Genomic DNA, 55,375 nt, shown 5'->3' with positions numbered 1-55,375 from the left:
GTTGCCGATCCATCACAACCTGCTCACGCGAAGCGGCACGCTCGACGGCATCATGCGCGTGTGCGGGCATGCGCAGGCGCTCGCGCAGTGCCAGCGCTGGCTCGGCGCGAACGCGCCGCAGCTCGAGCGGCAGGCGGTGTCGAGCAACGCGGAGGCCGCGCGGCTCGCGGCGGCCGATCCGACCATCGCCGCGATCGCCGGCGATCGCGCGGCCACGCAGTACGGGCTGCAGATCGCGTTCGCGCTGATCCAGGACGATCCGCACAACCGCACGCGCTTCGTGATCATCGGCAAGGAGCCGGTCGGGCCGAGCGGCTACGACCAGACGTCGCTGATCGTGTCGGTGAAGAACGAGCCGGGCGCGGTTTTCAAGCTGCTCGAGCCGCTCGCGCGGCACGGCGTGTCGATGACGCGCTTCGAGTCGCGGCCGGCGCGGATCGGCACGTGGGAGTATTACTTCTATATCGACATCGAAGGGCATCGCGATGACGCGCCGGTCGCGGCCGCGCTCGCGGAGCTCGGCCAGAAGGCCGCGTTCCTGAAGGTGCTCGGCTCGTATCCGCGCGCGCGCTGAATGTGTTGAACGTGCTGCATGCGCTGCATGTGCTTCTGATTCCCCGCGGCGCACGGCTTCCCGCCGTGCGCCGCGCAACCTGGTGCTCGTCGTGGCAGGCTTTGCATTCAAAAAACTGGTGATCTTCGGCGTCGGCCTGATCGGCGGATCGCTCGCGCGCGCGCTGCGCGAGCGTGCGCCGGGCGAAGTGAGCGAAGCGGGCGAAATCGTCGGCGTCGGCCGCTCGCCGGCGTCGGTCGCGCGCGCGCTCGAGCTCGGCGTGATCGATCGTGCGGCGGCGCTCGACGACGACGCGCAACTGCGCGACGCGCTCGCCGGCGCGGACGTCGTGCTGCTCGCCGCGCCTGTCGCTCAGACGGGCCCGCTGCTCGCGCGGATCGCGCCGCGGCTCGACGCCGCGACGATCGTGACCGACGCGGGCAGCACGAAGTCGGACGTCGTCGCGGCCGCGCGCGCCGCGCTCGGCGCGCGCATCGCGCAGTTCGTGCCCGGCCATCCGATCGCCGGGCGCGAGTCGAGCGGCGTCGAGGCCGCGTTGCCGGATCTCTATGTCGGCCGCAACGTCGTGCTGTGTCCGCTCGACGAGAATCCGGCCGAAGCGGTCGCGCGCATCGACGCGATGTGGCGCGCGAGCGGCGCCGACGTGCGCAGGATGACGCCCGCGCAGCACGACCGCGTGTTCGCGTCGGTGAGTCATTTGCCGCACGTGCTGTCGTTCGCGCTCGTCGAGCAGATCCTCGGCGAGGCGGACGCCGAACTGAAATTCTCGTACGCGGCCGGCGGGTTCCGCGATTTCACGCGGATCGCCGCGTCGAACCCGGAGATGTGGCGCGACGTCTGCGTCGCGAACCGCGCGGCGCTGCTCGACGAGCTCGACGGCTACACGCGCGTGCTCGCGCGGCTGCGCGCGGCGATCGACGCGGGCGACGGCGCCGCGCTCGAGGCGGTGTTCGAGCGTTCGCGCGCCGCGCGCTCGGCGTGGCAGGAGCGCGGCGGCAAGCCCGCGGGCGCCGGCCAGCCGGCCACGGAAACGATCAAGCAATAAGGAAGCATTCATGGACCATCTCGATCTCGGCCCGTACGCCAGCGCGTCGGGCACCGTTCGTCTGCCGGGTTCGAAGAGCATCTCGAACCGTGTGCTGCTGCTCGCGGCGCTGTCCGAAGGCGACACGACGATCACGAACCTGCTCGACTCCGACGACACGCGCGTGATGCTCGACGCGCTCGACAAGCTCGGCGTGAGGGTCGCGCGCGACGGGGACACCTGCGTCGTCGCCGGCACGCGCGGCGCGTTCACCGCGAAGTCCGCGGACCTGTTCCTCGGCAACGCGGGCACCGCGGTGCGGCCGCTGACGGCCGCGCTCGCGGTGAACGGCGGCGACTACCGCGTGCACGGCGTGCCGCGGATGCACGAGCGGCCGATCGGCGACCTCGTCGACGGGCTGCGCCAGATCGGCGCGCGGATCGACTATGAGCAGAACGACGGCTATCCGCCGCTGCGGATCCGGCCGGCGGCGATCTCGGTCGACGCGCCGATCACGGTGCGCGGCGACGTGTCGAGCCAGTTCCTGACCGCGCTCTTGATGACGTTGCCGCTCGTGAAGGCGAAGGACGGCAGGATCGTCGTCGAGGTCGACGGCGAGCTGATCTCGAAGCCGTACATCGAGATCACGATCAAGCTGATGGCGCGCTTCGGCGTGACGGTCGAGCGCGAGGGCTGGCAGCGCTTCGTCGTGCCGGCGGGCACGCGCTACCGGTCGCCGGGTGCGATCATGGTCGAGGGCGACGCGTCGTCCGCGTCGTATTTCCTCGCGGCGGGCGCGCTGGGCGGCGGGCCGCTGCGCGTCGAGGGCGTCGGCCGCGCGAGCATCCAGGGCGACGTCGGCTTCGCGAACGCGCTGATGCAGATGGGCGCGAACGTGACGATGGGCGACGACTGGATCGAGGTGCGCGGGATCGGCCACGACCACGGCAAGCTCGAAGCGATCGACATGGATTTCAACCTGATCCCCGACGCGGCGATGACGATCGCGGTCGCCGCGCTGTTCGCCAACGGCCCGAGCACGCTGCGCAACATCGCGAGCTGGCGCGTGAAGGAGACCGACCGGATTGCCGCGATGGCGACCGAGCTGCGCAAGGTCGGCGCGACGGTCGAGGAGGGGCCGGATTACCTGGTCGTGACGCCGCCGGCGAAACTCGTGCCGAACGCGGCGATCGACACGTATGACGACCACCGGATGGCGATGTGCTTTTCGCTCGTGAGCCTGGGTGGCGTGCCGGTGCGGATCAACGATCCGAAGTGCGTCGGCAAGACGTTCCCCGATTATTTCGACCGCTTCGCCGCGCTCGCGAAAACCTGACCCCGTATTGCCGATGAAATCGACCCGACCCTTTCACCCGACCCCGGTCATCGCGATCGACGGCCCGACCGCGTCCGGCAAGGGCACCGTCGCGGCGCTCGTCGCGGCCAGTCTCGGCTTCCACCTGCTCGACAGCGGTGCGCTGTACCGGCTCGCGGCGCTCGCGAGCCTGCGCTACGACGTCGCGTGCGACGATTCGGACGCGCTCGCGACGCTCGTCGGCGATCTCCACATCACGTTCCGCGAGGGCTGCGCGCAGCTCGACGGCGTCGACGTGTCGGATGAAATCCGCAAGGAGGCGATCGGCAACCGCGCGTCGGCGATCGCGGTGCACGCGCCGGTGCGAACCGCGCTCGTCGCGCGCCAGCGGGCGTTCCGCAAGACGCCGGGGCTGGTGGCCGACGGCCGCGACATGGGCACGGTGATCTTCCCGGACGCGGTGCTGAAGGTGTTTCTGACCGCGAGCGTCGAGGCACGCGCGGCCCGCCGGTATAAGCAATTGATGCAAAAAGGTTTTTCTGCTAATATGGAAGACTTGCTCCGGGATCTCCGTGAGCGCGACGCGCGCGACAGCAATCGCGCGGCCGCGCCGCTGAAGCCCGCGGCAGACGCGAAGCTGCTCGATACGTCGGGCCTGTCGATCGAACAAGCGGTCGAACAGGTGATCGGCTGGTACCGGGCGCTGAGCCAGCCCGCCGAGAAGGCGGGCTGAAGTGGCAAGGTGCTCCGTGCAATCAATGTGATGTGCGAATGTGATGCGCGGGGCGTGTGTTGAACCCTAACCCGTGTGGATTTTCCGGCGTAGCCAGCCATCCCGGCGGCACCGCGAAACCATGCACATACCGAATTTTATGTCCGACCTGCAAACCTCCAACCCGAATACCGAATCCTTTGCGGCTCTGTTCGAAGAGTCGCTGACCCGCCAAGACATGCGCGCCGGCGAAGTGATCTCCGCCGAAGTCGTGCGCGTCGACCACAACTTCGTGGTCGTCAATGCGGGCCTCAAGTCCGAGGCCTACATTCCGATCGAGGAATTCCTGAACGATCAGGGCGAGGTTGAGGTGCAGTCGGGCGATTTCGTGTCCGTCGCGATCGACGCGCTCGAAAACGGCTACGGCGACACGATCCTGTCGCGCGACAAGGCGAAGCGCCTTGCATCGTGGCTGTCGCTGGAAAAGGCCCTCGACAACAACGAACTCGTGACCGGCACGATCACCGGCAAGGTGAAGGGCGGCATGACCGTGATGGTCAACGGCATCCGCGCGTTCCTGCCGGGTTCGCTCGTCGACACGCGTCCGGTCAAGGACACGACCCCGTACGAAGGCAAGACGCTCGAATTCCGCGTGATCAAGCTCGACCGCAAGCGCAACAACGTCGTGCTGTCGCGCCGCGCCGTCATCGAGGCGACGCAGGGCGAAGAGCGCGCGAAGCTGCTCGAGACGCTGAAGGAAGGCGCGATCGTCAACGGCGTCGTCAAGAACATCACCGACTACGGTGCGTTCGTCGACCTCGGCGGCATCGATGGTCTGCTGCACATCACCGACATCGCATGGCGCCGCGTGCGTCACCCGAGCGAAGTCCTGTCCGTCGGCCAGGAAGTCACCGCGAAGATCCTCAAGTTCGACCAAGAGAAGAACCGCGTGTCGCTCGGCATCAAGCAGCTCGGCGACGATCCGTGGGAAGGCATCTCGCGTCGCTACCCGTCGGGCACGCGCCTGTTCGGCAAGGTCACGAACATCACCGACTACGGCGCGTTCGTCGAAGTGGAATCGGGCATCGAAGGCCTGGTCCACGTGTCGGAAATGGACTGGACGAACAAGAACGTCGCACCGTCGAAGGTTGTTCAGCTCGGCGACGAAGTCGAAGTCATGGTGCTCGAGATCGACGAAGACCGTCGTCGTATCAGCCTCGGCATGAAGCAGTGCAAGCCGAATCCGTGGGATGACTTCAGCCGCAACTTCAAGAAGGGCGACAAGCTGACGGGCGCGATCAAGTCGATCACCGACTTCGGCGTGTTCATCGGTCTGCCGGGCGGGATCGACGGCCTGGTCCACCTGTCGGACCTGTCGTGGAGCGAAACCGGCGAGGAAGCCGTTCGCAAGTACAAGAAGGGCGACGAAGTCGAAGCGATCGTGCTCGGTATCGACGTCGACAAGGAGCGCATTTCGCTCGGCATCAAGCAGCTCGAAGGCGATCCGTTCACCAACTACGTTGCGATGAACGACAAGGGCTCGATCGTCGACGGCGTCGTGAAGACGGTCGATGCGAAGGGCGCGGTCATCACGCTGACGGGCGACGTCGAAGGCTACCTGCGTGCGTCGGAAATCTCGCAGGATCGTGTCGAAGACGCACGCAACGTGCTGAAGGAAGGCGACAAGGTCAACGCGATGGTGATCAACATCGATCGCAAGTCGCGTGGCATCAATCTGTCGGTCAAGGCGAAGGATTCGGCCGAGCAGCAGGAAGCGATTCGCGGCCTGCAAGCCGACACGAGCTCCGCCGCCACCGGCACGACGAACCTCGGCGCGCTGCTGAAGGCCAAGCTCGACGGCCAGAACCAGTAAGCGTTACAGGTCTGCTGAAGTATGACCAAATCCGAGTTGGTCGCGCAGCTGGCATCGCGATTTCCGCAACTTGTCCTCAAGGATGCGGATTTCGCGGTGAAAACGATGCTCGATGCGATGTCCGACGCCCTCGCGAAAGGGCATCGCATCGAAATTCGGGGTTTCGGCAGCTTCGGTCTCAATCGTCGCCCGGCGCGCGTCGGGCGCAACCCGAAATCCGGAGAGAAGGTGCAGGTGCCCGAGAAGTTCGTGCCGCACTTCAAGCCGGGCAAGGAGTTGCGCGAACGCGTCGACGGTCGCGCAGGCGAGCCGTTGAAAGCCGATGACGAATCGGATGGCGATCAGTGAGCGTCGTCCGGTCCACCCGGAATCGGTCCAGCCTGGCTGAAGAAGAAGCGCCCCTTGCGGGCGCTTTTTTTATGTGCGGCGCAATCTCGTGCATTCGCGCCGGATGTTCGGTGGCCGAAACGCATTCCATTACAATACGGGTCGGTTCGGCGCGGCGTGGCGAACGGGAGTGGAGTCGCCGGCGCTGCGGCGAAATCTCCGTCCACGAGAGAGGGCTCTATGAAGTTTATCGTCTGGCTGATTCGTGTTCTGGTGTTCGTGCTGTTGCTGGTGCTGGCGTTGGCCAACACGCAGACCGCGACGCTGAATTTTCTGGCCGGCTACGCGTGGCAAGCTCCGCTGATCCTGATCGGCCTTGCGTTCTTCGGCGTCGGCCTGTTGGCCGGGCTGCTGTCCGCGCTGCCGACGATCTTCCGGACGCGGCTCGAGAACGGCCGCCTGAAGCGTGATCTGCGCGCCGCGCGCGAAACGCCGTCCGCCATCGACCAACCGCCGATGCCGCCCGTCATTTAACGCTCCGAGGCCGCGCGCACCGCGCGGCTTTCGTTTCCGCTTCGATATTTCGCATGGATCTGGATTTCTGGTGGTTACTCGCGATTCCGGTCGCGTTCGCGCTCGGCTGGGCCGCGTCGCGCTATGACCTGAAAAAGCTGTTGTCCGAGAGTGCGAATCTGCCGCGCTCGTATTTTCGCGGCCTCAATTTTCTGCTGAACGAGCAGCCGGACAAGGCGATCGACGCGTTCATCGAAGTCGCGAAGCTCGATCCCGAGACGGTCGAGCTCCACTTCGCGCTCGGCAACCTGTTTCGCCGCCGCGGCGAGACCGATCGGGCGATCCGAGTGCATCAGAATCTGCTCAGCCGCACCGATTTGCCGGTCAACGAGCGCGACCACGCGCTGTACGAACTCGGGCAGGACTTCCTGAAGGCCGGCCTGCTCGATCGCGCGGAAGAGGCGTTCCACATGCTCGCCGACGGCGACTACGCGCTCGGCGCGCAGCGCGCGCTGCTGACGATCTACGAGATCGAGAAGGACTGGAACAAGTCGATCGACACCGCGAAGCGGATCGAGTCGATGGGCGCGGGCCCGCTCGGCGTCGAGATCGCGCAGTTCCACTGCGAGCTCGCGCAGGACGCGCTGCAGCGCAAGCAGGCGGACGCCGCGGCGGAGCAGCTGCGGCTCGCGCTCGCCGCGAATCCGCAGAACGTGCGCGCGACGATCCTGTCCGGCGATGCGGCCGCGGCGGCCGGCGACCCGGCCGCGGCGATCACGCAGTGGAAGCGCGTCGAGTCGCAGAATCCCGCGTATCTGCCGCTCGTCGCGGACAAGCTGATGAAGGCGTTCGTCGCGGCGGGCCGGCCCGCGGACGGCGCCGAGCTGCTGATGAGCTACGTCGATCGCTATTCGTCGAACGATCTGCTCGACGTCGCGTACCAGCACATCGCCGAGCTGCGCGGACAGGACGCCGCGCACCGGCTCGCGCACGCGCAGATGGAGAAGTCGCCGAACCTGTCGGGGATGCTGCACCTGCTCGACGCGCAGATCGCGGCCGCCGACGGCGCGCGCCGCGACGAGCTCGAGATGATGCGTGCGCTGATCCGACAGCGCACCAAAAATCTGCCACGGTACACGTGTCAGAATTGCGGTTTCCGGGCACGGCTCTTTTACTGGCAATGCCCGGGTTGCAGCGGCTGGGAAACCTATGCGCCGCGCCGTGTCGAGCCCGCGGTGCCGAACTGACGCCGCGCGGCGGCGCGCGTTCGCAGCGACCGCCGCCGGGTTCGGCCCGGCGGCCCAGTCATTCAATCACCGGGAAGAAGTACCGGAACACATATGAAAATCACCATCATCGGCACGGGTTACGTCGGTCTCGTCACCGGCGCGTGTCTCGCCGAAATCGGGCATGACGTCTTCTGTCTCGACGTCGATCCGCGCAAGATCGACATCCTGAACAATGGCGGGATGCCGATCCACGAGCCGGGCCTGAAGGAGATCATCGCGCGCAACCGCGCGGCGAACCGGCTCCGGTTCTCGACCGACGTCGAGGCGAGCGTCGCGCACGGCGAGATCCAGTTCATCGCGGTCGGCACGCCGCCGGACGAGGACGGCTCCGCCGATCTGCAGTACGTGCTCGAGGCGGCGCGCAGCATCGGCCGCCACATGGCCGGCTTCAAGGTGATCGTCGACAAGTCGACGGTGCCCGTCGGCACCGCGCAGCGCGTGCGCGGCGTCGTCGACGAGGCGCTCGCCGCGCGCGGGCTCGCGGGCAGCGCCGAGCACCGCTTCTCGGTTGTGTCGAATCCGGAGTTCCTGAAGGAAGGCGCGGCCGTCGACGACTTCATGCGACCGGACCGGATCATCATCGGCGTCGACGACGACGCGACCGGCGAACTCGCGCGCGAGAAGATGAAGAAGCTGTATGCGCCGTTCAACCGCAACCACGAGCGCACGATCTACATGGACGTGCGGTCCGCCGAATTCGCGAAGTACGCGGCGAACGCGATGCTCGCGACGCGCATCTCGTTCATGAACGAGATGTCGAATCTCGCGGACAAGGTCGGCGCCGACATCGAGGCGGTGCGGCGCGGGATCGGCTCCGATCCGCGGATCGGCTATCACTTCCTGTACGCGGGCGTCGGCTACGGCGGCTCGTGCTTTCCGAAGGACGTGCAGGCGCTGATCCGCACCGCCAGCGAGAACGGTCAGCCGCTGCGCATTCTCGAGGCGGTCGAGGAGGCGAACCACGCGCAGAAGGACGTGCTGATCGGCAAGATCGCGCACCGCTTCGGCGGCGATCTCGCCGGCCGCGAGTTCGCGGTCTGGGGCCTCGCGTTCAAGCCGAACACCGACGACATGCGCGAGGCGCCGAGCCGGCGCCTGATCGCCGCGCTACTCGAGCGCGGCGCGCGCGTGCGTGCGTACGATCCGGTCGCGATCGACGAGGCGAAGCGCGTGTTCGCGCTTGATCTCGGCGCGGATGCCGACGCGCTCGCGCGCCTGTCTTTCGTCGACTCGCAGGACGCGGCGGTGATCGGTGCCGACGCGCTCGTGATCGTCACCGAATGGAAGGAGTTCAAGAGCCCCGACTTCGGCCGCCTGAAGGCGGAGCTGAAGGCGCCGGTGATCTTCGACGGCCGCAACCTGTACGAGCCGGACGCGATGGCCGAGCTCGGCATCGACTATTTCGCAATCGGACGCCCCTATGTCGATCCCCAGTCCCTCCCCCGTGAGTGAGCGAGCGATGAGCGGGCCGCGCCAGGTCGGGGCGGTGCCGCGCGAACAGATCGCGCGCTCGCGCGTGCTCGTCGTCGGCGACGTGATGCTCGACCGCTACTGGTTCGGCAACGTCGATCGCATCTCGCCGGAAGCGCCGGTGCCGGTCGTGCACGTGCAGCGGCAGGAGGAGCGGTTGGGCGGCGCCGCGAACGTCGCGCGCAATGCGGTGACGCTCGGCGCTCAAGCGGGGTTGCTGTGCGTGGTCGGCTGCGACGAGCCCGGCGAGCGGATCGTCGAGCTGCTCGGCGAGAGCGGCGTGACGCCGTATCTCGAGCGCGACGCCGCGCTGCCGACGACGATCAAGCTGCGCGTGCTCGCGCGCCAGCAGCAACTGCTGCGCGTCGACTTCGAGGCGACGCCGACGCACGAGGTGCTGCTCGCGGGGCTCGCGCGCTTCGACGCGCTGCTGCCCGGGCACGACGTGATCCTGATGTCCGATTACGCGAAGGGCGGCCTGACGCACGTGACGACGATGATCTCCAACGCGCGCGCGGCGGGCAAGCCGGTGCTCGTCGATCCGAAGGGCGACGACTGGGAGCGGTATCGCGGCGCGTCGCTGATCACGCCGAACCGCGCGGAGCTGCGCGAGGTCGTCGGGCACTGGAAGTCGGAGGACGATCTGCGCGCGCGCGTCGCGCAACTGCGCGCGTCGCTCGAGATCGACGCGCTGCTGCTCACGCGCTCGGAGGAGGGGATGACGCTCTTCACCGGCGCGGGCGAGCTGCACGCGCCGGCGCTCGCGCGCGAGGTGTTCGACGTGTCCGGCGCCGGCGACACGGTGATCGCGACGGTCGCGACGATGCTCGGCGCGGGCGTGCCGCTTGTCGATGCAGTCGTGCTCGCGAACCGAGCGGCGGGGATCGTTGTCGGCAAGCTCGGCACGGCGACCGTCGAGTACGACGAACTGTTTCATTGAACGCATGCGCGCGGCACGAGCGTCGCGCCGCGCGCTGCACCGATTCTTTTTTCAGGTAGGGCGATCATGACCATCATCGTCACCGGCGCGGCCGGTTTCATCGGCGCGAATCTCGTGAAGGCGCTCAACGAGCGCGGCGAAACGCGCATCATCGCGGTCGACAACCTGACGCGCGCCGACAAGTTCAAGAACCTCGTCGATTGCGAGATCGACGACTATCTCGACAAGACCGACTTCGTCGAGCGCTTCGCGCGCGGCGACTTCGGCAAGATTCGCGCGGTGTTCCACGAAGGCGCGTGCTCGGACACGATGGAAACCGATGGCCGCTACATGATGGACAATAACTTCCGCTACAGCCGCGCGGTGCTCGATGCGTGTCTCGCGCAGGGCGCGCAGTTCCTTTACGCGTCGTCGGCGGCGATCTACGGCGGTTCGACGCGTTTCGTCGAGGAGCGCGACCTCGAGGCGCCGCTGAACGTGTACGGCTACTCGAAGTTCCTGTTCGACCAGGTGATCCGCCGCGTGCTGCCGGGCGCGAAGAGCCAGATCGCGGGCTTCCGCTACTTCAACGTGTACGGCCCGCGCGAGACGCACAAGGCGCGGATGGCGTCGGTCGCGTTCCACAACTTCAACCAGTTCCGCGAGCAAGGGAAGGTCAAGCTGTTCGGCGAGTACAACGGCTACGGCCCGGGCGAGCAGACGCGCGATTTCGTGTCGGTCGAGGATGTCGTGAAGGTGAACCTGTTCTTCTTCGATCATCCGGAGAAGTCGGGGATCTTCAATCTCGGCACCGGCCGCGCCCAGCCGTTCAACGATATCGCGACGACGGTCGTCAACACGCTGCGCGCGCTCGACGGCGCGGCGCCGCTGACGCTCGCGCAGCAGGTCGAGCAGGGGCTGATCGAATACGTGCCGTTCCCGGACGCGCTGCGCGGCAAGTACCAGTGCTTCACGCAGGCGGACCAGACGAAGCTGCGCGCGGCCGGCTACGACGCGCCGTTCCTCACCGTGCAGGAAGGCGTCGACCGCTACGTGCGTTGGCTGTTCGGCCAGCTGTAACCCGCGCGAGCGCGTCTTTAGACTGGGTCTCACGGTCGGCGGTCGCCGGCCGTTCTAACATGGAGATCCGGAACATGATCAAGCAATGGATGGCCGCGGCGGCGATGCTGTGCGCGGTTGCATCGACGTGGGCCGCCGTCGACGCGAATACCGCGAGCGAGGATGCGCTCGTCGGCATCAACGGCATCGGGCCGGCGAAGGCCAGGGCGATCCTCGACGAGCGCAATGCGCACGGCCCGTTCAAGAGCGTGGACGATCTGGCGTCGCGCGTGAAGGGGATCGGCGGCAATTCGGTCGAGCGGCTGCGGCGAGAAGGCTTGACGGTCGGCGCGGCCGGCGTAGGCGAGGCGGCCGGCGTAGGCGCGTCCGGTGTAGGTGCGTCCGGCGTACGTGCGACTGACGTCGGCGCGGCCGCGAAGCCGATTGCGCCCGCCGCCGCGACGAAGGCCGCGGACGCGCGCACCGCGAAGAAATAGCGCGCCGGGCCGCCGCCGTCACGAGAGGCTCCTTCAGCCGTCGATTCGAGACGGTTTCCCGCGCTTTGCCGCGGGCTTTTTGCGTGCGGGCTCGTCGAGTTCCCATCGCGGCGATGGGGGTAGCCGGCGCGCGAGCCGGTGCTGGTTTACAATCGACCGGTTCATCCGCTTCGCATTCACGGTACTTTCATGGCTTACAAAACTATCGAAGACACGATCGGCAATACGCCGCTCGTGCAACTGGTTCGTCTGCCTGACGACGAAATCCGCGCGCGCAACAACGTCGTGCTCGCGAAGCTGGAGGGCAACAATCCGGCGGGCTCCGTGAAGGACCGTCCGGCGCTGTCGATGATCCGCAAGGCGGAAGCGCGCGGCCGCATCAAGCCGGGCGACACGCTGATCGAGGCGACGAGCGGCAACACCGGGATCGCGCTCGCGATGGCCGCGGCCGTTCGCGGCTACAAGATGGTGCTGATCATGCCGGAGGACCTGTCGGTCGAGCGGCGCCAGAGCATGGCCGCGTACGGTGCCGAGATCATCCTGACGCCGGTGAAGGGCGGCATGGAGCTCGCGCGCGATCTCGCGGAAGAGATGCAGCGCGAAGGCAAGGGCGTGATTCTCGATCAGTTCGGGAACCCTGACAATCCGCTCGCGCACTACGAAGCGACGGGCCCGGAGATCTGGCGCGACACCGAAGGCAGCATCACGCACTTCGTGTCGGCGATGGGCACGACGGGCACGATCATGGGCGTGTCGCAGTTTCTGAAGGAACGCAAGCCGACGATCGAGATCGTCGGCGCGCAGCCGGAGGACGGCTCGCGCATTCCCGGCATCCGCAAGTGGCCCGAAGCGTATCTGCCGAAGATCTTCGACCGCAGCCGCATCGATCGCGTCGAGAACGTGAGCCAGGCCGCGGCCGAGGCGTCCGCTCGCAATCTCGCGGCCGTCGAGGGCATTTTCTGCGGGATTTCATCGGGCGGCGCGTGTGAAGTCGCGCTGCGCATCGCGCGCCAGGTCGAAAACGCGACGATCGTGTTCATCGTCTGCGATCGCGGCGACCGTTATCTGTCGACCGGCGTGTTCCCCGCGTAACGTTGTTCGACCGACACGCGAAATGAACAAAAGCGCCGCGAATGCGGCGCTTTTTGCTTGGCATGGCGAAGCTTACTGCGGCTGCGCGGCGTTCGCGCTCGACGGCGGCAGTTCGCCCGACGCTTCCAGTTGCGCCTTCACGCTCTCGCCGAGCTGGTAGACGGCGAGCGCGTAGAAGAAGCTGTGGTTGTAGCGCGTCAGCACGTAGAAATTCTTGAGGCCGAGCAGGTATTCGGTCGCGCGCCCCGGCGTCGGCAGGTCGACCACCGTGACCGGCGTGTTCGTCTCCGATGCGATGTCGACCGACGGTTCGTCGAGCGCCATGCCCGCGCGCAGCAGTTGCGACAGCGTGCGGCGCGGCTCCGGCTCGCCGTCGGCGGCCGCTTGCGCGACGCCCTGGCTGCCCGGGTCGCCGGCGATGTGCCAGACGACCGGCCGGCCCGTTTCCCAGCCGTGCTGCTTCAGGTAGTTCGCGACGCTGCCGATCGCGTCGGCGCGGCTCGTGCGCAGGTCGATGTGGCCGTTGCCTTCGTAGTCGACCGCGTAGTCGCGGATGCTGCTCGGCAGGAACTGCGGAATGCCGATCGCGCCGGTGTACGAGCCGAGCACGCTCGTCGGATCGAGCTGGTTGTCGCGCGTCCAGACGAGGAAATCCTCGAGATTCTTGCGGAACGTTTGCTCGCGGGTGTCGCGGTTCGGCGTGTCCGGGTAGTCGAACGTGAGCGTCGTCAGCGCATCGAACACGCGGAAGTCGCCCATGTAGCGGCCGTAGATCGTCTCGACGCCGATGATGCCGACGATCACCTCCGGCGGCACGCCGAATTCCGCCGACGCGCGCTGCAGCGTCGCCTGGTTCTCACGCCAGAACTTTACGCCGGCGTTGATGCGGATCGGCTCGATGAAGCGCGAGCGGTACACGCGCCAGCTCTTGATCTTCTTCGGCGACGGTGCGGGCATCACGAGCTTCGCGGCCGTCGCCGAGTAGCTCGCGCGCGCGAACAGCGCATGCAGGCGCGTGGCATCGAAATCGTGACGGCTCGCCATCTCGTTCACGAACGCGTCGACCTGCGGATTGTTCGCGTAGCGCTGCGGCACGATCTCTTCCTCGAACGGCTGGCCCGGCACCGTCGCCTGCTGCGACTGGGCTGGCGAAACCGTCGGGCCCGTGGTCGGCTTTGGCGTCTGCGTCTGCGTCTGCGTCTGCTGCGGTGCGGGTGCGGGTGCTGGTGCGGGTGCGGCGGTGTGCGTCGGTGCTTGCGCGCACGCGGCGACCGCCAGCGCGACGACGACGGCAGCGCCGACGAGCGGGAAGCGGGTGCGGAAAACCGGAAGGGCGGAAATGGCGGGCGTGTTGTTATTCATTCCAGGCGAGACGGGCGGGCGAGTGTGTTCGGCGCAGTATAACTGACGCATTCGCGCGGCCGGGCTGAACCGCGCGGCCGATGTGGTAAGTTAGTGCGCATTCGCGCAAGACACACGACAGATGGAGACCTGCGGCGCATCCAGCGTCGCAGACGATAGATATGGCAACCGCCTTTTTTACTCACGCCGATTGCATGCTGCACGAGATGGGCGAGTGGCATCCGGAATGTCCGGCCCGCCTGTCGGCGATCCAGGACCAGTTGATCGCGAGCCGCATCGACGGCCTGATCGCTCACGAGACCGAGCCGCCGCTCGCGACCGAGGACGCGCTCGCGCGCGTCCATACGCGCGCGCACATCGACTACATCCGCGACAAGTCGCCCGACGAAGGCTATGCGGAGATCGACAGCGACACGTCGATGAACCCGCATACGTGGCGCGCGGCGCTGCGCGCGGCCGGCGCCGCGATCGCCGCGACCGACGCGGTGATCGAAGGCCGCTACGCCAACGCGTTCTGCGGCGTGCGCCCGCCGGGCCATCACGCGGAGCCGGCGCGCGCGATGGGCTTTTGCTTCTTCAACAACGTCGCGGTCGCCGCGCGGCATGCGCTCGAAGTGCATGGGCTCGAACGCGTCGCGATCGTCGATTTCGACGTCCATCACGGCAACGGCACCGAAGCCGCGTTCGCGGGCGACGAGCGCGTGCTGATGTGCAGCTTCTTCCAGCATCCGTTCTATCCGTTCTCGGGCGCGGGGCCGCATGCGCCGAACATGGTCAACGTGCCGGTCGCCGCGCGCAGCAACGGGATGGCGATCCGCGAGATCGTCGACATGCTGTGGCTGTCGCGGCTCGATGCGTTCAAGCCGCAGATGCTGTTCGTATCCGCGGGGTTCGACGCGCATCGCGAGGACGACCTCGGCGGCCTCGGGCTCGTCGAAGCGGACTACGAATGGCTGACCGCGCAGGTCGTCGACGTCGCGCGGCGTCATGCGCAGGGGCGCATCGTCAGCTGTCTCGAGGGCGGTTACAACCTGTCCGCGCTCGGGCGCAGCGTCGTCGCGCATCTGCGCGTGCTGGCCGGCGTCTGAGCGTTTCCGCTTGAGCGCCGCTGCCGCGCGCTACCGCCGCGCGCCGCTCGGGCGGCGCGCTCAGCGTGCCGGCGCGTGCGCGAGGAGCCACGCGATCAGCGCATCGATCACGCGGTCGCGCTCGAGGTCGTTCATCGTCTCGTGGAAGTTGCCGTCGTACAGCGTCAGCGTGCGGTCCGGCGAGCCGACGTTCGCGCCGAACGCGCGGCTGCCGTCGGGCTCGGTCAGCTTGTCCTCGGTGCCGTGGTAGACGAGCACCGGCACGCGCAGCGTCGCGCGGCCACGCTCGATGCGCGCCATCGCGTCGAGGATCTCCGCGCCGGTTCGCGCCGGCACCGCGTCGTGATGCACGAGTGGGTCCGTGCGGTTCGCGTCGACGATGACCGGATCGCGCGACAGCAACGCGGCATCGATCCTGATCGCCGGGAACGTCGGCAGCACGCGGCTGATGAAGCGGCTCAACGCGAGCATCCAGCGCGGCACGTCGCGTCCTGGCGCCAGCGCCGGGCTCGACAGCACGACGCCCGCGAATGCGCGGCCTCGCCGTGGCGCGCGTTCGATCGCGTAGAGCGCCGCGATCGCGCCGCCCATGCTGTGCCCCATCAGGAAGAGCGGCGCATCGTCGCGCGCCGCGGCCGCGACGAGCGCGTCGGCATCGTCGAGGTATTCGTCGAAGCGCCCGACCCACACGCGCTTGCCGGGCGACTGGCCGTGCCCGCGCAGATCGATCGACACGAGCTCGATGCCCACCGCGTTCAGGCGCGCGGCGAGCGCCGCGTAGCGGCCCGCATGCTCGGCGAGCCCGTGCACGAGCGCGACGGTCGCGCGCGGCGGCGCGTCGCCGTCGCCGGCCGGCCAGCGGTACGACGCGAGCTCGAGCCCGTCGGCGCTGCGCAGCCGGCCCATCCGAGGCGGTCGCGAAGCGGTCGGGGCGGCTGCGGTAGAGGTGGTCATCGGGCGGGTCTCCTTTGTCGGCCCGAGCGATTCGAGTGGCTCAAGCGGCTCAAGCGGCTCAAGTGATTCGAGTGGCTCGAGTGGCTCGAGCCCCATGCAGGGCGGTCGTTCGTCGGGCGTCCCCGATCATAGACGCGACGCCCGCCGGCCGGCGCTGGCGGCATCCTCTAATTTCATCTGGTTATGGAAAAATCGAAATCGATTATTAAGGGGAATTAGGCGATTGGGGTAAAATCGCCGGCTATCCAGGATGCACCGGCGGTCGACCGGCGAAACCCGACACGCGGGGGACGTCCGTCGTTCGCTTTTTTGTTGACATGATCGAACTACGCAATCTGTCGCAGCGTTTCGCGGGGCCCACCGGCTGGGTCGAGGCGCTGCATAACGTCAATCTGTCGATCCCGCAGGGCGAGGTGTTCGGCATCATCGGCCGCAGCGGCGCCGGCAAGAGCACGCTCGTGCGCACGATCAACCTGCTCACGCGGCCGACCGAAGGCAACGTCGTCGTCGGCGGGCGCGACCTGACGTTGCTGCCCGCGAGCGCGCTGCGCGACGCGCGCCGCGAGATCGGGATGATCTTCCAGCACTTCAACCTGCTGTCGTCGCGCACGGTGTTCGACAACGTCGCGCTGCCGCTCGAGCTCGCCGGCGCGAGCCGCGCGGATATCGACGCGGCGGTGCTGCCGCTGCTCGACCTCGTCGGGTTGTCCGCGCAGAAGGATCGCTATCCGGCGCAGATCAGCGGCGGCCAGAAGCAGCGCGTCGGCATTGCGCGCGCGCTCGCGAGCCAGCCGAAGGTGTTGTTGTCGGACGAAGCGACGTCCGCGCTCGATCCGGAGACGACCCGCGCGATCCTCGATCTGCTGAAGCGGATCAATCGCGAGCTCGGCCTGACGATCGTGCTGATCACGCACCAGATGGAGGTGATCAAGCAGGTCTGCGATCGCGTCGCGGTGCTCGATGCGGGGCGCGTCGTCGAAGAGGGCAAGGTGATCGACGTGTTTCTGCAGCCGCGCCACGAAGTGACGCGCGCGCTGATCGGCGACGTGATCGCGCAGGAGCTGCCGCCCGCGATGAAGGCGCGTGTCGCCGAGCGGCTGAAGACGGGCAGCGGGCATCTGCTGCGCCTCGCGTTCACGGGCTCGGGCGTCGATCAGCCGATCCTGTCGGAGACGATCCGGCGCTACGAACTCGATTTCAACATCCTGCACGGCCAGATCGACGAGATCCAGGGGCAGGCGTTCGGTTCGCTCGCGGTGCTCGCGGGCGGCGAGCCGGGCAAGGTCGGGGAGGCGCTCGCGTTCCTGCGCGAGCAGGGCGTCGTCGTCGAGGAGCTGTCGCATGTTGAGTGAGATGTTCGGTATGTTCGTGCAGTCGTTCTGGGAGACGCTGATCATGGTCGGCATCTCCGGCGTGGTCGGCTCGCTCGCCGGCGTGCCGCTCGGCGTGCTGCTGTATCTGACCGACCGCCAGGGCGTGCTGCAAAACCTTGCGCTGAACCGCGCGCTCGGCGGTGTCGTGAACGCGGTGCGCTCGACGCCGTTCATCATCCTGCTCGTCGCGGTGATTCCGTTCACACGGCTCGTCGTCGGGTCGTCGATCGGCACCGGGGCGGCCGTCGTGCCGCTGACGATCGCGGCCGCGCCGTTCATCGCGCGGCTCGTCGAGACGGCGCTGCGCGAAGTCGACCGCGGGCTGATCGAGGCCGCGCAGGCGATGGGCGCGACGACGTCGCAGATCGTATTCAAGGTGCTGCTGCCCGAATCGTTGCCGGGGATCGTTGCGGGGCTGACGATCACGTTCGTGTCGCTCGTCGGCTATTCGGCGATGGCGGGCGCGATCGGCGGCGGCGGGCTCGGCGATCTCGGGATCCGCTACGGCTACCAGCGCTACCTGCCGGAAGTGATGTGGGCGGTGGTTGCGATCCTGATCGTGTTCGTGCAGCTCGTGCAGTCGCTCGGCGACTGGCTCGTGCGGCGGATGAGCCACAAGTAACGAGCAGAACGAAAACCGACCAACAGGGGGAGACGCAAGATGCAACGACGATGGATGCTGAAGTTCGCGGTGGCGCTCGGTGCGGCCACGCTGTTCGCGAGCGTGCACGCGGGTGCCGAGACGATCAAGGTCGGCGTGACGGGCGGTCCGCACGCGCAGGTGATGGAAGAGGTGAAGAAGGTCGCGGCGAAGAGCGGCCTCGACATCAAGATCGTCGAATTCTCCGACTACGTGCAGCCGAACGCCGCGCTCGCGGCCGGCGACCTCGACGCGAACAGCTACCAGCACGAACCGTATCTGGAAGCGCAGGTGAAGGACCGCGGCTACAAGCTGATCCGGGTCGCGGATACGGTCACGTTCCCGATGGGCATCTACTCGAAGCGCGTGAAGTCGCTCGCGGCGCTGAAGCCGGGCGCGAGCGTCGCGATTCCGAACGATCCGACCAATGGCGGCCGCGCGTTGCTGCTGCTGCAGAAGCAGGGGCTGCTGAAACTGCGCGCCGACGCGGGGCTGAAGGCGACGCCGCTCGACATCGTCGACAATCCGCGCAAGCTGAAGATCGTCGAGCTCGACGCCGCGCAGATCCCGCGCTCGCTCGGCGACGTCGACGCGGCCGCGATCAACACGAACTACGCGATGGAAGCGGGGTTGAATCCGAAGAGCGACGCAATCGCGATCGAGGGCCCGAACGGCCCGTACGCGAACATCCTCGCGATCCGCGAAGCGGACAAGAACAAGCCGTGGGTCGCGAAGCTCGTCGCGGCCTACCATTCGCCTGAAGTCAAGCGCTTTATCGAGCAGAAGTTCGGCGGGGCGGTGATCGCCGCGTGGTGAGTCAGGGTTTCACCCGGTGTCTAGAGTGGCTGATCGAAAACCCGGGCTTTGCGTCGACATTTTTTTCCTTTTAAAATAGAACGACCGTTCGCTATTGCTGGTGCGCTGCAAAACTGCGCTATCCTCGATAGCCATGATGATGGGCCCGCTTGGCCGTGCAACATGAAGGCCTCGCTATACAATGGCCGCTGGTCGTATTCCGTTACTTTGGAGCGTGTGCATGAAAATCCTGGTGCCAGTGAAAAGAGTGGTCGACTACAACGTGAAGGTCCGCGTGAAGTCGGACAACACGGGTGTCGACATCGCGAACGTGAAGATGTCGATGAACCCGTTCGACGAAATCGCGGTGGAAGAGGCGGTGCGTCTGAAGGAAGCGGGCGTCGCGACGGAAGTGGTCGCGGTGTCGGTGGGCGTGACGCAGGCGCAGGAAACGCTGCGCACGGCGCTGGCGATCGGCGCGGACCGCGCGATTCTGGTCGAGTCGAACGACGGCGTCGAGCCGCTCGCGGTCGCGAAGATCCTGAAGGCGCTGGTGGACAAGGAGCAGCCGCAACTCGTGTTCCTTGGCAAGCAGGCGATCGACGACGATTCGAACCAGACCGGCCAGATGCTGGCTGCTTTGGCGGGCCTGCCGCAAGCGACGTTCGCCGCGAAGGTGACGATCGCCGACGGTAAGGCAACGGTCGCGCGTGAGGTGGACGGCGGGACGGAAACGCTGTCGCTGACGCTGCCGGCGGTGGTGACGACGGATCTGCGCCTGAACGAGCCGCGCTACGTGACGTTGCCGAACATCATGAAGGCGAAGAAGAAGCCGCTGGAAATTGTGAAGCCGGAAGACCTGGGCGTGGACGTCGCGCCGCGTCTGAAGACGCTGAAGGTGACCGAGCCGCCGAAGCGCGCGGCGGGCGTGAAGGTGCCGGACGTGAAGACGCTGGTCGAGAAGCTGAAGACCGAAGCCAAGGTTCTGTGAGGGAGCGGATAGAAAATGACGATTCTGGTAATTGCGGAACACGACAACGGGTCGATCAAGGCGGCGACGCTGAATACGGTGGCGGCGGCGGCTGAGGTTGGCAAATTCGTTGGCGGCGACATTCACGTGCTGGTCGCGGGTCACAACGCGCAGGGCGCGGCGGATGCGGCGGCGAAGATCGCGGGCGTGAGCAAGGTGCTGCTGGCCGATGCGCCGCAGCTGGCCGATGGCCTCGCGGAAAACGTCGAAGCAACGGTGCTGACGCTTGTGCAAGACTCGGCGAAGAATTACACGCACATCCTGGCGCCGGCGACGGCGTCGGGCAAGAACGTCGCGCCGCGTATCGCGGCGAAGCTCGACGTCGCGCAGATCTCGGACATCACGGCGGTCGATGCGGCCGACACGTTCGAGCGCCCGATCTATGCGGGTAACGCGATCGCGACGGTGCAATCGACGGACCCGATCAAGGTGATCACGGTGCGTTCGACGGGCTTCGACGCGGTAGCGGCCGAAGGCGGCAGCGCAGCGGTCGAGAAGATCGACGCGGCGGCCGATGCCGGCGTGTCGCAGTTCGTGAGCCGCGAAGTGACGAAGCTGGACCGTCCGGAGCTGACGAGCGCAAAGATCATCGTGTCGGGCGGCCGTGGCCTGGGCAACGGCGAAAACTACACGAAGGTGCTGGAGCCGCTGGCGGACAAGCTTGGCGCGGCGCTGGGCGCATCGCGTGCGGCAGTCGATGCGGGCTTCGTGCCGAACGACTACCAGGTCGGCCAGACGGGCAAGATCGTCGCGCCGCAGCTGTACATTGCGGTCGGCATCTCGGGTGCGATCCAGCATCTGGCCGGGATGAAGGATTCGAAGGTGATCGTCGCGATCAACAAGGATCCGGAAGCGCCGATCTTCAGCGTGGCCGACTACGGCCTCGTTGGCGATCTGTTCACGCTCGTGCCGGAGCTCGTGAGCGAACTGGGCTGACGGGTGACGCGCACCGCGCGTCGAGCACGGTGACGACACACGATGAAAAAGGGGGCGCGGCAGCGCCCCCTTTTCACATCGCGGCCGCCGTCGACTGCACAGCCAAAGAAGAACGGCGCCCTCATCAGGCGTCGTTCTTCGCTTCGATGCCGACGAGTGAGCGACGGGTTATGCGTACGCGGGGCGATGCGCGCCGGCCACGTCCTTCAGATAGCGATGCACGGACAGATCGTCGGCCTGGATCGCCGGCTTCTTGCCCGAGATCAGGTCGGCGAGCAACTGGCCCGAGCCGCACGACATCGTCCAGCCGAGCGTGCCGTGGCCGGTGTTCAGGAACAGGTTGGACACCGGCGTGCGGCCGACGATCGGCGTGCCGTCCGGCGTCATCGGGCGCAGGCCGGTCCAGAACGTCGCCTTCGACGTGTCGCCGCCGCCCGGGAACAGATCGTTCACGCACATCTCGAGCGTTTCGCGGCGCGCCTGGCGCAGTTCCTTGTTGAAGCCGACGATCTCGGCCATTCCGCCGACGCGGATCCGGTCGTCGAAGCGAGTGATCGCGATCTTGTACGTTTCGTCGAGCACGGTCGACACCGGCGCGGCGGCCGCGTCGACGATCGGCGCGGTGATCGAGTACCCCTTCAGCGGATACACCGGAATTTGCATCAGGTTCGCGATGAAGCGCGTCGAGTACGAGCCGAGCGCGACCACGTACGTATCGGCGCGCACGGTTTCGCTGCCGCACTGGACGCCCGCGATTCGGTCGCCGGTCATCAGGAGGCCGTCGATCGGCGTGCCGTAGCGGAACTTGACGCCGAGCTCGGCGGCGAGCGCAGCGAGGCGCGTCGTGAACAGCTGGCAGTCGCCGGTTTCGTCGCCGGGCAGGCGCAGGCCGCCCGTCAGCTTGTGCGCCGTCGCCGCGAGCGCCGGCTCGGCACGCGCGAGATCGGCCGGCATCAGCAGTTCGTACGGCACGTTCGCTTCCTTCAGCACCGCGATGTCCTTCGCGGCGCCGTCGAGCTGCTGCTGCGTGCGGAACAGCTGCAGCGTGCCGCCGGTGCGGCCTTCGTACTGGATGCCGGTGTCGGCGCGCAGCGCCTGCAGGCAGTCGCGGCTGTATTCGGCGAGCCGGACCATGCGGCCCTTGTTCACCGCATAGCGCTCGGCCGTGCAGTTACGCAGCATCTGCCACATCCACTGGAGCTGGAAGCGGGAGCCGTCGAGGCGGATCGCGAGCGGCGCGTGCTTCTCGAACATCCACTTGACCGCCTTCAGCGGCACGCCGGGCGCGGCCCACGGCGCCGCGTAGCCGGGCGAGATCTGGCCGGCGTTCGCGAAGCTCGTTTCGAGCGCCGGACCCGCTTCCCGATCGATTACCGTGACTTCATGACCTGCGCGTGCGAGGTAATACGCGCTTGCCACGCCCACCACACCGCTGCCCAGAACGACGACTCGCATAGCTGCTCCAGTTGGAAGGGGCCGATAGAAGGCGGCGGCACGCACGCCCATGCGTTTTCTATCTGACCTGGTTTTTTAAGCTATGGTATTGTCGAGCGACCAGGTTTTGTTATCGTATTTTTCTGATTTTCAGCAAAAAGCCATGAGAACTCAACGTCGGCCGATTCGGGCGCTCGACAAGCTCGATCGCCGCATCCTGAAACTGCTGCAGGCGGACGGCCGCATGGCGATGAAGGATCTCGCCGAGCAGGTCGGCCTGACCGTCACGCCGTGCATCGAGCGCGTGCGGCGGATGGAGCGCGACGGCGTGATCACCGGCTATCACGCGCACGTCGACCCGTCGCAGCTCGGCGCGGCGCTGCTCGTGTTCGTCGAGATCACGCTGAGCCACAAGAGCGGCAACGCGTTCGAGCAGTTCCGCCGCGAGGTGATGAAGATCGACGAGGTGCTCGAGTGCCATCTCGTGTCCGGCGACTTCGACTATCTGATCAAGGCGCGCATCGGCGAAATGGCCGACTACCGCAAGCTGCTCGGCGACATCCTGCTGCAGTTGCCGGGCGCGGTGCAGTCGAAAAGCTACGTCGTGATGGAGGAGATCAAGGAGACGCTGACGATCGCGGTCGACGAATAGCCTCGCGGGTCTTGGCATCCAGCATTCGATACTGTATAAATATACAGTATCGAATGTACGAGGCCGGGCGCGCGAGGCTGCCCGCGGAACAGATGAGCGATCGATCCGACGTCGAATTTCCGGTCGCGCCGCCGGTGCCCCGCAAGGGGCGCGGCGCGGTCGACAACCTTCAGGGGCGGTACGAGACGGCGCTGCGCGAAGCGGTCGACGACGGCTGGGCGTGCGCGCCGGCCGACGGCGACGCGCCCGCGCCGCTGCGCACGCAGGTGTTCCACGAGCGCGCGAAGAGCATCCTGACGCGCAACCAGTCGCCCGACATTCCGTTCAGCGTGTCGCTGAATCCGTATCGCGGCTGCGAGCACGGCTGCATCTACTGCTTCGCGCGGCCGACGCACAGCTATCTCGGCCTGTCGCCGGGGCTCGATTTCGAGAGCCGCATCTACGCGAAGGTGAACGCCGCCGAGCTGCTCGTGCGCGAGATTTCGCGCAAGCGCTACGTGCCGGAGCCGATCGCGCTGGGCGTCAGCACTGACGCGTATCAACCGGTCGAGCGCGAGCTGAAAATCACGCGCAGCGTGATCCAGGTGATGCACGATCACGGGCTGCCATTCGCGGCGATCACGAAATCGTCGCTGATCGAGCGCGATCTCGATTTGCTCGCGCCGATGGCCGAGCGGGGCCAGGTGATGGCGGCCGTCACGATCACGACGCTCGACGCCGATCTCGCGCGCACGCTCGAGCCGCGCGCGGCGACGCCGTCGCGCCGGCTGCGGACGATCCGCGCACTACGCGACGCGGGCGTGCCGGTCGGCGTGAGCGTCGCGCCGGTGATTCCGTTCGTCACCGAGCCGGACATCGAGCGCGTGCTCGAAGCCTGCGCGGAGGCTGGCGCGACGTACGCGAGCTACATCATCCTGCGCCTGCCGTGGGAGGTCGCGCCGCTGTTCCAGAACTGGCTCGCCGCGCATTTTCCGGATCGGGCGGAACGCGTGATGAACCGTGTGCGCGACATGCGCGGCGGCAAGGATTACGACTCGGCGTTCGGCAAGCGGATGAAGGGCGAGGGCATCTGGGCGGATCTGCTGCGGCAGCGGTTCCACCAAGCGGTCAAGCGGTTGGGGCTGAACGAGCGGTCGAACGGAACCCTCGACGTGTCTCAGTTCAAGGGGGCGGCCATCCGTGGGGCGGCCATCCACGGAGCCGCCGCCCTGCGAGCGGGGCTGATGTCGCGCGACGATGCGTCGGGCGGCGATTCGCAGTTGAGCCTGTTTTGAGCGCGGCGTTTACTGGGAGATCTGCTTCGCCGCTTCGATCTGCGATTCGAAATAGGTCTGGAACGAGATTGCGAGCGCGCTCATCAGCAGGAACGCGCCGATCAGCAGCGAGAAGATCACGACGAAGACCACGGTCCAGCCGGACCGGCTCTGTTTGCCGGTGTCCCCATTGAATTGCGCGTCCCATTTGTCATCGGCGCGCAGCCCGTAGACGATTGCCGCGAGAAACGCGGCGAGCAGCGAGATTGCGCCGGGGATCGCGAGCCACCAGCCGAGGCCGGCTGACGCGAGGCCGTCCGCGTGTTGCGAGGCGGCGAGCAGCAGAAAGCCGGGAATCCCGACGATCGTCGCAAGCAGGTGCGCCCAGCCGAACAGGTCGCGCCAGCCGTACAGATAGAAACGGTGCGCGCCGAGCGAACCGAGCAGGAATGCGAGGGCGGCGGTGAGCGTCTTCGAGCGGAAACGGCGGGGGGCGAGCGAACTGCTGGACATGGAGCGCGTGTAATCGTTGGCATGGACCGCCGGCGGCGGCGGGGGCGATTGCCCGGCACGCATTCTACGATGCCCGGCGCGGCGAGGTCATCCCCGGTCTGCGTCAAGGTGCCGCATAGGTGATCCGGTAGATCGCGCCCGCATAGTCGTCGCTGACGAGCAGCGAGCCGTCCGGCAACGGCAGCACGTCGGCCGGGCGGCCCCAGACGGTGCCGTCGGGCCGCAGCCAGCCGGTGACGAACGGTGTCTGCCGCGCGGTGCGGCCGTCGGCCGATGCGATGACGCGCATCACGCGATAGCCGACCTTCGTGCTGCGGTTCCACGAGCCATGTTCGGCGATGAAGATGTTGTTCCGGTAATCGGCGGGGAACATCGTGCCGGTATAGAAGCGCATGCCGAGCGACGCGACGTGTGCGCCGAGCTTCAGCACCGGGCCGACGAAGCGTTGGCACGCGTTGGCGTCACCGAATTCGGGGTCGGGCGTGTCGCCGCCGTGGCAGTACGGGAAGCCGAAGTCGAGGCCGGCGCGCGGCGCGCGGTTGAGCTTGTCGTCGGGCACGTCGTCGCCCATCATGTCGCGGCCGTTGTCGGTGAACCAGAGCTCGCCCGTGTCCGGGTGCCACGCGAAGCCGACCGTATTGCGCACGCCGCGCGCGACGATCTCGCGGTGGCTGCCGTCGGCGTCCATCCGCGCGATCAGCGCATAGCGGTCGCGATCGGCGAGGCAGACGTTGCACGGCGCGCCCGTCGGCACGTAAAGCTTGCCGTCGGGGCCGAACGCGATGAATTTCCAGCCGTGGTGCCGCTCGGTCGGCAGCGTGTCGGTGACGATCACCGGCTTCGGCGGCGCGGCCAGCCGGTCGTCGATCCGGTCGAAACGCAGGATTCGCGATACGGCGGACACGTCCAGCGCGCCATCGCGATAGGCGACGCCGACCGGCATCTCGAGCCCGGACGCGATCACGTAGTGCGCGCGCACCTGAGCGTCGCGGATCACGAGCGCATGTACGCGGCCTTCCATGCTGCCGACGTACAGAATGCCGCGCGGCGACCAGGCCATCTCGCGCGCGGCCGGTACGGCGTCGGTCAGCACCGACACGCGGAAGCCGGGCGGCAGCGAAAGCTGCTCGATCGGCAGCGGCCGGGCGGCGGCCGCCGTCGCGGCGGTGAGGCAGGTGAGGCAGGTGAGGCAGGTGAGGCAGGTGAGGGCGCGGGCGGCGACGCGAGAGACGGTGCGGGCAGCGCGGGCGGGCAAGTTGACGGTTAGCCTGACGGTCAGGTTGACCGTCAGGCTAACTAAGCGGCGCAGCACGACATGGGCGGGCGGCATGGCGACGGAGAAGAATCCGGGATACGACGCATTGTAGGCCCGGCCGGGCGGCGTCCGTGGATTTTTGGTCGTAAGTATTTGTTGTGCCTCCGGTTTCCAGCTATAATCTCCCGTTTCAGTAGTTTCGAACCCGGTTTCCCCGAAGGATTTCATATGGTTATCATCCGTCTGGCTCGCGGCGGCTCGAAGAAGCGCCCGTTCTACAACATCGTCGCTACCGATTCGCGTAACCGTCGTGACGGCCGCTTCATCGAGCGCGTCGGCTTCTACAACCCGGTTGCAACGAAGGGCGAATCGCTGCGTATCGCTCAAGATCGTCTGTCGTACTGGCAAGGCGTTGGCGCGCAACTGTCGCCGACCGTCGAGCGTCTCGTGAAGCAAGCGCAAAAGGCGCAACCGGCTGCCTGAGCGTGATGACGCGGTGTGCCGGCCGTGCCGGCCGTGAGGTTCGCTGATGGCCCAGCACGATTCCGATGGCGTCAAGCGCGGGCGGGCATCGTTCGGCGCGTTCGTCCGCAAGCCGGTCGAGCGTAGCGAAACGGCCGGTGCCGACGCGCAGCGGGACCCCGGCGCGCAGCAGGACACCGACGCGCGGCAGGGCAGTCTCGAAGCCGTGACGGCCTGGCCCGACGATGCGGTCGAGGTCGGTGCGGTGCTCGATGCGTACGGCCTCAAGGGCTGGGTCAAGATCGGGGCCCATGCCGATGCGGGGCGCGGTGGCGATGTGCTGCTCAGCGCGCGCCGCTGGTGGCTGCAGCGGGGCGCGGATCGGCGGTCCGCGAAGATCACGCAGGCGAAGACGCACGGCGACACGATCGTCGCGCATCTCGCCGGTGTCGATGACCGCGATGCGGCGTACGCGCTGCGCGGTTTTCGCGTGTTCGTGCGACGGGAGGATTTCCCGACGCTCGACGACGCGGACGAGTTTTACTGGGTCGATCTGATCGGTCTCGATGTCGTCAACGAGCAATCGGTGGCGCTCGGCAAGGTGGCCGACATGATCGACAACGGCGTGCATTCGATCATGCGCGTCGAATATCCGGCGACCGGCAAGGATGGCCAGCCGGCGACCGCCGAACGGCTGATTCCGTTCGTCGGCGTGTACGTCAAAACGGTGGATCAGGCGGCGCGTCGTATCGTCGTCGACTGGGAAGCCGATTACTGAAATGAACCAGGTCACGGAGAGCGCGGTGCAGTTCGATGTCGTCACGCTCTTTCCCGAAATGTTCCGCGCGCTGACCGACTGGGGCATCACCAGCCGGGCCGTCAAGCAGGAGCGCTTCGGGTTGCGGACCTGGAATCCGCGCGATTTCACGACGGACAACTACCGCACGGTCGACGACCGGCCGTACGGCGGCGGTCCGGGCATGGTGATGCTGGCGAAGCCGCTCGAGGCCGCGATCGATGCCGCGAAGGCGGCGCAGGCGGCGCAGGGTATCGCGAGCACGCGCGTCGTGATGATGTCGCCGCAGGGCGCGCCGCTCACGCACGCACGCGTCGCGAAGATGGCGCACGAGCCCGGCATCGTCGTGCTGTGCGGCCGCTACGAGGCGATCGATCAGCGTTTGCTCGATCGCTGCGTCGACGAGGAAATCAGCGTCGGCGATTTCGTGTTGTCCGGCGGCGAGCTGCCGGCGATGGCGATGATGGACGCGGTCGTGCGTCTGCTGCCCGGCGTGCTGAACGACGCGCAGTCGGCGGTGCAGGACAGTTTCGCGGACGGCCTGCTCGACTGCCCGCACTACACACGCCCCGAGGAGTACGACGGGATGCGGGTGCCGGACGTGCTGCTCGGCGGGCATCATGCCGAGATCGAGCGCTGGCGGCGCCAGCAAGCATTGAAAAACACGTGGCTGAAGCGCCCGGACCTGATCCAGCGGGCGCGTCGCGACAAGTTGTTGAGCCGGGCCGACGAGGCGTGGCTCGCAAACCTCGCGCGTGAAGCGAAGGACGCCTCCTGAGGCGGCTTCACGGGTGGGACAAGGCGGTGCCGTGCATGCGTGCGCGGCGCCTGATGTGAACCCATCCTCTATCGGGGCCGGGCCTGGAAGCAGGCGGGCGCAAACGCCGACAAGATGGCTTTAGGAGTCAGTGATGAATCTGATTGAAAAACTTGAGCAGGAAGAGATCGAGCGCGCGCTCGCAGGCAAGTCGATTCCCGCGTTCGCCCCGGGCGACACGGTGATCGTGAACGTGAACGTCGTCGAAGGCACGCGCAAGCGCGTTCAGGCGTACGAAGGCGTCGTGATCGCGAAGCGCAACCGTGGCCTGAACTCGTCGTTCATCGTCCGCAAGATCTCGTCGGGCGAAGGCGTCGAGCGTACGTTCCAGACCTACTCGCCGCTGCTGGCCAGCATCGTCGTGAAGCGTCGCGGCGACGTGCGTCGCGCGAAGCTGTACTACCTGCGCGAGCGTTCGGGCAAGTCGGCTCGAATCAAGGAAAAGCTGGTGTCGAAGGATCGCGCCGCTGCTCAAGCGTAAGCGCTGTAAGGAAAAAGCACCCAACCGGGTGCTTTTTTCATTCCGGCGCGACAATACGCTCTGTCGACCCGCATTCAGAGAGCTCCTTTGACCCGCCGCCCCATCATCGATCCCGAAGTCCTGCCCGTCGAAGGCACCGGCGTGAATCTGCCGGCCATCGACGGCCACCTGCTGACGCCGTCCGGGTTGCGCGAGCGCTTCGCGACGCCGCTGTCCTGGACCCGCGAGCCCGCCGAGCAGCGCCTCCAGGAATACAAGACGTTGCGCAGCGCGTCGGTGCTCATTCCGCTCGTCGTGCGCGAGTCCGGTCTCGCCGTGCTGCTCACGCAGCGTACCGACCATCTGAACGACCACGCCGGCCAGATCAGTTTCCCCGGCGGCCGGCGCGAGCCGTTCGACGCCGACGCGACGGCGACCGCGCTGCGCGAGGCGAAGGAGGAGATCGGCCTCGCCGGCGAGCGCGTCGAGATCCTCGGCGCGCTGCCCGACTACGCGACCGGCACCGGGTTCTGCGTGGCGCCGGTCGTTGGCCTCGTGCATCCGCCGTTCACGGTCGAGGCCGATCCGTTCGAGGTCGCCGAGGTATTCGAAGTGCCGCTCGCGTTCCTGATGAACCCCGCGAATCACGAAGTGCGCGTGTTCCGCTGGGACGGCGGCGAGCGTCGTTTTTTTGCGATGCCGTATCCGGACGCCCAAGCCGATCCGCATTACTTCATCTGGGGCGCAACTGCCGGCATGTTGCGCAATCTGTACCGCTTCTTGTCCGCCCGCTGAGCGCGTCGCGCGTACGCCGCGCGAGCGCGCGCGGCGGTGTGCGGGGCGGGCATCGATGCGTCGCTTACGCTGTGCTATCGTTACGCGCAAAATCACATAATTCGATCGCACGGCGACAAGCATGACTTTCTTTTCGGTTCTCCTTGCCCTCATCATCGAGCAGGTCCGCGCGCTGTCGCCGAGCAATCCGGTGTTCGCGCTGTTTCAGTTTCATGCGGAAACCGTCGCGCACGGCCTCGACGCCGGCAAGCAGAAGCACGGCGTGCTCGCGTGGCTCGCGGTCGTGCTGCCGTGGGTGATCGTCGTCGCACTGATCTACTTCCTGCTGTACAAGGTGAGCTTCGTGCTCGCGTTCATCTGGAACGTCGTCGTCGTCTACTTCACGCTCGGCTTTCGCCAGTTCAGCCACTATTTCACCGATATCCATCTCGCGCTCAATAACGACGACGTGCCACAGGCGCGCGAGATCCTGCACGAGTGGACGGGGATCGACACGGTCGACATGCCGGTCGGCGAGATCGTCCGGCATACGCTGATCCACGCGGTCGTCGCGTCGCACCGGCACGTGTTCGGCGTGTTCTTCTGGTATGTGCTGCCGATCGGCCCGGCGGGCGCGGTGCTGTACCGGATCTCCGAATATCTCGCGCGCAGCTGGTCCACGCCGGCGGTCGACCGCACCGCCGCGTTCTCGACGTTCGCGCAGCGCGCGTTCTTCGTGATCGACTGGGTGCCCGCGCGGCTCACGTCGCTCGGCTTCGCGATCGTCGGCAACTTCGAGGATGCGATCTACGCATGGCGCCACCACACGCGTCAGTGGCCCGACCCGAACGACGGCGTGCTGCTCGCGGCCGGCAGCGGCGCGCTCGGCGCGCGGCTCGCGGGCCCGCTCGCGGAGCCGTCGAGCGTCGACGCGCTCGCGGTCGGCGACAGCGGCCCGCTGTCGGTCGGCGACGACTGCACGCCGCGCACGCTGCAATCCGCGGTCGGCCTCGTGTGGCGCGCGGTGATCCTGTGGATGATCCTGCTGCTGATGCTGACGATCGCCGTCTGGGTGTCCTGATTGTCCTGATTGTCCTGACATGCCGCGTCCGACGAAAAAGCACAAGGCCGGCTTCGACGCCGGCCTTGTGCTTTTGTGCGCCGCGTCAGCCGTCGCGCGGGTCGCGCACCGCGCCGCAGTGCCAGCACGCGGTGAACTGCGCTTCGAGCTCCTCGCCGCAGTGCCGGCAGCGCCACGGTGTCGCGCCGGCCGCCGGGCCGCGCATCGCGGCGTCGAGCAGGCGGCTCGCGATCATGTCGTCGCGCTCGTCATCGAGCCAGACCTCGGGCGCGCAGGCGTCGGCGGGCAGGCCGCCCAGTGCGCCCGTCGCATAGAAATTGTGCAGCTCGCAGTCGATGCCCGCCGCCTCGAGCACGTTCGCCCAATGCTGCGCGGTTGCGAGATTCGGTGCTCTGAAACGCATGATGACGACGCCTCCCGCCAGCTGCCCGGGCCACGCACCGCGCCCGGGCCCTCCGCACGTCAGCGCACGACCTGGCTCGCCTCGTGCACCAGTTGCGCGTACAACGCATGCCGCGACGGCGCGATGCGGCCGTTGGCGACCGCGTCGAGGATCGCGCAGCCCGGCTCGTGCAGATGATGACAATTATAGAAACGGCAGTCCGCGAGCAGCGGCCGGAACTCCGGGAACGCGCGCTCGAGCCGGCCTTCCGTCAGATGATAGAGGCCGAACTCCTGGAAACCCGGCGAATCGATCAGCGCGCCGCCGGCCGGCAGCGGATAGAGACGGGTGAACGTCGTCGTGTGCCGCCCGCTGTTCAGCGCGGCCGAGATTTCGCGCGTCGCGGCTTCCGCGTCGGGCACCAGCAGGTTCACGAGCGTCGACTTGCCCATCCCGGACTGGCCGAGCAGGATCGTCGAGCGGCCGGCGAGGTGCGGCGCGAGCTGCGCGCGCGTGTCGTCCGGGCGGCCCTTCACCGATAGCTCGAGCACGTCGTAGCCGAGCGCGCGGTATGGCGCGAGCCGCGCGCGCGCGGCCGGCAGCGCGGTGTCGACGTCGATCTTGTTCAGCACGACGAGCGGCTTCAGCGCGTTGGCCTCCGCGGCGATCAGCGCGCGGCCGAGCAGATCCTCGCTGAAGTACGGCTCGGTCGCGAGCACGATCAGCAGTTGATCGAGGTTCGCGGCGAACAGCTTCGACTTGAACTGATCCGAGCGATACAGCAGGTTGTGCCGTTCGCCGATCTCGACGATCACGCCCTGGTCGGCCGACATGCGCTCGTACGCGATGCGGTCGCCGACCGCGACGTCGCTTTTCTTGCCGCGAGGGAAGCACTGCAGCATCGGGCCGCCGTCGTCGGGGGCGACGATGTAGTGGCGGCCGTGCGCGGCGATCACGCGGCCTTCGGCGCGCTCGGCGGAGGCGGCGCGCGGGGCCGGCTGGCGGCGGGAGGTCGGGCGGCTCATGCGTGGCGCAGCAGCCGGTCGATCCGCTGCGATGCGGGCGGGTGCGAGTAGTAGAACGCGGTGTAGAGCGGGTCGGGCGTCAGCGTCGACGCGTTGTCCTCATACAGCTTCACGAGCGCGCTGACGAGATCCTGCGCGTCGGTCTGGCTCGCCGCGAACGCGTCGGCCTCGAACTCGTGCCGGCGCGAGCTCAGGCTGCCGACCGGCGTCGCGAAGAACAGGAACACCGGCATCGCAAGGAAGAACAGCACGAGCGCGACGCCGGCGTTGCTGCCCGACAGCGACGGCGTGACGCCGAGCCCCATGTAGAACCAGGTCCGCTGCGCGAGCCAGCCGAGCAGCGCGAGCAGCGCGACGCTCAGTACGAACGACACGAGCATCCGCTTCATCACGTGGCGGCGCTTGAAGTGGCCGAGCTCGTGCGCGAGCACCGCCTCGATCTCCTCGCCGGACAGCCGCGCGAGCAGCGTGTCGAAGAACACGATCCGCTTCGACGCGCCGAAACCGGTGAAGTACGCGTTGCCGTGCGCGGAGCGGCGGCTGCCGTCCATCACGAACAACCCCTTCGCCGCGAAGCCGCAGCGCTTCATCAGCGCCTCGATCCGCGAGCGCAGCGCGTCGTCGGCGAGCGGCTCGAACTTGTTGAACAGCGGCGCGATGAAGGTCGGGTAGATCAGCAGCACGAGGAGCTGGAACGCGGTCCAGACGACCCACGTCCACAGCCACCACAGGTGGCCCGCCTCGTTCATCAGCCACAGCACCGCGAACAGCAGCGGCAGGCCGAGCGCGATGCCGAGCAGCGCGTTCTTCACGAGATCGGTGAAGAACAGGCGCTTGGTCATCCGGTTGAAGCCGAAGCGCGCCTCGATGCCGAACTGCCGGTAGTACTCGAACGGCAGGTCGACCGCGCTCATGACCGCGAACACCGCCGCGACGAGCGCGACCTGCTGTGCGTAGCCGCGGCCGAGCCAGCCGGCCAGCAGCGCGTCGAGCAGGCCGACGCCGCCCAGCAGCGTCAGCGCGACGAGGAGCGCCGCGCTGACGACGATCTCGGCCATCGTGAGCCGCGTGCGCTCGACCGTGTAGTCGGCGGCGCGCTGGTGCGCGTTGAGCGGGATCGTCGAGCTGAACTGCGCGGGCACGCGGTTGCGGTGCGCAGCCACGAAGCGGATCTGCCGCGACGCGAGCCACAGCTTGGTGACGACCATCGCGGCGATCGCGAGCGCGAACAGCAGGGTGAACGAAAAGGGTGACATCGAAGGAGCCAAAGGGTTCTATGCGAGAATTATATGTTCTTGCGGACCGCGCCCGCTGATGCGGCGCCGGCCGCCCCGGCGGCGCGCACGCGCCGCTTGCCATTTTCCAGGATGACGCAATGACCGACACTTCCGCCGCCGCCACGCCCGCGCTCGTGCGCAACGAGCTGAACCTCGTGTGGCTCGACATGGAGATGACGGGTCTCGACCCGGACAACGACCGCATCATCGAGGTCGCGGTCGTCGTGACGAACTCGACGCTCGACATCGCGGTCGAGGGCCCGGTGCTCGCGATCCACCAGAGCGACGCGACGCTCGCGAAGATGGACGACTGGAACAAGACGACGCACGGCCGCTCGGGCCTGATCGACCGCGTGCGCGCGTCGACGGTGACCGAAGCCGACGCCGCCGCGCAGCTCCAGGCGTTCCTCGCACAGTACGCGTCGCCGGGCAAGTCGCCGATGTGCGGCAACTCGATCTGCCAGGACCGCCGCTTCATGGCGCGCTGGATGCCGGAGCTCGAGCGCTTCTTCCACTACCGCAATCTCGACGTCAGCACGCTGAAAGAACTGTGCCGCCGCTGGCAGCCGGCGATCTACAAGGGCTTCCAGAAGCGCGCGATGCACACGGCGCTCGCCGACATTCACGAGTCGATCGACGAGCTCAAGTACTACCGCGAGCATTTCCTCGTGCCGGCCGCGTCCGCATCGTCCGCAGCGTCCACCGCCCCGGCTTCCGGTGGCGACGCAGCGCCGACCGCCTGAACCGGGCGGCGGCACCGGCGGGCCCGCCGGTGCGTCATTTCGGTGCGCGCTGCGCGCTCTTCGGCCGGAACGCCGCGACCACCGTGGCGTCGGTCTCGATGTACGGGCCGCCGATCAGGTCGATGCAGTACGGCACCGCCGCGAAGATGCCCGGCACGACGGTCTTGCCGTCGGCATCGCGCAAGCCTTCGAGCGTCTCCTTGATCGACTTCGGCTGGCCGGGCAGGTTGACGATCAGCGCCGCGTGATCGGCCGCGGCCGTCTCGCGGATCACCGCGACCTGCCGCGACAGGATCGCGGTCGGCACGAAGCGCAGGCTGATCTGCCGCATCTGCTCGCCGAAGCCCGGCATTTCCTTCGTCGCGACCGCGAGCGTCGCCTCGGGCGTCACGTCGCGGCGCGCGGGGCCGGTGCCGCCCGTCGTCAGCACGAGGTCGCAGCCGGCAACGTCCACCAGCTCGACGAGCGTCGCCGAGATCGTCGGCGCGTCGTCCTGGATCAGCCGCGTCTCGCCGCGCCACGGCGACGTCAGCGCCGCGCCGAGCCAGTCCTGCAGCGCCGGAATCCCCTTGTCCTCGTAGACGCCGCTGCTCGCGCGGTCGCTGATCGACACGAGGCCGACCACCAGCTCGTCCGGATGGTTACGCTTCGTCGTCATCGTCGTCGTCCTCCGCGGTGTCGGGCGAGTCGCTTTCGTCGTCGGGTACGCCGCTCGCGGTCTTGATCCACTGGAACAGCTCTCGGAAGTAGCGCGGCGGCTTGCCCTGCTCGGCCTCCTTGCGCGCGTTGCGGATCAGCGTGCGGCCTTCCTGCACGTCCGCGTCCGGATGCCGTCGGACGAATTCGGTCAGCGCCGCGTCGTCGGCGAGCAACTGCTCGCGCGTGCGCTCGATCCAGTGCAGCCGCGCGGTCGCGGCCTTGCTCACGCCGCGCTGCGCGTCGAGCGCGGCGCGCAGCGCGCCGGTTTCGTCGTCGGTCAGCGAGCGCATCACGCGGCCGATGTACTGGATCTGCCGGCGCTTGCCTTCGTGATCGGTGATCCGGCGCGCCTCGCGCACCGCGTCGGCGAGCGTCTCGGGCATCGGCATGCGCTTCAGCGCGTCTTTCGGCAGGTCGACGAGCGCCTGGCCGAGCACCTGCAGCGCGAGCATGTCGCGCTTCAACTGGGATTTGCTGGGGCGATCGTAGCCGTTGTCGACGTCGTCGTCGGCATGCTCGATCGGCTGGATACGGGTTTTGCGTGTCATGGGCGGCATTGTATCGCGGCGCGGGGCGCCGCACGCTTGCCTGCAGCTTCCCCGCAGCTTCCCCGGTCAGGCGGCCCGGACCTTGCTATGATCGCGGGTACGCATTTTTCGACACACGCGGGCTGCCGGCCCGCCACCGGATATCACGAAGATGGCTGCCAATCTCGACACGCAAGTGCGCTACTTCCCGCATACGCAGGATCAGCTCAAAGAAATCGCCTCGGACATCCTCCGCCACGCGAAGGCGCTCGGCGCGACGGACGCCGCGACCGAAATCTCCGAAGGCGACGGCCTGTCGGTGTCGGTGCGGCGCGGCGAGGTCGAGACGATCGAGCACAACCGCGACAAGATGGTCGGTGTCACCGTGTTTCTCGGCAAGAAGCGCGGCAACGCGAGCACGTCGGACTTCTCGCCGCAGGCGCTGAAGGACACGGTCGCCGCCGCGTACAACATCGCGCGCTTCACGGCCGAGGATGATGCGGCCGGGCTCGCCGAGGCCGAGCTGCTCGAGACCGACCCGCGCAACCTCGACCTTTACCATCCGTGGGCGCTCACCGCCGATGAGGCGGTCGAGCTCGCGCGCCGCGCGGAGGACGCCGCGTTCGCGGTCAGCCCGCAGATCCGCAACTCGGAAGGCGCGAGCGTGTCCGCGCAGCATTCGCAGTTCGTGCTCGGCACGACGCGCGGCTTCCTCGCCGGCTATCCGTACTCGCGCCACTACGTCGCGTGCGCGCCGATCGCGGGCAGCGGCCGGCACATGCAGCGCGACGACTGGTATTCGTCCAAGCGCAATGCCGACGATCTCGCGGCGCCGGAAGCGGTCGGGCGCTACGCGGCCGAGCGTGCGCTCGCGCGGATGGGCGCGCGTCGTCTCGATACGCGCAAGGTGCCCGTGCTGTTCGAGGCGCCGCTCGCGGCCGGCCTGCTCGGCGCGTTCGTGCAGGCGGTGAGCGGCGGCGCGCTGTACCGGAAGACGTCGTTCCTCGTCGACAGCCTCGGCAAGCCGGTGTTCGCGCCGCACGTGCAGATCGTCGAGGATCCGCACGTGCCGCGCGCGATGGGCAGCGCGCCGTTCGACGAGGAGGGCGTGCGCACGCGCGCGCGCGGCGTCGTGAAGGACGGCGTCGTCGAGGGCTACTTCCTGTCCACGTATTCGGCGCGCAAGCTCGGCACGCAGACGACCGGCAACGCGGGCGGCTCGCACAACCTCGCGCTGAGGAGCTCGCTCACGCAGCCGGGCGACGATTTCGACGCGATGCTGAAGAAGCTCGGCACCGGCCTGCTGCTGACCGAGCTGATGGGGCAGGGCGTGAACTACGTGACCGGCGACTATTCGCGCGGCGCGGCGGGCTTCTGGGTCGAGAACGGCGTGATCCAGCATCCGGTCGAGGAGATCACGGTCGCGAGCACGCTACAGGACATGTTCCACCACATCGTCGCGATCGGCGCGGATTCGATCGTGCGCGGCACGAAGGAGACGGGCTCGGTGCTGATCGAGCAGATGACGATCGCCGGGCAGTAAGCAGTCAGCGTCGCGCGGCCGCGCTCGATCGCGCGGCCGTGTGCGGCGTCAGCCGCGCTTGCGCGCGTAGACGACGAACGCGAACGCGAACGCGTTCGGCGCGGCCGCCGTGTGCGGATCGCGCGACACCTCTCGCCAGTGCGCGGGGTCGGGCGCCGGGAACGACGCGTCGCCGTCGAAGTCCGCGTCGATTTCGGTGACGATCAGCTTGTCCGCGAGCGCGAGACCTTCCGCGTAGAGCTGCGCGCCGCCGATCAGGAACGCTTCGGGCGCGTCGTCCCGCGCGGCGAGCGCGAGTGCGTCGGCGAGCGAGCCGGCCGCGTCGCAGCCGTCGAAGCGGCGCGACGCGTCGCGCGTGACGACGATGTTGCGGCGCCCCGGCAGCGGCCGGCCGATCGATTCGTGGGTCTTGCGGCCCATTACGATCGGCGCGCCCATCGTCGTGCGCTTGAAGAACGCGAGGTCCTCGGGAAGTTTCCACGGAAGCTGGTTGTCGCGGCCGATGATGCCGTTGCGGGCACGCGCGACGATCAGGGTCAACGTCGTCATGAACATGAAAAGCAGGAAGCGGCGATGGCGTCGATTCTACCGGATCGCCGCCATCGCGCGCCCTTGCCCCGTGCGCATTCCCGCGTGCCTTGCGCCGCGTCACGCGTCGCCGTCGCGTTCGCCGTCGCGCATACCGTCATGCAGGCCGTCGTGCCCGTTCTCGTGCCCGTTCTCGTGCCCGCTGTCGTGCCCATTTTCGCCCGCCGCCGCGCGCTGCTCGGTGCTCGACGGGTCGCGCAGCCCGTGCGAGCCCATCAGCCGGTACAGCGTGACGCGCGAGATGCCGAGCTCCGCGGCCGCTTCCGCGAGCCGGTGGCGATGGCGCAGCAGCGCGGCCTCGATCGCGCGTTTCTCCGCGCGCTCGCGCGCCTCGGCGAGCGTCGTCGAATGCTGCGCGGTGTACTGGCCGAGATCGAGATCGGTCGCCGAGATCAGCCGGCCGTCCGCCATCACGATCGCGCGGCGGATCCGGTTGATCAGCTCGCGCACGTTGCCGGGCCACGGGTAGCTGTACATCGCCTCGATCGCGCACGGCGTGAAGCCGCGGATCTTGCGCGCGCCGTCGCTCCTGAACTTCAGCAGGATGTGATGCGCGAGCAGCTCGATATCCTTGCCGCGCGCGCGCAGCGGCGGCTCGTCGATGCGCAGCACGCACAGGCGATGGAACAGGTCCGCGCGGAAGCGCCCGTCGCGCATCGCGGCCTCGAGATCGACGTGCGTCGCCGAGATGATCCGCACGTCGACCGGGATCGACTCGTGCCCGCCGAGCCGCTCGATCCGCCCCTCCTGCAGGAAGCGCAGCATGCTCGCCTGGCTTTCGAGCGGCATGTCGCCGATCTCGTCGAGGAACAGCGTGCCGCCGTGCGCGGCCTCGACGCGGCCGATCTTGCGCTGGTTGGCGCCGGTGAACGCGCCGCGCTCGTAGCCGAATAGTTCGGACTGCAGCAGATGATGCGGAATCGCGCCGCAGTTGATCGCGATGAACTGCGCCTTGCGCCGCGTCGAGCGCTCGTGGATCGCGAGCGCGGTCAGCTCCTTGCCGGTGCCCGACTCGCCGGAGATGAACACGGTCGCGTCGGTGTTCGCGACCTTGCGGATCGTGCGGAACAGGTGCTGCATCGCTTCGCAGGTGCCGACCATCTCGTCTTCGCCGCTCGCCGCGATGTCGGTCGCGAGCTCGAGGTCGCACAGCGTGACCATCCCGTACGCGTGGCCGACGAGATAATCGATCGTCGTGTGCGTCGGCGGCGCCTTCACGTAGTCGAAGCAGGTCTGCCGGATCAGCTTGCGGATCTCGGGCTCCGCGAGGCGCGCCGGATCGGCGAGCGCGATCCAGCCGATCTGCTGGTGCCGCAGGATCGGCTCGAGCGCGGACAGGTCGCGCACCGCGAAGCCGTCGAGATCGACGATCCCCGCGTGCGCGAGATCGGGCTTCACGAGCCGCTGCGCGTCGTGCGCGGACTTCGCGCACAGCACGTCCCAGCGCCGCTCGCGCAGATGCGCGGTGAGCGCCGCGTCGTGTCGTCGCGACAGATACACGAGCGGCCGTACCGCCGGCACGGTGCCGGGGCCGGCCCCGTCCGGATGCGCGATCGCGAGACGCGGCACGAAGCCGGTCGCGGCGGTGGAGATGACGGGGCGGGAGTCGTGCACGATAACCTCACTGCGTAAGTGCGCTGCGTCGCACGTCAGAACGTGTACGGGAAGCGCACGCCGACGACGAAGTTCGGCGCGTCGGGCGTGAGCCCGATCGCGACCGATGCGTTCATCGTCAGATGCTTGTTGAACACATGGTTGAGGCCGAAGGCGAGCGTCGACGCGGTCGTCTGACTGCCCGGCACCTTCTGCCAGCCCTGGCCTGGGGCCTGCGTTTCGGTGGACGGCTCGATCGCCATCGTGTACGCGATGCTCGCCGAGTCGCGCTCCGAGAATGCGAGCGCGACGCCGCCGCCGAACTGGATGATGTCGCCGAGTTTCACCTTCGCCGGCTCGGTCTGCCCGACCACCGATGAGATGTCGGAGAACGCGCGCGCGACGTTGTACGTATAGGAAAGGCTGCCGAACAGCACGATCGGGTCGTAGGTCTTCAGCGCCGACACGCCGGCCGTGATGCTCCAGAAGCCGGTGCCGGTCGGCAGCTTGTCGGGCGAGACGAGGTTCGTGTTGTTCGGGTCCGCCTGCAGGAACTTGATCCCGAACGGCGACGTGCCGGTCGGCGACTTCACGCGCAGGCTGCCGACGATGTCCGGCACGCCTTCGTGCTCTTTCACGAACTGGTAGTAGATCCCGAAGTTCACGTCGCCGAGCGCGTGCGAGTTCACGGTCGTGTCGGACAGCGTGTTCGCCGCGCCGCCCGCGCCGCCGTTGATGAAGCTCGACGTGCGGTACAGGTACGGCACATCGACGTCGACGCTGATCCGGTCGGTGAGCCCGTAGCGGACGTCGACGTCGGTCATCAACTGGTGCGACTTCGTCTCGCCGAGATTCAGGTTGCCGAGGAAGATCGCGTCGAGCGCGAGAAAGCCGGACAGCTGCAGTTGCCGGCGGTCGTAGTAGGTGTCGCTGATCCCCCAGTCGATCGTCAGCTTGTGGTCGAAGAGCGGCGCGTGCTCGCGCTGCACGACCGCGTCCTCGGCCGCGGTGCGGGTCGGCTCGGCGGCCTTCTGCGTGGTGCCGACCGTGCCCGGCGCGTTTTCTTCGGTGGCGCTCGGCGGCGGCGGCGGCGTGACCGGCACGCCGGTCGCGGTGCCCGTGCCTTCGCCCGGCGCGGGCGTGACGGGCGTGTACTGCGAGACGACCGACGGCGGCGCGGCCACGCCTTCGCCCGAGCCGCCGGGCGCGCCGCGGCCGCGCTGGGCCATCTCGAGATCGACGATCTGCTGTTCGAGCGCGGCAATCTTGTGCTGCTGGTCGTCGACGACCTTCGTCAGCGTATCGAGCCGCTGCTCGAGCGACTGGTCGGCGAGCGCCTGCGCGTGCGCGCTCGCGGCGAACGCGAGGCCGAGCACGGCGGCCGGAATCACCGCGAGTGCGGTGCGCGGCCTGCATGGGTACGACAAATGCTGCGGCATGATCCTTCCCCCGGATCGGACGGCCGCCGCCCGGATCAAGAGAAGGGCGCGGCGGCCGCCAGGATTGGCACACATGAGTGATGCAACTGCGATGTCACGCGTCACGATGCCGCGGCTTGCGGGCCGCCCGTCATCTCCTCAGAAGGGCGCTGCTTTGCAGCGCCTGCAGCACGCCCATCTGACGGAGCGTTGCCGAAGACATCGTCCGGGTCTGCAGCAGCAGCTGAAGCTGGTTCGACACGATCTGCCGGTTGCCGGCCACCTGCAGCAGCTGCGCGATCGCGCCGGCCTGTTGCGCGGAGTTCGGCGCGATCGACTGGGTCGCGAGTCCGGCCGGCGTTTGCAGCGTCACCGAGAGCCCGTTGCCGCCGAACGTCACGCCGGCCTTCACGGTGCCGCTCGGATCGCTCGCGAACGCGGTCGGGTTCGACGTCGAGCCGGGTGGCGGCGCGCCCGTCTGCGGGCTCGCGTTGAAGTCGATCACCGCCGAGTTGGTGCCGGCGTTGTTGTTGCCGGCGACCTGCGTGATCTGAGAGATGCCGTTCACCGAGACCGATTGCCCGCCCGCGGCGACCGCGTTCGGGTTCGCGCCGCTCGGCGCGCCGGTACCGGACTGAACCTTCGCGAACGTCGAGATCTGCGTGTCGAGCTGGTTCGCGGTATTCGTGACGACCGACAGCGTGCCTTGCCCGATCGCGAGGGCACCGTTCGGCAGTTGCCACTGGGACACCAAGTTCAGCACGAACCCGGAGATCATCGAGGCGCCGGCATACTTGCCGGTCTGATGGGCGAGGACGTCGTCGTCGACGGGCTGCATGGCCAGCACAGGCACCTGGTTGTCGAACGGACGCAATGCATTGAGCGCGCCGGGCGCGGGTTCGGCTGCCACGGCGCTGTCCGCATAGCCGCACATCGCGATGCACGATGCGAGACAAAGCGGTGAGATAAAGCGTTTCATGACGGGTCAGAACAGGTCTGCCTTGATCAAGCCGAATTCGACGAAGGGAATCGCGGCGGCGCTCGTGTCGAGCGCCTGGTCACGCAGCTTCAGCGCCAGCGATTCGTTGTTCTGCAAAAGAGGCGAGTCCTCCCTGAACGGTTTGCCCAGCACGGCGAATACGAGGCCGTTCCAGGTTTTGGAAAAGTCCTGCTCGGGCAGGATGCGATTGCCGAGTGCCGGATCGGCGATGAAGATCCGGCCGTTCTCCGCGTGCTTCACGATCACGAAGTGCTCGTAGCCGTCGAGATTCATCAGCACGAGCACGGGAATCTGCAGGTGATAGAGCGCGTCGATGCCGACGCGGAAGCCGCGTCCGCGCAGGCCGAGCGTTTCGACGAACTTCTTCATGTCGAGCATCGAGAAACCGTTCCTGACCACGACCTCCGGCGTTGAAAACGCCATCATCCGGCGGATCATTTCGGGTTCCGGAATGTCGATGCCGTATCCATACTTGAGCAGCGTCGCGAGCGCGGCCGAGCCGCAACTGAAGTCGTAACGCTGGCTGACGATGTCGCGATAGCGCAGGTCGCGGATCGACTGGACATGCTTCGTCACCGGCACGCCGGTCAGCGTGTACGCATCGATGCTCGACTGCGCGAAGGCAGCCACGCCCGCCGTGCCGCCAACGATGGCGACGGCGATGCGCAGCGCGATTCGCCGATGTTCCCCGCACATGGCACTTCTCCTGCCACGCGCGCCGCGCCGCTCGTCGAGCGGGCGGCGGGGCGCGCGTGCCCCCCGGTTGATTCCGGTCAATGACCGTTGTTCAACGCGGAAATCGCAAGCCCGTTGTGCTGGACGTTGCCGATACCGCCCGCGATGTTCACGCCGATGTTGCCGCTCGCGCCGTGAAGCGCGTCGGCGCCGAGCATCGCGGAGCCTTCGAAGCGGCCGCTCGCCTGCGCGGCGGCGGTCTGCGTCGAGTCGTCGGTCGCGACCATCGCCACGGTGCTCGCCTGGCCGGCATTGACCGTCGTCACCGCGCCGGCGAGGCTGTTGTTCTGCGCGTTGCCGACGCCCGATGCGACGTTCACGCCGACATTGCCCGACACCGCCGACAGCGAGCCGTCGCCGACCGACGCGTTGAGCTTGAAGTTGTCGACGCTCGCGCTGCCCGACGAGCTCTGGTGGTTGAAGATCTGCGCATTGCCGAACACGTTGCCGACGTCGACCGACGCGAGCGCGACGTCGTTGCTCTGCGCGTTGTCGATGCCTTCGCCGATGTTCACGCCGAGATTGCCGTTCACGTTCTGCATCGAGTTCGCGCCGGTGCCCGCGTCCAGCACGCCGGGCGTGCGCGTGTCGGTGTATTGCGTGATCGCGCCCTGCACGGTTTCATCGACCTTCGTGACCGAATTGCTGTAGCCCCAGGTCTTGGTCTTCGAGACGTTCGTGGTCTTGTTCGCGTACATCGTCGAATCCGACTGGTTCTTCGACGCCGCCTGGTCGTGATGCTGGTTCGTCACGTTCGAGGTCTGGTTGACGGTCGTGGTCGTCGACGATCCGCTGTCGAGCGTGCTGCCTGCCGTCTGGCTCGTCATCGACGAGTTGTTCCACGACACGCCTGCGTTGCCGGATACGCCGAGCGAGCCGGTGACGGTCGTCGACGACACGCTGCCGTACGGGATCGGCTGATGCGTATGCGTCTTCGTCAGCGATGCGCTGCCCGACACGCTCAGCCCGCCGACGATCGATGCGCCGCCGCTCGAATTGCTGGACTTGTTCAGCGTCGTCGTCAGATGCGACGTCGTGCCCGTCGTCGTCGTCGACATGCCGGTCACCGTGTGTTGCGTCATCGACGACGAATCGTGCGACGACGACGTCGTCGTCATCCAGCCGTGCGCCCCGGTCATCGAGAACATGTCGTTCGACGTGTACGTCGAACCACCCTTCACGGTCACGCTGTTGTTCGAATCATTGACCGACGACGTGACCGCGCCGAGCTGGTAGCTCTGGTAGTTCGGCTCGAGCGAGACGTTCGCGAGCGTGACGGTCTGGTTGTTGTTGACGACCGCGCCGGCGGTGCTCGTCACGCTGACGCTGCCGAACAGCCGTACGAAACCTTCGATTCCGACCGTGTCGGTCACGCCGGTCACGTTGAACAGATACGGGTTCGGCGGCGCGGCGAACGCGGGACTGGCCGCCGCCGCGCATACCGCCGCTGCAATGAGTGTGCGCTTCATGGTTACCCTCCGTTAAGGCGATGACTTAATTAAAAAGAGTGCCCGCCGGGGGACGGAGCACAAAAACGTTTGCCGTAGCGTTACCGGCTCCGGAGGTCTGGTTGACTTGTACGATGCCGCTGATATGCTTGAAAGCGTCGCTGCTGATCGACACTTCGGGCCTATCCCGCCCGCCCTCCGGTAGTCCCAGTCCACTCTGTCTTGCTGCTGTCTCGGATAGTTCGGTATCCGAGACAGCCTGCACTTCGGCGCCCAGCGTGCCGAGAACGGCACTGTTGCGCTGAAGATTGCCCACCCCTGCGCTCTGATTCACCATCACCGCTCCGGTGACGTTCGAGAACGCGGAGCCCTCGATGTGCGCGGCCGTCTCGCCCGCGCGGGCTGTCGCGACGGCGGCCTGCGTGGATACGATCGAGCCGGCGCCGGGCGCGCCCATGCCAAAAACCATCTGATTGCCCTGTACGTTGTCGAGTCCGGCCGTTTCGTTGACCGCGACCGCGCCGGTCGCGCCGTAGGCGACGCCGGTTTCTATCGTTGCGATGCCGCCGACCAGCGGCACGTTTTGTGCGAATGCGTGCGGGACCGCCGCCGCGGCGCACAGCGCGACGAGCGTCGCGCGCACGAGCCGCGCTGCATGTGCTGTATGCACCGCGTGTGCCGCGTGTGCCGCTTGTGCAGCATGTGCCGCATGTGCAGCGTGCGATGTGTACGGTGCGCGATCGGCCGCGCGTGATTGACGCGCGTTCATTTGATCGCTCCGAGCGCGCTCGTGACGGGCGAGAGCGCATTCGTCACGGCGCCCGACACGACGCCGCCGATGCCGCCGATACCGGCCGCCGGTCCGGCGCCCGCGAGCGGCCCGTGCACGATCGCGCCGCCCGTGGCGTCGCCCGTCAGCACGCGCGTGATCGCCTGCATGCCCGCGCCGCCGCCGATCACCCCGTCGGGCGCGACGCCGCTCGAGCCATGCGCGTTCGTCAGGTCCAGATCGGAGACCATCGTCGCCATCATCGGATCGAACGTGTTGGCCGGAAACGTTGTCGCGCGCACGACCACCGGGTCGTCGCTGGTCGGCACCGGCCGATACGCGATGCGCGGCGTGACGTTGCGCAGCACGATGATGTCGCCCGGATTCGCGACCTGTTCCTGCGCGCAGGCAACGCCGAGCGCGACGACGAGGAGTCCGATGCAAAGCGCGATCGCGAGCCCGACGTCGAGCGCGATGTTGCCCGTCGCGCGCATCGCATGCCGTCGCGTGGCGGCGAAGTCGGGGACAGGTCGCTGAGCGTTCATCGTCGTCCCCTATTTGCGCGTGTAGCTCGCGCTGTTGCCCTGCATCGCGCGCTGCGCGTCGACGGGTACCGGCGCCGGCGCGGGCGGCGCGATTTCGTCCCACAGCGTGACCGACGTGCCGTTCGCCATCTGCGGTGTCGTCGCGATCGTCACGAAGCCCGGCGCGCGACCGCGCTGCTGGTCGAGCGTGTCTTCGTCGAGCGGCGTATAACGCTTCATCCACGTAGCGTCGATCGCGAGCGACGTCGACGAGTCGATGCCGGACGCGTCCGCTTGCACGGCGTCCTGCGCGCTCGCCACGAGCGGCAGCGACGCGAGTGCGAGCGCGACGGCCATCGAGGCGAAGGAAAGACGAGCGAGGTTTCGCATGGCGTATCTCCGGTGTGCCCGGGTGTCGAGCGAAATACATGCCACCGAACCGAAACCTTTGTCGTGCTTGCGATTCTCTATTTGTCGTTGGGAATCGCGCCGAAAGATGCGGGAAAAATGTTTCAGAGCTGAAACGAGGGGGGGGAGGACTACTGCGGATTCAAGCGAATCGCTTCATGGATGACAATGGCGGCGTGCCTTCAGTCGGGGCGGACGCGTGGCGACACGCAATATGAACAGAAGAATAAGCACGTGTCGCGCGTTTCATGTGTGAGCGTGCCTGTCCCGATATCTCGTTGTTCGTTTGGTGTGCGGATGCACGCCGACTTGTCCAAAAAAAAATCGACGAAGAGACCCGATAGAGTCCGCGATTCTGACGCGCGTTGCGTTCGAGGTGCTGCGCGATCGATGCCCGATCGATCGTGACGCAGCGAATCTGGCCGGGACATGGGATTCGATTCGCGTTTTGCGTGCGCCATCCGGGCGCGTGGCACAAATGAATCGCTGGTTCTACGAGGACGGGGTGAGGGTATGGACGCCGACGCACGGCATGTGATCTATTTTTCACGCGAACCGGACACCGCGCTGTGCGGCCAGTTCGACGCACGCGGCTGGCGCGTCGATCTCGCGGCGAGCGCGCGGGACGTGCGGCGCGCCGCGCAGCGCGGCGTCGCGACGGCGGGGCTGCTCGATTTCGCGGCCGGCTATCGGCCGGCCGATCTGCGCGAGCTCGAACCGTGTCTGACGATTCCGCAGGTCGGCTGGATCGCCGCCACGAGCCGCGGCCAGCTCGCCGACGCCATGCTGCGGCATCTGATTCGCGACTACTGCTTCGATTACGTGACGGTGCCGTACGAGATGACGCGCATCGTCGAGACGGTCGGCCACGCTTACGGGATGGTCACGCTGACCGAGCCTGCGCCGCAACCTGCCGGGCAGGGGCGCAGCGAGGGCGAGATGGTCGGCACCTGCGACGCGATGCTCGCGCTCTTCAAGATGATCCGTCGCGTCGCGACGACCGACGCGCCGGTGTTCATCTCCGGCGAGTCGGGCACCGGCAAGGAGCTGACCGCGCTCGCGATTCACGAGCGCTCGCCGCGCGCGAGCGCGCCGTTCGTCGCGATCAATTGCGGTGCGATTCCGTCGACGCTGCTGCAGGCCGAGCTGTTCGGCTACGAGCGCGGCGCGTTCACCGGCGCGCATCAACGCAAGATCGGCCGCGTCGAGGGCGCGCAGGGCGGCACGCTGTTTCTCGACGAAATCGGCGATCTGCCGCTCGACAGCCAGGCGAGCCTGCTGCGCTTCCTGCAGGAAGGAAAGATCGAGCGGCTGGGCGGCCATGCGTCGGTGCCGATCGACGTGCGCGTGATCTGCGCGACGCACATCGATCTCGAGGCGGCGCTGCGCGACGGGCGTTTTCGCGAGGATCTGTATCACCGGCTCTGCGTGCTGAAGATCGAGGAGCCGCCGCTGCGCGCGCGCGGCAAGGATATCGAGGTGCTCGCGCGCCACATGCTCGAGCGTTTCCAGGGCGACGCGCACCGCCGGTTGCGCGGTTTCTCGCCGGACGCGATCGCGTCGCTGTACGGCTACGCGTGGCCCGGCAACGTGCGCGAGCTGATCAATCGCGTGCGCCGCGGGATCGTGATGTCGGAAGGGCGGATGATCACGGCCGCCGATCTCGAGCTCGGCGACTATGCGGCGCTGGCGCCGGTATCGCTCGTCGAGGCGCGCGAGGCGGCGGAGCGGCAGGTGATCGAGCAGGCGCTGCTGCGGCATCGCGGACGTTTCGCCGATGCGGCGCGCGAGCTCGGCGTGTCGCGCGTGACGCTGTACCGGCTGATGTGCGCGCACGGGATGCGCGATCGCGGCGACACCTTCGACGGCTTCGTGCCGCCGGCGCCCGCTGAGCCTTCGCGGCGCGCTTGCTAGAATGGCGGGTCTGGCCGTGGTCCCGGCCGAAGGAACCCGCATGAAACAGTATCTCGATCTCGTTCGCACGATCCTCGACACCGGCAGCTGGCAGGAAAACCGGACGGGGATCCGCACGATCAGCATGCCGGGCGCGATGCTGCGCTTCGACCTGCAGGAAGGCTTTCCGGCCGTGACGACGAAGAAGCTCGCGTTCAAGTCGGCGATCGGCGAACTCGTCGGCTTTCTGCGCGCCTCGCGCAGCGCGGCCGATTTCCGCGCGCTCGGCTGCAAGGTCTGGGACGCGAACGCGAACGAGAACGCGCAGTGGCTCGCGAATCCGTACCGGCGCGGCGTCGACGACCTCGGCGACGTGTACGGCGTGCAGTGGCGCCAGTGGCCCGGCTACAAGGTGCTCGACGCGCGCGAGCACGCGCAGGTCGCCGACGCGACGCATCGCGGCTACCGGATCGTCACGCGCTTCGACGAGGGCGGCGTGCAGAAGGTGCTGCTCTACAAGGCGATCGACCAGCTTCGCCAGTGCCTCGACACGATCATGCGGAACCCGGCGGATCGCCGCATCCTGTTCCACGCATGGAATCCGGCCGTGCTCGACGAGATCGCGCTGCCCGCGTGCCATCTGCTCTATCAGTTTCTGCCGAACGCGACGAAGCGCGAAATCTCGCTGTGCCTGTACATCCGCAGCAACGACGTCGGACTCGGCACGCCGTTCAACCTGGCCGAGGGCGCGGCGCTGCTGGCGCTGGTCGGCCGGCTGACCGGCTACACGCCGCGCTGGTTCAGCTACTTCATCGGCGACGCGCACATCTACGAGAACCAGCTCGACATGCTGCGCGAGCAGCTCACGCGCGAGCCGTACGAGAGCCCGAAGCTCGAGCTCGCCGAGCGCGTGCCCGATTACGCGCGCACCGGCGTCTACGAGCCCGAGTGGCTCGAGAAGGTCGTGCCCGCCGATTTCTCGCTCGTCGGCTATCGGCACCACACGCCGCTGACCGCGCCGATGGCGGTCTGATCCGCGCGCCGGCGCGCTTCGTCCGCGCTTCGTCCGCGCATTGTTCGCGCATTGTTCACGCTTCGTCGCCACGCGCGAAAAAATGGCCCGAGCGGGGTTTGCACCCGGTCGGGCCGTTCGTTCATCCACGGGCGCGTTTATGCGTGCCGGCGGTCGTCGCGGCTGTTTTCGTGCTGCTGCGGAGGCGGGTTGTTGTGCGGGGCCTCCATGCGCGGCGCGGGCGCCGGGCGTGGGGCTTCCATTCGCGGGGCCTCCATGCGTGGCGCGGGCGCCGGGTGCGGGGCTTCCATTCGCGGCGCCGGCATCGACGGGCGCGGTTCCATCCGCGGCGGCGAATATTCCGGGCGCGGCGCGGGTGCCGAGTACTCGGGGCGCGGACGCGGTGCCGGGGCCGAATAGTCGGGGCGCGGCTGAGGCTGCGGACGCGGCGCCGAATAGTCGGCGTGCGGCTGCGGATGCGGGATCTCGGCCTGTCGCGGCGCCGGCATCTCGGGCGCCGCGCTGCGCACCGGCGGCAGCGCGTTCTGTCCCGGCGGATGAAGCGTCTGCGGAGCGCCGGACGGGCCGGACTGCGCGCGCTGACGCTCGATCGGCGCGTGCGGCTGCATCCACGACGGCGACGGTGACGACATTTGCGCATGCGCTTCGGGCGCATTGCCGAGCGCGGGCGGATGCGGCAAGCCCGGCGCGACGTTCGCGCGCGGTGCCTCGCCGTTCATCGGCCGCGGGACGTTCGGCAGCGCGCCGTTCCCGAGCCGCTGCGCGGCGCCGAACGCGGGCGCCGGCGTGCCGGGCCGGCCTTCGGGCGCGCGCGAAGGCTGCACGACCGGACCGTGCGGATTCACGAGCTGCACGTCGCGCATCGCCCAGTGGGCGCCCTGCGGATTGCCGGGCACGCGGACCGGGCGCGGCGTGTAGTCGGGCGGCGCCGTCGTCTTCACGACCGGCGCGCCGGCGCCGGGCACGCGCGCCGCGCCCTGCGCGGCGAGATGCGCGGCGGCCTGATCGCGGTACGCGGCCGGCACGACCGGATTGCGCGTCGCGATGACAGGGCGCTGCGCAATCGCGGCGGGCGGCCGGAACGCCGCGTTGCGCAGCTCGCCGGTGAAGCTCTGGCGCACCGGCGCGATGCCCGGCGCGCCGGACATCACACGCGCGTTGCGCCACTGCTGCGGATCGACGTGCTGCGCGAAGCGCGCGACCGGCTGGCCGTGCACGAACGCGGTCGCGGGCACCGCGGTGATCGCGTGCGGCGCGCGGTAGTTGATGTACGTATTGTGGATGTTGTTGATGTTCGTGATGTTCGTCACGTTGACGTTGTTCACGACGATGTTGCGGTTCACGCGGTCATAGTAGTGCGGGCTCCAGCCGCCCCAGCCCGGATGCCACGCCTCGCCCGGGCCGAGCGCGAACCACGCGCAGCCCGCAGCCGCGACGCCGCCGACCGTCAGCGCGACGTTCCAGTCGGGGCCTTCGCCGCCTTCGCCGACGAATGCGACGAGCGCCGGCGCATAGACGGGCGGCTCGCTGACGGCGACCGGGCCCGGCACCCACGCCCAGCTGTCGTCGACGTACGCCCACCGCCCGTAGTGGTACGGCGCGAAACCCCACGGTTGGTCGTCGACCCAGGTCCAGCCCCACGGCGCCTGCCAGATCCAGTGACCATCGTGGTACGGCGCCCAGTCCTGCGGCACGTCGCTCGGGACCCACACCGCGCCGTAGGTCGGGTCCTGGCGCCACGCGCCGTTCGCATCGAGATCCTCGTAGCCGGGGATGTCGCGCGACACATAGCGCGCGGACACCGAACGGTCCTCGGCCGCGTCGCGGCCGGCCGCCCACTGGTCGAGCGGATCGAGCCCCGGCGCCGGCGATTGCTGCGCGACCTGCAGGTTCGTGCCGGTGAACACGATCTGCTGGCCGGGCGACAGCGGGAACTGGCCGTTGTCGCCGTAGACCGTCGCGCTGCCACGCCGCATCGTCACCGTCGTGCTCTGGCCGTTCGGCGCGACGTCGACGCGGTAGTCGCCGGGGCCGGTGATGCCGAGCGCGAGGTTCGGCGTGTCGATCTCGTACGACGCGCCCTGCGGCAGCGACCGCACGTGCGTCGACAGCGTGCCGAGGCCGACCTTCAACTGCGTCGTCGTGTCGTCGAGGTTCAGGATCGAGACGCTCGTCGAGTCGCCGAGCCGCACCGCGGTCGAGCCGATGTGCAGCTCGGAGCGCGCGCCCGCGTCGTTCCAGAGCTGGTCGCCGGTCGTCAGCGGCCGGTTGACGGCCGCGTACGCCCAGCTGTCGGTCCCCGCCGGCTCGGTCGTCACCGCGCCGGACAGGTAGTCGAGCCGCGCGACGCGCCCGGGCGGGTCGCCGCCGGGCTGCCGGGCCGCCGGGTACGGCGGGGCCGACTGCGCGAATGCGGGCGGCAGGGCGGCCAGCACCGCGAGCGCGACGAGGGTCGCATGCGCGGTGCGCTTGAGGGTGAGCAGATGGGCCATGGTGAGCGTCTTCGTCGTTATCTCGTTATTGCGGCGCGTCGATTCGCACCGCCGATTCCACTCTATCCGCTGGGTCTGTATCAGGGGTCTGTGTTTTGTAAGACGACCGCGTTGCCCTGTAACAAAACTTGTCCGGGGGCGCCTGCCGTCATGCGGGCGACAGCCATGCGTCGAACGTCTGGTGCCCGGCCGGCGTCACGCGCAGCACGCGGGGTCGCGCGGTGCGTTCGATCCAGCCGTGCGTGCAGAAGCTGTCGAGCAGTGCCGCGCCGAGCGCGCCGCCGAGGTGCGGGCGCCGTTCGCTCCAGTCGAGGCAGCCGCACGCGAAGCGGCGCCGGCGCGCGCGTTGCGCGCCGACGTCGATGCCCCAGTGCGCGAAACCGGCCACGCCGGCGTCGGTCGCGTCGAGCGAGTCGCCGTTCGTGTGCAGCCAGCCGCGCGCGGTGAGGCCGTCGTAGATACGCACCGCGAGCTCGCCGGCCATGTGGTCGTAGCAGGTGCGCGCATGCCGCAGCTCGGCCGGCACGCCGTGCGCGGGCGGCGGGACCGGCCGCTGCGGCGCGGCCGCGCGCGCGACGTTCGCGAGCGCCTCGAGCGACGCGGCGACGTCGGACGATGCGAGCCGGTAATAGCGATGGCGGCCGCGGACGTCGAGCGCGAGCAGTCCGCCGTCGGTCAGCCGCGCGAGATGCGCGCTCGCGGCGGACGGCGACAGCCCCGCGATCAGCGTCAGTTCGCCGGCGGGGCGGGCGCTGCCGTCCATCAGCGCCCACAGCATCGCGGCGCGGCCGGGGTCGGCGAGCAGCGCGCCGATGCGGCTCAGGCCGGGAAAGCGGTTCGGGTCGGAATCGGTCATGGCAGCGAACGTAGTGAGCGTGGGGGGCGTTTCATCTCGGTCTCGGTCTTGGTCCCGGTCGGGCGGATGACTGCCAGTGTAGGCGCTGCGTGCATCCGACGTTTCATCGCGAACCGAAACGTCGAATGCTGCCGGCCGGCGGGCGTCGCGCGTAGAATGGACGCGCGTCGGCAGTGAAGCCGGCGCGTTGCGCGACGGTATTCGACGATGAAGACGATTTTGAGTGTGATCGCGGCGGCGCTGCTGTGTGCGGCCTGCGCGCAGGGCGGCCCGGCCACCGGCGCCGGCAGCGGCAGCATCGACATGTACGGCGTGATCGACGAAGGCGTCACGTTCCATCGCTGAGCGAGCGCCGCGCGACGCACTGCCCCGAATCACTGCCACGTATAATCGGGCGCTTCCCGCCCTCGCCGAGCTTGGAGCCACGATGTCCGCCACGCCTACCGCCGCCCTCGACCGTACCGAGACCGTGTTCCGTTTCCTCGCCGAGCCGTCATCCGTGAACTTCGGCGGCAAGGTGCATGGCGGGGCGCTGATGAAATGGATCGACGAGGTCGCATACGCGTGCGCGGCGATCTGGTCGAGCCGCTACTGCGTGACGGTCAGCGTCGGCAACATCCGCTTCCAGCGGCCGATCCTCGTCGGCAACCTCGTCGAGCTGAAGGCGCGCGTCGTCGCGACCGGCCGCACGAGCATGCACATCCATGTGTCCGTGCACGCGGGCGACCCGAAAAGCGGCGTGCTGCGCCAGACGACCGACTGCCTCGTCGTGTTCGTCGCGGTCGATGAAAACGGCAATCCGGTGCCGGTCCCGCCGTTCGCGCCCGAGACCGACGAGCAGAAGCGGCTCGCGCAATACGCGACGAACGTGAAGGCCGCGCTCGACAAGATCGACGCGATGAAGCCCGAGGACGTGGCGAAGGCCTGAGCACGGCGCGTCAGGCCGCGCGCATCGGCGCGCGGCGCCGCGCACCGATGCGCACCGATGCGTACCGATGCGTACGAACGGGCCGTCAGCGCGCCCCGATCATCTGTTCGGGCCGCACCCACGCATCGAATTGCGCTTCGGTCAGAAACCCGAGCGCGAGCGCGGCGGCCTTCAGCGTCGTGCCGTCCTTGTGCGCCTTCTTCGCGATCTGCGCGGCCTTGTCATAGCCGATGTGCGGATTGAGCGCGGTCACGAGCATCAGCGATTCGTTCAGGAGCGCGTCGATCCGCGCGAGGTTCGGCTCGATCCCGACCGCGCAGTGATCGTTGAAGCTCTGCGCGCCGTCCGCGAGCAGCCGCACCGACTGAAGCACGTTGTGCGCGATCATCGGCCGGAACACGTTCAGCTCGAAATTCCCGCTCGCGCCGCCGAAGTTCACCGCGACGTCGTTGCCGAACACCTGGCAGCACAGCATCGTCACCGCTTCGGACTGCGTCGGATTCACCTTGCCCGGCATGATCGAGCTGCCCGGCTCGTTTTCCGGAATCGACAGCTCGCCGAGCCCGCAGCGCGGCCCGCTCGCGAGCCAGCGCACGTCGTTCGCGATCTTCATCAGGCTCGCGGCGACGGTCTTCAGCGCGCCGTGCGCGAACACGAGCGCATCGGCGGCCGCCATCACCTCGAATTTGCTCGGCGCGGTCACGAACGGCAGCCCGGCGAGACGGCCGATCTCGGCCGCGACGCGCGTCGCGAACTCCGGATGCGCGTTGAGCCCGGTGCCGACCGCCGTGCCGCCGAGCGCGAGCTCGTACAGATGCGGCAGCGCCGATTCGACGTGCCGGATCCCCTGGTCGAGCTGCGCGACGTAGCCGGAGAATTCCTGGCCAAGCGTCAGCGGGGTCGCATCCTGCAGATGCGTGCGGCCGATCTTCACGATGTCGGCGAACGCGCGCGCCTTACCGTCGAGCGTCGCGCGCAGCGTGCGCAGCGCGGGCAGCAGGTGGTTCGCGATCGCGATCGCGGCCGCGACGTGCATCGCGGTCGGGAACACGTCGTTCGACGACTGGCCGCGGTTCACGTCGTCGTTCGGATGAATCTTGCGCGCCTCGCCGCGCACGCCGCCGAGGATCTCGCTCGCGCGGTTCGCGATCACCTCGTTCAGGTTCATGTTCGTCTGCGTGCCGGAGCCGGTCTGCCAGACCGCGAGCGGGAATTCGCCCGGATGCATGCCGGCGATGATCTCGTCGGCCGCGGCGATGACCGCCTTCGCCTTGTCGTCGGCGAGCACGCCGAGCGCGACGTTGACCGACGCCGCCGCGCGTTTCACGATCGCGAGCGCGTGGATCAGCTCGGGCGCCTGCTTTTCCGTCGAAATCCTGAAGTTCTGCAGTGAACGCTGCGTCTGCGCGCCCCAGAGGCGGGCGTCGGGGACGGCGATCTCGCCGAACGTGTCGCGTTCCATCCGCACTGCTTCGCTCATGATGCGCTCCTTGTTGGCCTGAACTGGCGCTAGGATAGCGCCGCCGAAGGAATTGCGCCGCTGGTTCAGGCGGCCGTGACGAGCGACGCGCTCTTGCGGTGAAAGCGCCAGGCCATCAGCAGCGCGACGCTCGCGAGCCCGGCCGCGAGCCCCCACCAGAGGCCGCGTGCGCCCCAGCCGACGTGAAACGCGAGCCAGTAGCCGGTCGGAAAGCCGATCCCCCAGTAGCCGACGATCGCCGCGACCATCGGCACGCGCGTGTCCTTCAGCCCGCGCAGGCAGCCGGAGCCGACCGCCTGCATGCCGTCGACGATCTGGAACACCGCCGCGATCCCGAGCAGCGACGCGGCGAGCGATACGGTGCCGGCGTTGGCCGGATCGTCGAGGTTCAGGTACAGGCCGACGATCGCATGCGGCGCGATGGTCATCGCGAGCCCCGACATCGACATGAACGCGACGCCGAGCCCGAGCGCGACGAAGCCCGCATGGCGCGCGGCGACGGGCTCGCCGGCGCCGACCCAGTAGCCGACGCGGACGTTCGCCGCCTGGCCGATCGCGAGCGGCACCATGAACGCGGTCGCCGCGACGTTGAGCGCGATCTGGTGGGCGGCGAGCGCGGCTTCGCCGAGCACGCCGATCGTGAGCCCGGTCGCGAGGAACAGCGTCGACTCGACGCCGTACGTGATCGCGACCGGCCAGCCGATGCCGAGCAGCTCGCCCATCAGCGGCAGCTTCGGCCGCGCGGCGGTCACGAAATGGCGAAAGCGCCGCCGGCCGTGCAGCAGCCAGACGAGCGCGAGCGTCGTGAGCCAGATCGTGATCGTCGTCGCGACCGCGGAGCCGAGGAAGCCGAGCCGCGGCAACCCGAATGCGCCGTGGATCAGCCCGTAGTTCAGCACCGCGTTGATGCCGACCGTCGCGATCGACACCCACAGCAGCCGTTTCGCGGCGCCGATCGCGGGCAGGAACGCGCGCATCAGCCCGACGCCGATCAGGCTGCCGAGCGCCGCGAAGCGCAGCACGGCCGCGTATTCGCCGACGTTGTGCGCGAGCGTGGGCGGCTCGTGGAACAGCAGCAGCAGCGGTTCCGCGAACGACAGCACGGCGATCGCCGGCACCGCGAGCAGCACCGACAGCAGCACGCCGGTCCAGTAGATGTGCGGCACGCGGTCGTCGGCCTGCGCGCCGCGCGCGTGCGCGACGCTGACGCTCACCGACGACAGCACGCCCTGCAGCACGGTCACGACGACGAAGAACAGGCTCGCGCCCAGGCCGCCGGCCGCGAGTGCGTCGGGGCCGAGCGCGCCGAGCAGCACGGTGTCGGTGACGCTCATCGCCATCTGCGACAGCTGGGCGATCGCGAGCGGCGCGGCGAGGCGCGCGGTGTCGGCTGCGTGACGGGAGAGGGAGGGCGGCGCGGTGGCCGTCCGCGTGAGACCGGAGTGCGACATGGTCAGGCCTCGTGCACCGCGATCCGCGTGTCGCCGAGCAGCACGACCTGGCCCGCGCGGATCTTGCAGGTCTTGCGCAGCTCGACCGCGCCATCGACCTTCACCGCGCCGGACGCGACGATCATCTTCGCGGTGCCGCCGCTGTCCGCGAGGCCGGTGATCTTGAGAAGGCTGTGCAACTCGACGAACTCGCCGGTCAGCTTGAAATCCAGGTTGGGCATGAC

57 protein-coding genes (1 of these 57 running past the window's edge) are annotated in these 55,375 nt (G+C 68.0%); 33 read left to right on the top strand and 24 right to left on the bottom strand.

Annotation, left to right across the window (positions count from 1 at the left end; all coding sequences use genetic code 11):
- From pheA to cysM, 13 genes are all read left to right on the top strand, one after another.
- Positions 1-574: the 3' portion of a prephenate dehydratase gene (gene pheA, locus HZI36_RS10685; RefSeq protein WP_179402619.1), read on the top strand. The gene continues 509 nt to the left of window position 1, outside the view; only the last 574 of its 1,083 coding nucleotides appear in the window; the start codon falls outside the window, past its left edge; it ends in the stop codon at positions 572-574.
- Positions 575-665: 91 nt separating this feature from the next.
- A complete protein-coding gene (locus HZI36_RS10680) occupies positions 666-1,619 on the top strand; it encodes a prephenate dehydrogenase/arogenate dehydrogenase family protein (protein ID WP_179402618.1) in 954 nt (317 codons plus the stop codon).
- A gap of 10 nt (positions 1,620-1,629) precedes the next feature.
- Positions 1,630-2,934: a 3-phosphoshikimate 1-carboxyvinyltransferase gene (gene aroA / locus HZI36_RS10675; protein ID WP_179402617.1), complete on the top strand. Its 1,305-nt coding sequence runs from the start codon at positions 1,630-1,632 to the stop codon at positions 2,932-2,934.
- Between the two features lie 13 nt (positions 2,935-2,947).
- Entirely contained in the window at positions 2,948-3,646 is a 699-nt protein-coding gene (gene cmk, locus HZI36_RS10670) for a (d)CMP kinase (RefSeq protein WP_179402616.1), read from the top strand.
- Positions 3,647-3,767: 121 nt separating this feature from the next.
- A complete protein-coding gene (gene rpsA, locus HZI36_RS10665; protein WP_179402615.1) occupies positions 3,768-5,498 on the top strand; it encodes a 30S ribosomal protein S1 in 1,731 nt (576 codons plus the stop codon).
- A 21-nt stretch (positions 5,499-5,519) separates the two neighbouring features.
- Positions 5,520-5,846 (top strand): integration host factor subunit beta, encoded by a 327-nt coding sequence (locus HZI36_RS10660; RefSeq protein ID WP_179402614.1) that lies wholly within the window; start codon positions 5,520-5,522, stop codon positions 5,844-5,846.
- A 219-nt stretch (positions 5,847-6,065) separates the two neighbouring features.
- Entirely contained in the window at positions 6,066-6,359 is a 294-nt protein-coding gene (locus tag HZI36_RS10655) for a lipopolysaccharide assembly protein LapA domain-containing protein (protein ID WP_179402613.1), read from the top strand.
- A 53-nt stretch (positions 6,360-6,412) separates the two neighbouring features.
- A complete protein-coding gene (lapB, locus tag HZI36_RS10650) occupies positions 6,413-7,585 on the top strand; it encodes a lipopolysaccharide assembly protein LapB (protein WP_179402612.1) in 1,173 nt (390 codons plus the stop codon).
- Between the two features lie 93 nt (positions 7,586-7,678).
- Positions 7,679-9,079 carry a UDP-glucose dehydrogenase family protein gene (locus HZI36_RS10645; RefSeq protein ID WP_179402611.1) on the top strand — a complete coding sequence of 467 codons (1,401 nt, stop codon included), beginning with the start codon at positions 7,679-7,681 and terminating at the stop codon, positions 9,077-9,079.
- The gene (gene rfaE1 / locus HZI36_RS10640; RefSeq protein WP_425485218.1) at positions 9,048-10,037 is read left to right on the top strand and encodes a D-glycero-beta-D-manno-heptose-7-phosphate kinase; all 990 of its coding nucleotides are present in this window, start codon (positions 9,048-9,050) and stop codon (positions 10,035-10,037) included. The genes HZI36_RS10645 and rfaE1 overlap by 32 nt, the downstream gene beginning before the upstream one ends.
- 66 nt (positions 10,038-10,103) lie before the next feature.
- Positions 10,104-11,096: an ADP-glyceromanno-heptose 6-epimerase gene (gene rfaD / locus HZI36_RS10635; protein WP_179402609.1), complete on the top strand. Its 993-nt coding sequence runs from the start codon at positions 10,104-10,106 to the stop codon at positions 11,094-11,096.
- 74 nt (positions 11,097-11,170) lie between these two features.
- Complete coding sequence (locus tag HZI36_RS10630) at positions 11,171-11,572, top strand: ComEA family DNA-binding protein (RefSeq protein WP_179402608.1); 402 nt, start codon at positions 11,171-11,173, stop codon at positions 11,570-11,572.
- 189 nt (positions 11,573-11,761) lie between these two features.
- Complete coding sequence (gene cysM / locus HZI36_RS10625) at positions 11,762-12,664, top strand: cysteine synthase CysM (protein ID WP_179402607.1); 903 nt, start codon at positions 11,762-11,764, stop codon at positions 12,662-12,664.
- A 72-nt stretch (positions 12,665-12,736) separates the two neighbouring features.
- Here the strand turns inward: cysM and mltB are convergent, their stop codons facing one another.
- Positions 12,737-14,026, bottom strand: a complete 1,290-nt coding sequence (gene mltB / locus HZI36_RS10620; RefSeq protein WP_179402606.1) for a lytic murein transglycosylase B — start codon at positions 14,024-14,026, stop codon at positions 12,737-12,739.
- 161 nt (positions 14,027-14,187) lie between these two features.
- On the opposite strand from mltB, the gene HZI36_RS10615 reads away from it, so the two are divergent.
- On the top strand, positions 14,188-15,114 hold the full coding sequence (locus HZI36_RS10615; RefSeq protein ID WP_179402605.1) for a histone deacetylase family protein: 927 nt from the start codon (positions 14,188-14,190) through the stop codon (positions 15,112-15,114).
- 60 nt (positions 15,115-15,174) lie between these two features.
- Here the strand turns inward: HZI36_RS10615 and HZI36_RS10610 are convergent, their stop codons facing one another.
- Positions 15,175-16,068, bottom strand: a complete 894-nt coding sequence (locus tag HZI36_RS10610) for an alpha/beta hydrolase (protein WP_179402604.1) — start codon at positions 16,066-16,068, stop codon at positions 15,175-15,177.
- A gap of 317 nt (positions 16,069-16,385) precedes the next feature.
- Here HZI36_RS10610 and HZI36_RS10605 point away from each other — a divergent pair, with 317 nt between their 5' ends.
- The 5 genes from HZI36_RS10605 to HZI36_RS10585 all read left to right on the top strand — a co-directional run bounded on the left by HZI36_RS10605 (position 16,386) and on the right by HZI36_RS10585 (position 20,842).
- Complete coding sequence (locus HZI36_RS10605; protein WP_179402603.1) at positions 16,386-17,420, top strand: methionine ABC transporter ATP-binding protein; 1,035 nt, start codon at positions 16,386-16,388, stop codon at positions 17,418-17,420.
- Positions 17,410-18,063 carry a methionine ABC transporter permease gene (locus tag HZI36_RS10600; RefSeq protein ID WP_179402602.1) on the top strand — a complete coding sequence of 218 codons (654 nt, stop codon included), beginning with the start codon at positions 17,410-17,412 and terminating at the stop codon, positions 18,061-18,063. The genes HZI36_RS10605 and HZI36_RS10600 overlap by 11 nt, the downstream gene beginning before the upstream one ends.
- A gap of 39 nt (positions 18,064-18,102) precedes the next feature.
- A complete protein-coding gene (locus HZI36_RS10595) occupies positions 18,103-18,897 on the top strand; it encodes a MetQ/NlpA family ABC transporter substrate-binding protein (RefSeq protein ID WP_179402601.1) in 795 nt (264 codons plus the stop codon).
- Between the two features lie 220 nt (positions 18,898-19,117).
- On the top strand, positions 19,118-19,867 hold the full coding sequence (locus HZI36_RS10590; protein ID WP_179402600.1) for an electron transfer flavoprotein subunit beta/FixA family protein: 750 nt from the start codon (positions 19,118-19,120) through the stop codon (positions 19,865-19,867).
- A gap of 15 nt (positions 19,868-19,882) precedes the next feature.
- Positions 19,883-20,842, top strand: a complete 960-nt coding sequence (locus HZI36_RS10585) for an electron transfer flavoprotein subunit alpha/FixB family protein (protein ID WP_179402599.1) — start codon at positions 19,883-19,885, stop codon at positions 20,840-20,842.
- A 168-nt stretch (positions 20,843-21,010) separates the two neighbouring features.
- On the opposite strand, the gene HZI36_RS10580 is transcribed toward HZI36_RS10585, so the two are convergent.
- Positions 21,011-22,297, bottom strand: a complete 1,287-nt coding sequence (locus HZI36_RS10580) for a D-amino acid dehydrogenase (RefSeq protein WP_179402598.1) — start codon at positions 22,295-22,297, stop codon at positions 21,011-21,013.
- Positions 22,298-22,439: 142 nt separating this feature from the next.
- Here HZI36_RS10580 and HZI36_RS10575 point away from each other — a divergent pair, with 142 nt between their 5' ends.
- Positions 22,440-22,928 carry an Lrp/AsnC ligand binding domain-containing protein gene (locus tag HZI36_RS10575; RefSeq protein ID WP_179402597.1) on the top strand — a complete coding sequence of 163 codons (489 nt, stop codon included), beginning with the start codon at positions 22,440-22,442 and terminating at the stop codon, positions 22,926-22,928.
- Between the two features lie 92 nt (positions 22,929-23,020).
- Positions 23,021-24,202, top strand: coding sequence for a PA0069 family radical SAM protein (locus tag HZI36_RS10570; RefSeq protein WP_246327039.1), 1,182 nt, complete (start codon positions 23,021-23,023; stop codon positions 24,200-24,202).
- A gap of 9 nt (positions 24,203-24,211) precedes the next feature.
- Here HZI36_RS10570 and HZI36_RS10565 read toward each other — a convergent pair whose 3' ends face one another.
- Complete coding sequence (locus tag HZI36_RS10565) at positions 24,212-24,694, bottom strand: NINE protein (RefSeq protein WP_179402596.1); 483 nt, start codon at positions 24,692-24,694, stop codon at positions 24,212-24,214.
- Positions 24,695-24,797: 103 nt separating this feature from the next.
- Positions 24,798-25,949, bottom strand: a complete 1,152-nt coding sequence (locus HZI36_RS10560; protein ID WP_425485222.1) for a PQQ-dependent sugar dehydrogenase — start codon at positions 25,947-25,949, stop codon at positions 24,798-24,800.
- Positions 25,950-26,177: 228 nt separating this feature from the next.
- Here HZI36_RS10560 and rpsP point away from each other — a divergent pair, with 228 nt between their 5' ends.
- From rpsP to HZI36_RS10530, 6 genes are all read left to right on the top strand, one after another.
- Positions 26,178-26,432 (top strand): 30S ribosomal protein S16, encoded by a 255-nt coding sequence (rpsP, locus tag HZI36_RS10555; protein WP_179402594.1) that lies wholly within the window; start codon positions 26,178-26,180, stop codon positions 26,430-26,432.
- A 46-nt stretch (positions 26,433-26,478) separates the two neighbouring features.
- Entirely contained in the window at positions 26,479-27,189 is a 711-nt protein-coding gene (gene rimM / locus HZI36_RS10550) for a ribosome maturation factor RimM (protein ID WP_179402593.1), read from the top strand.
- Between the two features lies 1 nt (position 27,190).
- Positions 27,191-27,985 (top strand): tRNA (guanosine(37)-N1)-methyltransferase TrmD, encoded by a 795-nt coding sequence (gene trmD / locus HZI36_RS10545; RefSeq protein WP_179402592.1) that lies wholly within the window; start codon positions 27,191-27,193, stop codon positions 27,983-27,985.
- Between the two features lie 133 nt (positions 27,986-28,118).
- A complete protein-coding gene (gene rplS, locus HZI36_RS10540; protein WP_179402591.1) occupies positions 28,119-28,505 on the top strand; it encodes a 50S ribosomal protein L19 in 387 nt (128 codons plus the stop codon).
- Positions 28,506-28,592: 87 nt separating this feature from the next.
- Positions 28,593-29,279 carry a CoA pyrophosphatase gene (locus HZI36_RS10535; protein WP_179402590.1) on the top strand — a complete coding sequence of 229 codons (687 nt, stop codon included), beginning with the start codon at positions 28,593-28,595 and terminating at the stop codon, positions 29,277-29,279.
- 121 nt (positions 29,280-29,400) lie between these two features.
- Positions 29,401-30,339, top strand: coding sequence for a CobD/CbiB family protein (locus tag HZI36_RS10530; RefSeq protein WP_179402589.1), 939 nt, complete (start codon positions 29,401-29,403; stop codon positions 30,337-30,339).
- Positions 30,340-30,424: 85 nt separating this feature from the next.
- Here the strand turns inward: HZI36_RS10530 and HZI36_RS10525 are convergent, their stop codons facing one another.
- The 3 genes from HZI36_RS10525 to HZI36_RS10515 are packed head-to-tail and all read right to left on the bottom strand — an operon-like array spanning position 30,425 to position 33,002.
- The gene (locus HZI36_RS10525; RefSeq protein ID WP_179402588.1) at positions 30,425-30,742 is read right to left on the bottom strand and encodes a putative signal transducing protein; all 318 of its coding nucleotides are present in this window, start codon (positions 30,740-30,742) and stop codon (positions 30,425-30,427) included.
- 59 nt (positions 30,743-30,801) lie between these two features.
- The gene (gene rsgA / locus HZI36_RS10520) at positions 30,802-31,746 is read right to left on the bottom strand and encodes a ribosome small subunit-dependent GTPase A (RefSeq protein WP_179402587.1); all 945 of its coding nucleotides are present in this window, start codon (positions 31,744-31,746) and stop codon (positions 30,802-30,804) included.
- A complete protein-coding gene (locus HZI36_RS10515) occupies positions 31,743-33,002 on the bottom strand; it encodes a M48 family metallopeptidase (protein ID WP_179402586.1) in 1,260 nt (419 codons plus the stop codon). The genes rsgA and HZI36_RS10515 overlap by 4 nt, the downstream gene beginning before the upstream one ends.
- 119 nt (positions 33,003-33,121) lie before the next feature.
- Here HZI36_RS10515 and orn point away from each other — a divergent pair, with 119 nt between their 5' ends.
- Positions 33,122-33,766, top strand: a complete 645-nt coding sequence (gene orn / locus HZI36_RS10510) for an oligoribonuclease (RefSeq protein WP_179402585.1) — start codon at positions 33,122-33,124, stop codon at positions 33,764-33,766.
- 34 nt (positions 33,767-33,800) lie between these two features.
- Here the strand turns inward: orn and mog are convergent, their stop codons facing one another.
- Positions 33,801-34,424, bottom strand: a complete 624-nt coding sequence (mog, locus tag HZI36_RS10505) for a molybdopterin adenylyltransferase (protein WP_179402584.1) — start codon at positions 34,422-34,424, stop codon at positions 33,801-33,803.
- Positions 34,408-35,013, bottom strand: coding sequence for a ribosome biogenesis factor YjgA (gene yjgA / locus HZI36_RS10500; protein WP_281376267.1), 606 nt, complete (start codon positions 35,011-35,013; stop codon positions 34,408-34,410). The genes mog and yjgA overlap by 17 nt, the downstream gene beginning before the upstream one ends.
- Positions 35,014-35,164: 151 nt before the next feature.
- Here yjgA and pmbA point away from each other — a divergent pair, with 151 nt between their 5' ends.
- Positions 35,165-36,535 carry a metalloprotease PmbA gene (gene pmbA / locus HZI36_RS10495; protein WP_179402582.1) on the top strand — a complete coding sequence of 457 codons (1,371 nt, stop codon included), beginning with the start codon at positions 35,165-35,167 and terminating at the stop codon, positions 36,533-36,535.
- A gap of 48 nt (positions 36,536-36,583) precedes the next feature.
- Here the strand turns inward: pmbA and HZI36_RS10490 are convergent, their stop codons facing one another.
- The 9 genes from HZI36_RS10490 to HZI36_RS10450 form a co-directional block, all read right to left on the bottom strand.
- On the bottom strand, positions 36,584-37,084 hold the full coding sequence (locus tag HZI36_RS10490; protein ID WP_179402581.1) for a dihydrofolate reductase: 501 nt from the start codon (positions 37,082-37,084) through the stop codon (positions 36,584-36,586).
- A 99-nt stretch (positions 37,085-37,183) separates the two neighbouring features.
- Complete coding sequence (locus tag HZI36_RS10485) at positions 37,184-38,845, bottom strand: sigma-54 dependent transcriptional regulator (RefSeq protein ID WP_425485221.1); 1,662 nt, start codon at positions 38,843-38,845, stop codon at positions 37,184-37,186.
- Positions 38,773-40,155 carry a hypothetical protein gene (locus HZI36_RS10480; RefSeq protein WP_179402580.1) on the bottom strand — a complete coding sequence of 461 codons (1,383 nt, stop codon included), beginning with the start codon at positions 40,153-40,155 and terminating at the stop codon, positions 38,773-38,775. The genes HZI36_RS10485 and HZI36_RS10480 overlap by 73 nt, the downstream gene beginning before the upstream one ends.
- A gap of 130 nt (positions 40,156-40,285) precedes the next feature.
- Complete coding sequence (locus tag HZI36_RS10475) at positions 40,286-41,113, bottom strand: peptidase C39 (protein WP_179402579.1); 828 nt, start codon at positions 41,111-41,113, stop codon at positions 40,286-40,288.
- A 6-nt stretch (positions 41,114-41,119) separates the two neighbouring features.
- Complete coding sequence (locus HZI36_RS10470) at positions 41,120-41,830, bottom strand: C39 family peptidase (protein WP_179402578.1); 711 nt, start codon at positions 41,828-41,830, stop codon at positions 41,120-41,122.
- Positions 41,831-41,907: 77 nt separating this feature from the next.
- Positions 41,908-43,338 carry a cell wall anchor protein gene (locus tag HZI36_RS10465; RefSeq protein WP_179402577.1) on the bottom strand — a complete coding sequence of 477 codons (1,431 nt, stop codon included), beginning with the start codon at positions 43,336-43,338 and terminating at the stop codon, positions 41,908-41,910.
- Positions 43,339-43,363: 25 nt separating this feature from the next.
- Positions 43,364-44,086 (bottom strand): hypothetical protein, encoded by a 723-nt coding sequence (locus HZI36_RS10460; protein WP_246327037.1) that lies wholly within the window; start codon positions 44,084-44,086, stop codon positions 43,364-43,366.
- Positions 44,083-44,631: a hypothetical protein gene (locus tag HZI36_RS10455; RefSeq protein WP_246327036.1), complete on the bottom strand. Its 549-nt coding sequence runs from the start codon at positions 44,629-44,631 to the stop codon at positions 44,083-44,085. Before HZI36_RS10455 ends, HZI36_RS10460 begins: the two co-directional genes overlap by 4 nt.
- Positions 44,632-44,640: 9 nt before the next feature.
- Entirely contained in the window at positions 44,641-45,000 is a 360-nt protein-coding gene (locus HZI36_RS10450) for a hypothetical protein (RefSeq protein WP_179402576.1), read from the bottom strand.
- Between the two features lie 531 nt (positions 45,001-45,531).
- Between HZI36_RS10450 and HZI36_RS10445 the strand changes: the two genes are divergently transcribed.
- Positions 45,532-46,932: a sigma-54 dependent transcriptional regulator gene (locus HZI36_RS10445; RefSeq protein ID WP_179402575.1), complete on the top strand. Its 1,401-nt coding sequence runs from the start codon at positions 45,532-45,534 to the stop codon at positions 46,930-46,932.
- 40 nt (positions 46,933-46,972) lie between these two features.
- Positions 46,973-47,944, top strand: a complete 972-nt coding sequence (locus HZI36_RS10440; RefSeq protein WP_179402574.1) for a thymidylate synthase — start codon at positions 46,973-46,975, stop codon at positions 47,942-47,944.
- Positions 47,945-48,081: 137 nt separating this feature from the next.
- Here HZI36_RS10440 and HZI36_RS10435 read toward each other — a convergent pair whose 3' ends face one another.
- Together HZI36_RS10435 and HZI36_RS10430 are read right to left on the bottom strand one after the other, a co-directional pair.
- Positions 48,082-50,436, bottom strand: a complete 2,355-nt coding sequence (locus HZI36_RS10435) for a DUF6600 domain-containing protein (protein ID WP_179402573.1) — start codon at positions 50,434-50,436, stop codon at positions 48,082-48,084.
- Positions 50,437-50,584: 148 nt separating this feature from the next.
- A complete protein-coding gene (locus tag HZI36_RS10430) occupies positions 50,585-51,292 on the bottom strand; it encodes an ArsR/SmtB family transcription factor (protein ID WP_179402572.1) in 708 nt (235 codons plus the stop codon).
- Positions 51,293-51,499: 207 nt separating this feature from the next.
- Between HZI36_RS10430 and HZI36_RS10425 the strand changes: the two genes are divergently transcribed.
- Together HZI36_RS10425 and HZI36_RS10420 are read left to right on the top strand one after the other, a co-directional pair.
- A complete protein-coding gene (locus HZI36_RS10425; protein ID WP_179402571.1) occupies positions 51,500-51,637 on the top strand; it encodes a hypothetical protein in 138 nt (45 codons plus the stop codon).
- 82 nt (positions 51,638-51,719) lie between these two features.
- Entirely contained in the window at positions 51,720-52,220 is a 501-nt protein-coding gene (locus HZI36_RS10420) for an acyl-CoA thioesterase (protein WP_179402570.1), read from the top strand.
- A gap of 85 nt (positions 52,221-52,305) precedes the next feature.
- On the opposite strand, the gene fumC is transcribed toward HZI36_RS10420, so the two are convergent.
- From fumC to HZI36_RS10405, 3 genes are all read right to left on the bottom strand, one after another.
- Positions 52,306-53,700 (bottom strand): class II fumarate hydratase, encoded by a 1,395-nt coding sequence (fumC, locus tag HZI36_RS10415; RefSeq protein ID WP_179402569.1) that lies wholly within the window; start codon positions 53,698-53,700, stop codon positions 52,306-52,308.
- Positions 53,701-53,765: 65 nt separating this feature from the next.
- Positions 53,766-55,151 carry an MATE family efflux transporter gene (locus HZI36_RS10410; RefSeq protein ID WP_179402568.1) on the bottom strand — a complete coding sequence of 462 codons (1,386 nt, stop codon included), beginning with the start codon at positions 55,149-55,151 and terminating at the stop codon, positions 53,766-53,768.
- Between the two features lie 2 nt (positions 55,152-55,153).
- On the bottom strand, positions 55,154-55,372 hold the full coding sequence (locus tag HZI36_RS10405) for an RNA-binding S4 domain-containing protein (protein ID WP_179402567.1): 219 nt from the start codon (positions 55,370-55,372) through the stop codon (positions 55,154-55,156).
- Positions 55,373-55,375 lie beyond the last annotated feature (3 nt).

This window comes from Burkholderia guangdongensis (assembly GCF_013403875.1).
GTDB lineage: Bacteria > Pseudomonadota > Gammaproteobacteria > Burkholderiales > Burkholderiaceae > Burkholderia > Burkholderia guangdongensis.
The sequence above is the reverse complement of the archived record's forward strand: the minus strand, read 5'-3'. Positions and strand labels throughout refer to the sequence as shown.

Coding starts and splice junctions, on each gene's coding strand:
- HZI36_RS10460 (WP_246327037.1), bottom strand. CDS start 44,086: ATGAACGCGCGTCAATCACGCGCGGCCGATCGCGCACCGTACACATCG.
- HZI36_RS10585 (WP_179402599.1), top strand. CDS start 19,883: ATGACGATTCTGGTAATTGCGGAACACGACAACGGGTCGATCAAGGCG.
- HZI36_RS10440 (WP_179402574.1), top strand. CDS start 46,973: ATGAAACAGTATCTCGATCTCGTTCGCACGATCCTCGACACCGGCAGC.
- HZI36_RS10435 (WP_179402573.1), bottom strand. CDS start 50,436: ATGGCCCATCTGCTCACCCTCAAGCGCACCGCGCATGCGACCCTCGTC.
- HZI36_RS10575 (WP_179402597.1), top strand. CDS start 22,440: ATGAGAACTCAACGTCGGCCGATTCGGGCGCTCGACAAGCTCGATCGC.
- lapB (WP_179402612.1), top strand. CDS start 6,413: ATGGATCTGGATTTCTGGTGGTTACTCGCGATTCCGGTCGCGTTCGCG.
- HZI36_RS10530 (WP_179402589.1), top strand. CDS start 29,401: ATGACTTTCTTTTCGGTTCTCCTTGCCCTCATCATCGAGCAGGTCCGC.
- rsgA (WP_179402587.1), bottom strand. CDS start 31,746: ATGAGCCGCCCGACCTCCCGCCGCCAGCCGGCCCCGCGCGCCGCCTCC.
- aroA (WP_179402617.1), top strand. CDS start 1,630: ATGGACCATCTCGATCTCGGCCCGTACGCCAGCGCGTCGGGCACCGTT.
- cysM (WP_179402607.1), top strand. CDS start 11,762: ATGGCTTACAAAACTATCGAAGACACGATCGGCAATACGCCGCTCGTG.
- rimM (WP_179402593.1), top strand. CDS start 26,479: ATGGCCCAGCACGATTCCGATGGCGTCAAGCGCGGGCGGGCATCGTTC.
- HZI36_RS10615 (WP_179402605.1), top strand. CDS start 14,188: ATGGCAACCGCCTTTTTTACTCACGCCGATTGCATGCTGCACGAGATG.
- HZI36_RS10420 (WP_179402570.1), top strand. CDS start 51,720: ATGTCCGCCACGCCTACCGCCGCCCTCGACCGTACCGAGACCGTGTTC.
- HZI36_RS10630 (WP_179402608.1), top strand. CDS start 11,171: ATGATCAAGCAATGGATGGCCGCGGCGGCGATGCTGTGCGCGGTTGCA.
- HZI36_RS10445 (WP_179402575.1), top strand. CDS start 45,532: ATGGACGCCGACGCACGGCATGTGATCTATTTTTCACGCGAACCGGAC.
- HZI36_RS10515 (WP_179402586.1), bottom strand. CDS start 33,002: ATGTCACCCTTTTCGTTCACCCTGCTGTTCGCGCTCGCGATCGCCGCG.
- HZI36_RS10590 (WP_179402600.1), top strand. CDS start 19,118: ATGAAAATCCTGGTGCCAGTGAAAAGAGTGGTCGACTACAACGTGAAG.
- HZI36_RS10455 (WP_246327036.1), bottom strand. CDS start 44,631: ATGAACGCTCAGCGACCTGTCCCCGACTTCGCCGCCACGCGACGGCAT.
- HZI36_RS10425 (WP_179402571.1), top strand. CDS start 51,500: ATGAAGACGATTTTGAGTGTGATCGCGGCGGCGCTGCTGTGTGCGGCC.
- HZI36_RS10645 (WP_179402611.1), top strand. CDS start 7,679: ATGAAAATCACCATCATCGGCACGGGTTACGTCGGTCTCGTCACCGGC.
- HZI36_RS10465 (WP_179402577.1), bottom strand. CDS start 43,338: ATGAAGCGCACACTCATTGCAGCGGCGGTATGCGCGGCGGCGGCCAGT.
- HZI36_RS10660 (WP_179402614.1), top strand. CDS start 5,520: ATGACCAAATCCGAGTTGGTCGCGCAGCTGGCATCGCGATTTCCGCAA.
- HZI36_RS10610 (WP_179402604.1), bottom strand. CDS start 16,068: ATGACCACCTCTACCGCAGCCGCCCCGACCGCTTCGCGACCGCCTCGG.
- HZI36_RS10410 (WP_179402568.1), bottom strand. CDS start 55,151: ATGTCGCACTCCGGTCTCACGCGGACGGCCACCGCGCCGCCCTCCCTC.
- HZI36_RS10480 (WP_179402580.1), bottom strand. CDS start 40,155: ATGCCGCAGCATTTGTCGTACCCATGCAGGCCGCGCACCGCACTCGCG.
- mog (WP_179402584.1), bottom strand. CDS start 34,424: ATGACGACGAAGCGTAACCATCCGGACGAGCTGGTGGTCGGCCTCGTG.
- HZI36_RS10580 (WP_179402598.1), bottom strand. CDS start 22,297: ATGCGAGTCGTCGTTCTGGGCAGCGGTGTGGTGGGCGTGGCAAGCGCG.
- HZI36_RS10430 (WP_179402572.1), bottom strand. CDS start 51,292: ATGACCGATTCCGACCCGAACCGCTTTCCCGGCCTGAGCCGCATCGGC.
- HZI36_RS10595 (WP_179402601.1), top strand. CDS start 18,103: ATGCAACGACGATGGATGCTGAAGTTCGCGGTGGCGCTCGGTGCGGCC.
- pmbA (WP_179402582.1), top strand. CDS start 35,165: ATGGCTGCCAATCTCGACACGCAAGTGCGCTACTTCCCGCATACGCAG.
- HZI36_RS10600 (WP_179402602.1), top strand. CDS start 17,410: ATGTTGAGTGAGATGTTCGGTATGTTCGTGCAGTCGTTCTGGGAGACG.
- rfaD (WP_179402609.1), top strand. CDS start 10,104: ATGACCATCATCGTCACCGGCGCGGCCGGTTTCATCGGCGCGAATCTC.
- HZI36_RS10565 (WP_179402596.1), bottom strand. CDS start 24,694: ATGTCCAGCAGTTCGCTCGCCCCCCGCCGTTTCCGCTCGAAGACGCTC.
- rpsA (WP_179402615.1), top strand. CDS start 3,768: ATGCACATACCGAATTTTATGTCCGACCTGCAAACCTCCAACCCGAAT.
- HZI36_RS10655 (WP_179402613.1), top strand. CDS start 6,066: ATGAAGTTTATCGTCTGGCTGATTCGTGTTCTGGTGTTCGTGCTGTTG.
- HZI36_RS10470 (WP_179402578.1), bottom strand. CDS start 41,830: ATGTGCGGGGAACATCGGCGAATCGCGCTGCGCATCGCCGTCGCCATC.
- fumC (WP_179402569.1), bottom strand. CDS start 53,700: ATGAGCGAAGCAGTGCGGATGGAACGCGACACGTTCGGCGAGATCGCC.
- rfaE1 (WP_425485218.1), top strand. CDS start 9,048: ATGTCGATCCCCAGTCCCTCCCCCGTGAGTGAGCGAGCGATGAGCGGG.
- mltB (WP_179402606.1), bottom strand. CDS start 14,026: ATGAATAACAACACGCCCGCCATTTCCGCCCTTCCGGTTTTCCGCACC.
- HZI36_RS10475 (WP_179402579.1), bottom strand. CDS start 41,113: ATGAAACGCTTTATCTCACCGCTTTGTCTCGCATCGTGCATCGCGATG.
- HZI36_RS10405 (WP_179402567.1), bottom strand. CDS start 55,372: ATGCCCAACCTGGATTTCAAGCTGACCGGCGAGTTCGTCGAGTTGCAC.
- HZI36_RS10450 (WP_179402576.1), bottom strand. CDS start 45,000: ATGCGAAACCTCGCTCGTCTTTCCTTCGCCTCGATGGCCGTCGCGCTC.
- yjgA (WP_281376267.1), bottom strand. CDS start 35,013: ATGACACGCAAAACCCGTATCCAGCCGATCGAGCATGCCGACGACGAC.
- orn (WP_179402585.1), top strand. CDS start 33,122: ATGACCGACACTTCCGCCGCCGCCACGCCCGCGCTCGTGCGCAACGAG.
- HZI36_RS10525 (WP_179402588.1), bottom strand. CDS start 30,742: ATGCGTTTCAGAGCACCGAATCTCGCAACCGCGCAGCATTGGGCGAAC.
- HZI36_RS10490 (WP_179402581.1), bottom strand. CDS start 37,084: ATGACGACGTTGACCCTGATCGTCGCGCGTGCCCGCAACGGCATCATC.
- trmD (WP_179402592.1), top strand. CDS start 27,191: ATGAACCAGGTCACGGAGAGCGCGGTGCAGTTCGATGTCGTCACGCTC.
- HZI36_RS10605 (WP_179402603.1), top strand. CDS start 16,386: ATGATCGAACTACGCAATCTGTCGCAGCGTTTCGCGGGGCCCACCGGC.
- cmk (WP_179402616.1), top strand. CDS start 2,948: ATGAAATCGACCCGACCCTTTCACCCGACCCCGGTCATCGCGATCGAC.
- rplS (WP_179402591.1), top strand. CDS start 28,119: ATGAATCTGATTGAAAAACTTGAGCAGGAAGAGATCGAGCGCGCGCTC.
- rpsP (WP_179402594.1), top strand. CDS start 26,178: ATGGTTATCATCCGTCTGGCTCGCGGCGGCTCGAAGAAGCGCCCGTTC.
- HZI36_RS10570 (WP_246327039.1), top strand. CDS start 23,021: ATGAGCGATCGATCCGACGTCGAATTTCCGGTCGCGCCGCCGGTGCCC.